This is a genomic window from Streptomyces sp. NPDC056580, assembly GCF_042793175.1.
Taxonomy (GTDB): Bacteria; Actinomycetota; Actinomycetes; order Streptomycetales; family Streptomycetaceae; genus Streptomyces.
The window spans coordinates 221,610-266,395 of the sequence record NZ_JBHTVE010000014.1; the positions used below are offsets into that span (position 1 = coordinate 221,610).

A 44,786-nucleotide genomic window follows, 5' to 3' on the forward strand; every position below is an offset into this window, starting at 1 on the left:
GGACGTCGTGGAGGGCGTACGGATCGCGGGCGCGCAGGTGTTCGTGCAGGAGGCGCTGGCCGACGGGACCCAGGCGCTCGTCTACTGAGACCGCGCTGCGGCCGGTCTCCGGGGCCGCGTCCCATGCGGTTCACTCCCCCTGCCGGGTCCACAGGCAGAAGGGGTGCCCGGCGGGATCCAGCAGGACCCGGACATCGGACTGCGGCTGGTGCTCGGCGAGCGTCGCGCCCTCTGCGAGCGCGCGTGCGGTCTCGCTCGCCAGGTCGTCGACCTCGATGTCGAGGTGCAGCATCATCTGCTGGCCGCCCGGCGCACGGCCGGGCCAGACCGGCGGGACGTACCCGGGTTCCGTCTGGAACGACAGCGCGGTGCCGCCGCCCGGCGGCCCGATGAGCACCCAGTCGGGCTCCTCGGCGCGTACGACGTAGCCGAGCAGGCGCAGGTAGAAGCCGGCCAGCGCATGCGCGTCCGGCGCGTCGAGGACCACCGTGGACAGCCGTGCGGATGCCATGCGGGCCCCCCTACCTGCGGCGTTTGCGGCCGTCCAGCTCGTCCCACCACTCGTCGGACTTCGGGTCGCCGGAGGGGTCGTCCCACCAGCGGTCGTCCGGGCCCCGCCGGTTCGCGATCACGGCGGCGACCGGCGGGATGACCATGGCCACCACGCACATGCCCACGGCCGCCGGGACCGACCACAGGCGCACCACTCCCCACGCCAGGACGAAGAGGCCGATGCAGGTCCCCATCATGGCGAAGTAGGTGTGCCGTCGCCGGGCGAGCATGCTTCAAGGGTAGGGCCCGGGGCCCGGTCCCGCCGCTGTCACAACTGGTCGACAAAGTTCCGCCCGCCCCGCCCCGCACGGTTACCGTGGCGTGTCCAGGCCACCGCGCCACCAGCCGACCCGGGGGGACACCGCCATGCGCGCCCTGCGAATACTGCTGATCCTCCTTTTGGTCCTCGGCGTGCTGTTCGTGGTCGTGGACCGGGTCGCGGTGCACTTCGCCCAGGGCGAGGTGGCCGACAGGCTGAGGACCGCCGAGAACCTGTCGAGCACCCCCGACGTCTCCATCAAGGGCTTCCCGTTCCTCACCCAGCTGGCGGGCGGCGAGCTGGACGACGTCGAGATCGGCGTCAGGGACTACGAGGCGGCCACCGGCCAGGGCTCGCGGACCATCCGGATCGACGACCTCAGCGCCGACATGAGGGGCGTGACCTTCTCCGGCGACTACAGCTCGGCCACCGCGGCCCACGCGACGGGCACGGCGACCATCGCCTACGACGAGCTGCTGAAGGCGGCGAAGTCCGAGCCCACCCCGCTCGGCCTCGGGCTCACGGCCCAGGTGGTCGGCCTGTCGGACGGCGGGAACGGCAAGGTCAAGCTGGCCGTGAAGGTCTCCGGGCTGGCCACGATCCACCTGCTCAGCTCGGTCACCGTCCGGGACGACAAGGTGCGGATCACGGCCGACGGCGTGCCCCGCTTCGGCGGCCTCGACCTGGCCGAGGGCCTGATCCGCTCGGTCACGGACTTCCAGCAGGCCATCGACAGGCTGCCCGGCGGGATCGAGCTGGACACGGTGCGGGCCACCCCGAACGGGGTGGAGATCAGCGTGAAGGGTTCGGACGTCAAGCTCGCGCGGTAGTACGACAGCCGGCCGCGACGACACCCGGGGTGTCCGCCAGGCGAGACACCCGCGTCCGTACGCCAGATGCGTCGACCACGGCGAGCGTCCCGGGGACCGTGCGGCGACGGCCCGGATGCTCCCAGGTCCCAGAATCCGGACGATCGCGTCTCATAATGCGACACGCCGGTGACACGTCCACCCGGACGTCCCTACGATCGGACCCATGAGGCGACAGGCGGATCTCACGAAGCGGCGGGCAGTGGACCTGTGCCGCGTTGCCGCCATGCTCTGTCGCCCTTTCTGAAGCGGTAGCGGCCGCCCCCGGCCCCCGCGTTCCCCACGGCCCTGTTTCGAAGGGCACCCGTGCGCCGCTCGCAGCCGAGCGCCCGCACCCACGCACTCGTACGCCCCGCCGTAACTGCCCCGGAGGAGAAAGAGCATGAGCCGCAGCGACGTCCTCGTAGACGCGGACTGGGTCCAGGAGCACCTGGACGACCCGAACGTCGCCATCGTCGAGGTGGACGAGGACACGTCCGCCTACGAGAAGAACCACATCAGGAACGCGATCCGCATCGACTGGACCAAGGACCTGCAGGACCCGGTCCGTCGTGACTTCATCGACCAGGAGGGCTTCGAGAAGCTCCTGTCGAAGAAGGGCATCGCCAACGACACGCTGGTGATCCTCTACGGCGGCAACAACAACTGGTTCGCGTCCTACGCCTACTGGTACTTCAAGCTGTACGGCCACGAGAACGTCAAGCTCCTCGACGGCGGCCGCAAGAAGTGGGAGCTGGACGCCCGCGAGCTGGTCGACGGCGACGAGGTGCCCGAGCGCGCCGCGACCGAGTACAAGGCCAAGCCGCAGGACACCACGATCCGCGCCTTCCGCGACGACGTCGTGGCCGCGATCGGCGTGCAGAACCTGGTCGACGTCCGCTCGCCCGACGAGTTCTCCGGCAAGCTGCTCGCCCCGGCCCACCTGCCGCAGGAGCAGTCGCAGCGGCCGGGCCACGTGCCGACCGCCGCGAACATCCCGTGGTCGAAGAACGCCAACGACGACGGCACCTTCAAGTCGGACGACGAGCTGCGCGAGCTCTACGCCCAGGAGGACGTGGACCTCGCCAGGGACACCATCGCCTACTGCCGCATCGGTGAGCGCTCGGCCCTGACCTGGTTCGTGCTGCACGAGCTGCTCGGTGTGCAGAACGTCAAGAACTACGACGGCTCCTGGACCGAGTACGGCTCCCTGGTCGGCGTGCCGATCGAGCTCGGCTCCGGCAAGTAACCGCAACCAACCCTTCCCGACCGACCTTCTGGTCAGACCCCTTACGGAGAGACGCATGTGTGGAGCGAAGGCCGGCGGCCCGGACGCCTCGACGATCAAGCCCGGTGAGACCACCATCCAGGGTCAGGTGACCCGCGACGGCGAGCCGGTGACGGGGTACGTCCGTCTGCTGGACTCGACCGGCGAGTTCACCGCGGAGGTGCCCACCTCCGCCACGGGCCAGTTCCGCTTCTACGCGGCCGAGGGCACCTGGACCGTCCGCGCGCTGGTGCCCGGTGGCACGGCCGACCGCACGGTCGTCGCCCAGCAGGGCGGGCTGGCCGAGGTGGCCATCGCGGTCTGAGCGGACCGAGGGGCCCGAACGGGCTCGGTGACGGCGAAGGGCCGCATCCCTGGGTTGGACGCCAGGGGGATGCGGCCCTTCGGCATGTCCGCGCGTCCGGGGCGACGCGGCGGGACGGGCCGGCTAGCCGAGCGCCCGCCCCAGGATCCACACCACCGGCGCCGCCGCCGAGAGGGGCAGCGCGACACCGGCCGTGAAGTGCACGAAGCGGGACGGGTAGTCGTACGCGGCGACCCGGTGGCCGATCAGCGCGCAGACGCCGGCCGCCGCGCCCAGGGCCGCGCCCTTCGCGCCCAGGCCGGTCATGCCGCCCACCGCGATGCCCGCACCGGCCGCCGCCAGCACGGCGACCACGACCGAGGCCGGCGTCGGCAGCGGCAGGGCGCGGGCCACGACGGCCACGGCGACCGCCGCCGCGCCCACCGACACCGCGTGCGGGCCCGCGCCGAGGTAGCCGGTGGCCAGCACCGAAAGCGCGGTCGAGGCGACCGTCGCCATCAGGCCGTACATCCGCTCGTCGGGCGAGGCGTGCGAACGGAGCTGGATGACGAGGGCGAGCAGGACCCAGACGCCGAGCGGGCCGAGGATCGCCGCGGGCGCGTGGTCGCGGCCCGCGGCAAGCACCGCCACGTCCGCGCTGAGCGCGCCCGCGAAGGCCAGCGCGATGCCCTGCCTGGCGGGCCACATGCCGTTCAGCCGGAACCAGCCCGCGGCCGTCACGGCCTGGAGCAGCACCATCGGTACGACGAGGGCGTACGGGCCGACGGGTGCCGCCGCGGCCAGCAGCAGGCCCAGCAGCGCGGTGAGCAGCGCAGGCTGGAGGCCTGGCTCGATGATCGGGGAACGCCCTTCCAGGCGGGCCCGCTGGGCGTCGGTGACGCGGCTGTTGCCCGCCAGGGTGGCGGGACCGTAACCGGGCTCCGCACCGGCCCCGGCGGCGGTCTCCGGCGCGGGGACGGCCTCAGGCGCCCGGGTGGCCTCGGGCGCCGCGGGCGCCGCGGGCTGCTGGGCGTGCGCGTGCTGCTGGGCGTACGGCTGCGGCTGGACGTGCGCATGCTGCTGCGGCTGGTGCATCGGCTGCGGCGCGTACGGCTCGGCGGCCTGGTGGTGGTGCTGGGCCGCGTGGTGCGGCTGCTGGTACGCCTGCTGCTCGGGCGGCAGCGGGTACGCGGCATCGGGCCGGACCGGCGCGTGGGTCTGCGTCTCCCACGTCTGCCCCTGCCACTGCTGGGTGAGCTCGGCGTCGTGACCCGGCTGTGCGTACCCCTCGTGGCCGGCCCAGGCCTGCTGGTGCTCCTGCGGCTGGTACGGCTGCTGGTGCTGGTGCTCCTGCGGCTGCTGGTGCTGGTGCTGGTGCTGCGGATGCTGCTGGTACGGCTGCTGCCCGTGCGGGTCGTACTGCTCGTACGGCCCGCCCTGGTACGGCTGGTCGCTCATCGCCTCATCCTCCTGCGAACGGCGGGAGCACCTCGACCGTGCCGCCCTCGGCCAGCCGTACCGTCTCATGCGCGCGGGTCCCGACGGGGTCACCGTCGACGAGGAAGGAGCAACGCAGCAGTACGCGCGTGAGTTCGCCGGGGTGTCGCTCGCGCACCGCGTCGAGCGCCTCGGCGAGCGTGGCCGCGTCGTACGGCTCGTCGCCGACCCCGGCCGCGGCCTTGGCTGCGGCCCAGTAGCGGACCGTGACCTTGGGCATCTGGTTCCTCTATCGACGGCGGACAACAGGGAAAGTAGTGGTGTCAGGCTAGCCCGCCCGGCGCAGGGCCCACTCCCCGATCCGGCCCAGCAGGGCGTCGCCGGCCGCGTTCTCGGCGTGGCCCATGCCGGGCTCCACCCAGAGTTCGCCGTGCTCACCGGCCGCTTCGGCCAGCATCCGGGGGTGGTCGAGCGGGAAGTAGCCGTCGCGGTCGCCGTGCACGATCAGCAGCGGGACCGGCGCGATCGCGGGCACCGCCTCGACCGGGGAGAGCGGCACCGGGTCCCAGTGCCGGTGGTGGATGCGGGTGTGCAGGCCGTAGCGGCCGACCAGGCGGCCCGCGGGGCGGGTGACCAGCCAGTGCAGCCGGCGCATGGGGGCGGTGCCCCGGTAGTACCAGCGGGCGGGGGCGCTGACCGCGACCACCGCGTCCACCGTGCCGGGCCGCAGGGCCGCGTGCCGCAGGACCACCGAGCCGCCCATGGAGAAGCCGACGGTCACCACGCGCGCGTGCCCGAGGCCGCGCGCCCACTCCACGGCCGCGGCCAGATCGAGCACCTCCTTGTCGCCGACCGTGGACCGGCCGCCCGAGGCGCCGTGGCCGCGGAAGGAGAAGGTGACGACGGCGCCGTGGCGGGCGAGCACGCCGGCCGCCCTGCGCACGTGCGGCCGGTCGACGTCCCCGGTGAAGCCGTGGGCGATCACGAAGACGGGGGCGGCGGAGGGCGCCGGGGCGGTGTCCGGGGACGCTTCGTATACGGCCGGGCCCGGATCGTATACGGAATCGACGGCGATTCCGTCCGACGTGCGTAGATACGTCCGGATAGGCGCCCGTCCGGCCGTCTCGTGATTCGGACGAACGGTGGAACGGGCCGCATGACCTGACGGACGGTTGCTCATGTGGGCTATTCTGCTTGGCAGAGGACTCGGGCAGCGCAGCCCCCGGGTCCTTTTGTGCTTTCGGAAGCGTTGTATACGAAGCGGGAGACGCGGGTGTACGGGGCCTTCGGGATCGCAGAGCAGTTCCGCACCGCACATGTCCTCGCAGGGACCGAGGAGGAACCAGACGTATGAGTTCTCTGCTGCTCCTGACCAACGCCCTCCAGCCGTCGACGGAGGTGCTCCCCGCGCTGGGCCTGCTGCTGCACAACGTGCGGGTCGCCCCGGCAGAGGGCCCGGCCCTCGTCGACACCCCCGGCGCCGACGTCATCCTCGTCGACGGGCGCCGCGACCTGCCGCAGGTGCGCAGCCTGTGCCAGCTCCTGCGCTCCACCGGCCCCGGCTGCCCCCTGGTCCTCGTCGTCACCGAGGGCGGCCTGGCCGCCGTCACCGCCGACTGGGGCATCGACGACGTGCTGCTGGACACCGCGGGCCCGGCCGAGGTCGAGGCGCGCCTCCGGCTGGCCACGGGCCGGCAGCAGATCGTCAACGACGACTCCCCCATGGAGATCCGCAACGGCGACCTCTCCGTGGACGAGGCGACCTACTCCGCCAAGCTCAAGGGCCGGGTCCTGGACCTGACCTTCAAGGAGTTCGAGCTGCTGAAGTACCTGGCGCAGCACCCCGGCCGGGTCTTCACCCGCGCCCAGCTCCTGCAGGAGGTGTGGGGCTACGACTACTTCGGCGGCACCCGCACCGTCGACGTGCACGTACGGCGGCTGCGCGCCAAGCTCGGCCCTGAGCACGAGTCGCTGATCGGAACCGTACGCAACGTCGGTTACCGCTTCGTCACCCCGGAGAAGGGCGACCGCTCGGAGGAGCACAAGGCCAAGGCCGACCGGGCGAAGGCGGACGAAGCAGACACTTCGGCGGTGCTCGACACCGCCGAGATCCACGCGGACGCCTAGCCGGGCGCGGAGGGGTCCCGGGCGGAGTGTCACCGACGCACGGCCGGGATCCGAAACGCCCTGCCCAGAGCGGGTCAATCCGCGTAGACTCCGCGCGTGGCGAAGGTGACTCGCGATGACGTGGCACGGCTGGCTGGGACCTCCACAGCCGTCGTCAGTTATGTCATCAACAACGGACCCCGGCCGGTCGCCCCGGCCACGCGCGAGCGTGTCCTCGCGGCGATCAAGGAACTGGGGTACCGGCCGGACCGGGTCGCCCAGGCCATGGCCTCGCGCCGGACGGACCTGATAGGCCTGATCATCCCGGACGCCCGCCAGCCCTTCTTCGGGGAGATGGCGCACGCGGTCGAGCAGGCCGCCTCCGAGCGCGGGAAGATGGTCCTCGTCGGCAACACCGACTACATCGCCGAGCGCGAGGTCCACTACCTGCGCGCGTTCCTCGGCATGCGGGTCTCCGGCCTCATCCTGGTCTCCCACGCCCTGAACGACCTCGCCGCCGCCGAGATCGACGCCTGGGACGCCCGGGTGGTGCTGCTGCACGAGCGCCCCGAGGCCATCGACGACGTCGCCGTCGTCACCGACGACCTGGGCGGCGCCCAGCTCGCCGTGCGGCACCTGCTGGAGCACGGCTACGAGTACGTGGCCTGCGTGGGCGGCACGGCCCAGACGCCGGCCGTGGGCGACCCGGTCTCCGACCACGTCGAGGGCTGGAAGCGGGCGATGGACGAGGCGGGCATCCCCACCGAGGGCCGCCTGTTCGAGGCGCCGTACAACCGCTACGACGCCTACCGCGTGGCCCTGGAGGTGCTCTCCGGGCCCGACCGGCCGCCCGCGGTCTTCTGCTCCACCGACGACCAGGCGATCGGCGTGCTGCGGGCCGCGCGCGAGCTGCGCATCGACGTGCCCGGCGAACTGGCGGTGGCCGGGTTCGACGACATCAAGGAGGCGGCCCTCGCCGACCCGCCGCTGACCACGGTCGCCTCGGACCGCTCGGCGATGGCCCGGTCCGCGGTGGACCTGGTACTGGACGACGGGCTGCGGGTCGCCGGGTCCCGGCGCGAGCGGCTGAAGACGTTCCCGTCCCGGCTGGTGGTGCGCACGTCCTGCGGCTGCTCCGGCTGAGGCCGCTCCCGCCCAGGGTTCCGGCGGTTGTCCGAGAGGCGGGTGAGAGCCCGCCCCGAGGGCCGCTCCCGCGACGGGCCCCGGCCGCCGGAAGCGTCCTCATATCGGGCAAACGAGGTTCTGCCGGGCTTCTCAGGGAGCACTCAGGCGGCTCTCATGGTCGCCGGACATGCTCAATGTCATGACCGAGAGCATCCGCCGCAGCGGCGAGCACGAGTACGAAGGCCGCCAGGACCCCTACTCCCAGCAGCACGTCCACTCCGCTCCCGTGAACCCCGAGTGGCCGCCCCCGCCGCCGTACGAGCCCGCGGCGGCCACCGTCACGGCGCCGGGCGCCGAGCCGGCCGCCGGACCGGCCAGGCAGCGCACCCGGGGTCCGATAGCACTGCTCGCGGCGGTGGCGATCGTGGCGGCCGCGGTCGGCGGCGGCACCGCCTACGCCTTCCAGGAACTGACCGGCAAGGACACGGTCGTCTCGGCCGGCACCACGACCACCGTGGTCCCCTCGAGCAAGCGGGGCGACGTCGCCGCGATCGCCGCGGCCGTGAGCCCGAGCGTCGTCGAGATCCAGGCGGCCCTCGGCAACGGCTCGTCCACCGGCTCCGGCGTGGTCGTCACCTCCGGCGGTGAGATCGTCACCAACAACCACGTGGTCTCCGGCGCCTCCTCGATCAAGGTGCGCACCAGCGACGGCAAGAGCTACACCGCCGACGTCGTCGGCACCGACAGCTCCAAGGACCTCGCGCTGATCAAGCTGCGGGGCGCCTCCGGGCTCTCGGTCGCGGCGCTGGGCGACTCCTCCGACGTCAAGGTCGGCGACTCGGTCGTCGCCATCGGCTCCCCCGAGGGCCTGACCGGCACCGTCACCAGCGGCATCGTCTCCGCGCTCGACCGGGACGTGACCGTCTCCACCGACGAGAGCCAGGGCCAGAACCAGGGCCAGGGCGACGGCGGCCAGTGGCCGTTCCAGTTCGGCGGCCGCCAGTTCAACGGCGACACCGGCTCCTCCACGACGACCTACAAGGCGATCCAGACCGACGCCTCGCTGAACCCCGGCAACTCCGGCGGCGCGCTGATCGACGCGAGCGGCCAGGTCGTCGGCATCAACTCCGCGATGTACTCGTCGAGTTCGCAGGCCTCCTCGTCCTCGGACGCGGGCAGCGTCGGACTCGGCTTCGCGATCCCCGTCAACACCGTCAAGTCAGACCTCGCCAAGCTGCGGTCCGGCTCGACCAGCTGAACGACCCACCCGGCACAGCAGGGAGCACGTCATGATCACTCAGGTCTCGCGCCACGACGTCACCGGCACCGGCCCGGCCGCCCTCGCCCTCCCCCTGGCGGTCGCGTCCGAGCTGCACGCCCCCCAAGCCGCCCCCCGCGTCCCCGAGGTCGCGGTGCCGGCCCCGGAGCTGATGGGCCTGCGCACCTCCGCCGACCGTCCGCACCGCCGCAAGGTGCCGCTGCGCCGACTGAGCACGGTGCACCAGCTGGGCACGGGCCGCAGCCTGAGCATGCAGGGCTCCTGAGCCCGGCGTGCGTGCCCCACGGCCCTCCGGCGTGCGAGGCTGAGAGGCACCCCGTCCACCCGATCCACCGCACCCCGAGGAACCGCGAGCGATGAGCCCCGCCGAAGGCGACCGTGACCCCCAGCGCATCCTGATCGTCGACGACGAGCCCGCCGTGCGTGAGGCACTGCAGCGCAGCCTCGCCTTCGAGGGGTACGGCACGGAGGTCGCGGTCGACGGCGCGGACGCCCTGGAGAAGGCGGTCGCCTACCGGCCGGACCTGGTCGTGCTGGACATCCAGATGCCCCGCATGGACGGCCTGACCGCGGCCCGCCGGATCCGGGGCGCCGGGGACACCACCCCGATCCTGATGCTCACGGCCCGCGACACGGTGGGCGACCGGGTGACGGGGCTGGACGCCGGCGCCGACGACTACCTGGTCAAGCCGTTCGAGCTGGACGAGCTGTTCGCCCGGATCCGCGCGCTGCTGCGGCGCAGCTCGTACGCGGCCGACGTGTCGGCCGAGGCCCGGGCGGACGAGGCGCTGACCTTCGGCGACCTGCGCATGGACCTCGCCACCCGGGAGGTCACCCGGGGCGGCCGGCAGGTGGAGCTGACCCGCACGGAGTTCACACTCCTGGAGATGTTCATGGCCCACCCGCGCCAGGTCCTCACCCGTGAGCAGATCCTCAAGGCCGTGTGGGGCTTCGACTTCGAGCCCTCCTCCAACTCCCTGGACGTCTACGTCATGTACCTGCGCCGCAAGACCGAGGCGGGCGGCGAGCCGCGGCTCGTGCACACCGTCCGGGGCGTCGGGTACGTGCTGCGGCAGGGCGGCGCCGAGTGAGGCGCGTGGTGCGCCGCTACCAGGCACTGCCGATCCGGGCCCGGCTGGCGATGCTGGTGGCGGCGGCGGTGGCGTTCGCGGTGGCGGCGGTGTCGGTGACCTGCTGGTTCATCGTGCAGCGCAAGCTGTACGACCAGGTCGACACCGATCTGCAGAAGGTCTCCGAGCCGCAGCGTCTGGTGAACATCGTCTCCACCCTCGAGTCGTGCCCGCAGACACCCGGCGACGCCGGACTCGGCGACTTCCGCGCCCACGGCAACTACTACTACATCCAGCTCGTGAAGAAGGACGGCACCGCCTGTGTGTCCTCCAACTCCGCGGGCCGGGTCAGGACCACCTCCACGGACACCGACGTCATCGCCCGGGCCGACAACCACGTCGGCCTGCTGCACGACGGCGTCCTGCGCGACGGCACCGACTCCGGGGGCAAGGCGGTGCGGGTGCTGACCCAGCCGCTGACGTTCAGCCCGGGGCCCGGGACACAGCCCCAGATGTACCCGAACACGGCCCTGATGGTCGCCATACCGCTGAAGAACACCCAGGACACGCTGAAGGACCTCGCCCTGATCCTGCTCCTCGTCTCCGGCATCGGGGTGGTCGGGGCCGGCGCGGCGGGACTCGCGGTGGCCCGGGCGGGACTGCGCCCGGTCGACAAGCTCACCGAGGCCGTGGAGCACGTGGCCCGCACCGAGGACCTGGGCATCCGCATCCCCGTCGACGACGACAGCGAGGACGAGGTGGCCCGGCTCTCACGGTCCTTCAACTCGATGACCACCGCGCTGGCCGGCTCCCGCGACCTCCAGCAGCAGCTCATCGCGGACGCCGGTCACGAACTGCGCACCCCGCTCACCTCGCTGCGCACCAACATCGAACTGCTCACCCGCAGCGAGGAGACGGGCCGCCCGCTGCCCCCGGAGGACCGCAAGGCGCTGCTCGCCTCGGTGAAGGCGCAGATGACGGAACTGGCCGCGCTGATCGGTGACCTCCAGGAGCTGTCGCGTTCGGAGGGCCAGCGCGGTGAGCGCGTCCAGGTGGTGTCCTTCCAGGACACCGTCGAGGCGGCCCTGCTCCGAGCCCGGCTGCGCGGCCCGGAGCTGACCATCACCGCCGACCTGGAGCCCTGGTACGTCCGCGCGGAGCCGTCCGCGCTGGAGCGGGCGGTGGTCAACGTCCTGGACAACGCGGTGAAGTTCAGCCCGGAGGGCGGCACGGTCGAGGTCGGTCTCACCGAGGGCGTCCTGACGGTCCGCGACCACGGTCCCGGCATCCCCGCCGACGAACTCCCTTACGTCTTCGACCGGTTCTGGCGCTCGCCCAGCGCCCGCGCCCTGCCGGGCTCCGGTCTCGGCCTGTCCATCGTGGCCCGCACGGTCCAGCAGGCGGGCGGCGCGGTCTCCCTGACCCGGGCGGAGGGCGGCGGCACGACCGCCACGATCCGCCTCCCGGGCGCGGCCACGGCGCCGCCGGACCTCTCCGCCGGCCAGGGTCGGGCGTAGCCGAACGGTCATGGGCGTGGCGGCCGGGGCGAGCGCCGCGCTCGCGCGCCGAGGCTGATCACGCCGCCCGCCTCCCTCATCCCGCTCGCTCCCCCGCAGCGCACGCGCCTTCTCGGCGGCCGTCGCGTTCGGGTGCTCCGCCGTGGCCGCCCCTGCACAGCCGGGCCGCGCTCCCGGGCGCCCCGGAACGGAGATCCAGTTCCGCTGAGGCCTCGATGAAATGACCCCGAGATCAATTCTCAGGGTCATTTCGGAACCAGCAGAGTACTCACATAGAAGTCACGGGACCGCCGGCTACCGCACGATCGTGATGCGGTCCGCCGTCGGCGGTGCGATCGGGTTGGCGGCCGAGGAGTTGGCCGTCAGGTAGTTCGCCAGCGCGGCCAGGTCGTCGCTGCCGACCAGGTCGTTCGTCCCCTGCCCCAGGGTCGGGAACCCGTCGCCGCCGCCGGCCAGGAAGCTGTTGGTGGCGACACGGTAGGTGGCCGCCGGGTCGATGGCGGAGCCGTTCAGCCGGATGGAGTCGGTGACCACGCGGTCCGCGCCCGACTTGGTCATGTCCAGCGTGTAGGTGAGGCCGGCCGAGGGCTGGAGGATCTTCGGGACGGCCGCGTTGGCGCCGCTCACCTGCTCCTTGAGCACCTGGACGAGCTGGGCGCCGGTGAAGTCCTGGAGGTTCACGGTGTTGGCGAAGGGCTGGACCGTGAAGCCCTCGGCGTAGGTGACCACTCCGTCGCCCTCGGCGCCCTTGGCCGCGTAGGTCAGACCCGCGCGCACACCGCCCGGGTTCATCAGGGCGAGGCTGGTCTTCGGGTCCAGCTCCTTGCCGTGGGCGAGTTGCGCGTCGGCGATGAGGTCGCCCATGGGGGACTCGGTGCCGGTGTTGTTGACGTCACCGGAGATGTAGCCGATGGACCGGTTGCCGATCGGCGCGGCCAGGGTGTTCCACTTCGAGATCAGCTCGGTCATGTCCGCCGCCTTGGGGACGTCCCGGGACACCACGTGGTTCGCGGACTTCACGGCCGTGCGCACGATGTCGCCGGTGCCGCGGTCGTAGGTGAGCGTGGTGTCCGTGTACAGGCGGCCGAAGGAGGCCGCGGAGGTGACCATGCGGGGCCGGCCCGACGGGTCCGGGACGGTGCAGACGTAGGCGTTGTGGGTGTGACCGGTGACCAGCGCGTCGACGGCCGGCGTGACGTTCTTCGCGATGTCCACGATCGGGCCGGAGATGCCGGAGCCCGCGCCCGCGGAGTCGCAGTCGTAGTTGTACGAGCCCGAGGCGGGGTAGCCGCCCTCGTGGATCAGGGCCACGATCGACTGGACGCCCTGGCTCTGCAGCTCCTTGGCGTACTTGTTGATCGTCTCCGCCTCGTCCTTGAACTTCAGGCCCTTGACGCCGTCGGCGGAGACGATGTTCGGGGTGCCCTCCAGCGTGACGCCGATGAAGCCGATCTTGACGCCGTTCTTCTTCCAGACCCAGTAGGGCTTCAGGATCGGCCGGTCCGTCTTGTCGTCGAGGACGTTGGCGGCGAGGTACGGGAAGTCGGCGCCCTCGAACTTCTTGTCGGTGTAGCAGCCGTCCGTGGGGTGGCAGCCGCCGTTCTGCAGGCGGGCCAGTTCCCTCGCGCCCTCGTCGAACTCGTGGTTGCCGACCGAGGTGACGTCCAGCTTCAGCTTGTTGAGCGCCTCGATGGTCGGCTCGTCGTGGAAGAGCCCGGACAGCAGCGGGGAGGCGCCGACCATGTCGCCGCCGGCCGCGGTGATGGAGTACGGGTGGCCCTGGCGGGCCTGGCGCAGGTGGGTGGCGAGGTACTCGGCGCCGCCCGCGTCGATCGTCTTCGTCGTCCCGTCGGCCTGGAGTTCGGTGACCCGGCCGGAGGAACCGGACGGGGGCTCCAGGTTGCCGTGCAGGTCGTTGAAGGACAGGAGCTGGACGTCCTGGTAGCGGCCGGAGTGGCCGGCCCCGTGGCCGTCCTTGCCGGTGTGCGCCTGCGCGGGCAGGGCGGCGGCCAGGCCGGCGGCCGTGGCGAGGGCGGCGGTGGTGGCGAGGAGGCCGTAGGTCCTGCGTCTGGTGCGCCGGGGTGCGGCTGACATGAAACCCCCCTGAGGGTCGGGCTGGGGCACATGGCCCCCGTTCGCCGCGCAGCCTAAGGTCAACGCGCGTAGCGCGACAGGGGGTTCGTGGTTACGTCCTGGTTTCCCTTTGCCGTCCTTTTTCCTCGCGACGCCGACCATCCCCCTTCGCGGCGCCGACCTTCCCCCTTCGCGACGCCGACCTTCCCCCCTTCGCGACATCGGGACTTCCCTCCCCGGACGCCGGGGACTCCCCCCCGGGTGGTGCCGCGGCCCCGCTCTCCCGCGGTACCGGGACTTCGCCGCGGCCGCCCCGTACCCTCGTACGCATGAGCAGCGACGACACCGCACGGCCGGTCCCCTCCCGTTCCATCGAGACCCTCTCCGCGCTCGACCCGGACCAGGCCGAGGCCGTGCTCGGACTGCTCGCCGAGGCCGCCCGCGTCGACGGGCAGCAGCCGGTGTCCGAGCAGGGCCGGCTCCAGCTCCGCGGCGGCCCGCGCGACGGCGTCTCGCACCTGCTGCTGACCGCCGGAGACGAACTGGTCGGCTACGGCCAGCTGGAGGACACCGACCCGGTGGAGGCGCCGGCCGCCGAACTGGTCGTCCACCCGGCGCACCGCGGGCACGGGCACGGGCGGGCGCTGGGCTCGGCGCTGCTCGCCGCCTCGGGCAAGCGGCTGCGGGTGTGGGCGCACGGCGGGCACTCCGCCGCCCGTCATCTCGCCCAGGTGCTCGGCCTCACCCTGTTCCGTGAACTGCGCCAGATGCGGCGGCCGTTGACCGACCCGGAGCTGTCCGAGCCGGTGCTGCCGGAGGGCGTGAGCGTGCGGCCGTTCGTGCCCGGCAAGGACGACGCGGCCTGGCTCGCGGTCAACGCGGCGGCGTTCGCGCACCATCCCGAGCAGGGCTCGCTGACCCAGCGCGACCTGGACGACCGCAAGGCCCTGCCGTGGTTCGACCCGGCCGGGTTCTTCCTGGCGGAGCGGCGCGGGGAGCTGGTGGGCTTCCACTGGACCAAGGTGCACGCCGAGGAGGCGCTCGGCGAGGTGTACGTGCTCGGGGTCCGGCCGGGCGAGCAGGGCGGCGGCCTCGGCAAGGCCCTGACCATGATCGGCCTGCGGCACCTGGCGGCGCAGGGGCTGCCGACGGCCATGCTGTACGTGGACGCCGACAACAAGGCGGCGGTCGCGGTGTACGAGCGGCTGGGCTTCACCACGTACGAGACCGACCTGATGTACCGCACCGAGACCTGACGAACGGGGCGTCAGGAGACGCCCGGCGCGGACCCGAGGGGTGGCCGGCTTGACGGCCACCCCTCTCTTGCAACACCCTTTCACTACTCAATTAGTGAAAGGGTGGTTCTACGCGTGGTCGAATACCGCATCGACCGGCACAGCGGGGTCGCCACCTACGTCCAGATCGTCCAGCAGACCAAACAGGCCCTCCGGCTCGGCCTGCTTCGCCCGGGCGACCGGCTGCCGACGGCCCGCGAAGTCGTCGAGGCCACCGCCATCAACCCCAACACCGTCCTCAAGGCCTACCGCGAGCTGGAGCGGGAGGGCCTGGTCGAGGCACGGCGCGGACTCGGCACCTTCGTCCGCCGCTCGCTGGGCGCCGCCCCGGCCGACTCCCCCCTGCGGGCGGAGCTGGAGGAGTGGACGGCGCGGGCCGCCGGGGCGGGCCTGGACCGGGACGACGTGGCGGCTCTGTTCACCGCCGTACTCGACAAGCACTTCCAGGGAGAACGTTCATGAGCGACACGGCTGTGGAGGCCACCGGCCTCGGCAAGCGCTTCGGGCGCAGGGGAGGCTGGGCGCTGCGCGAGTGCGGCTTCCGGCTGCCCGCCGGGCGGGTGTGCGCCGTCGTCGGGCCCAACGGCGCCGGCAAGTCGACGCTGCTCGCCCTCGCCGCGGGACTGCTCCCGCCCACCGAGGGCCGGCTGACGGTGCTCGGCGCCACGCCCGCCGCCGCCCGCGCCCGGGTGGGCTACGTCGCCCAGGACAAGCCGCTGTACCCCCAGCTCACGGTCGCCGAGACGCTCGCCATGGGCGCCGACCTCAACCCGGAGCACTGGGACGCGGAGACCGCCGGACGGATCGTGGCCGCCGGCCCGCTCGACCCCGGGGCCCGCATACGGTCGCTGTCCGGCGGCCAGCGCACCCGGGTCGCGCTCGCCCTGGCGCTCGGCAAGCGGCCCGGACTGCTGCTGCTGGACGAGCCGATGGCCGACCTGGACCCGCTCGCCCGGCACGAGCTGATGGGCACCCTGATGGCCGAGGCCGCCCAGTACGGCACCACGATCGTGATGTCCTCGCACGTGGTCGCCGAACTGGAGGACTCCTGCGACCACCTGCTGCTGGTCGGCGGCGGCCGCATCCGGCTGGCCGGCGAGATCGACGACCTGCTCGCCGCCCACCTCCGGGTCAGCGGACCCGCCGGGCAGGCGGACCTGGACGCGCACACCGTGGTCGAGTCCCGGGTCACCGGCCGCCAGCGGACGGCGCTGATCCGCCCGGCCGGACCGCTCGACGGCGGCTGGCACGCCTCGGCGCCCACCCTGGAGGAACTGGTCCTCGCCCACCTGCGCAACCCGCAGGCCCCCGCCCTCACCACCGCTCCGGCAGCGACCGAGGAGAGTGCCGCGTGACCGCCACCACCGCACCGGCCGCCGTCCGGACCCCCGCCGCGCGGCCCCGGCCGGCCCGCTGGCTGCTGCGTCTGCACCGCCCGGCGCTCGCCGTCTGGACCGGCCTGGTGATCCTCGGCGCCGCGCTGCTGCTGTGGCTCGCCGGACCGCTCACCGACGCGGCGGCCGAGGGCTGGCGGCAGTACGACGCCTGCGAATGGTCCGAGAAGTGCCCCTACGACCAGGACGCGATCCTGCGGTACAAGGACGTCTACAACTACCTCACGCTGTCCCTGGCCGCGCTGCCGTTCCTCGTGGCCGCCTGGGCCGGCGCCGCCCTCACCGGCCGCGAGCTGGAGGCCGGCACCGCCCGCCTGGCCTGGACCCAGGGCGTCACGCCCGTCCGCTGGCTTGCGACCGGTCTCGCGCTGCCCGCCGCGGCGGTCACCGCGGGGACGAGCCTGCTGGTGTTCCTGCACCGCCGGGCCTGGTCGGCCGCCGACGGCCGCGTCGACACCGCCAAGAACTGGTACGACTTGTGGACCTTCCACACCAACGGCCCCACCACCGTCGCCCTGGCGCTGGCCGCCCTGGCCGCCGGCGCCCTCACCGGGCTGGTCCTGGGCCGCGCCCTGCCCGCGCTCGCCGTCTCCGTCGTCGTGACCGGCGGCGTCTGGGGCCTGGCGCAGTGGCTCATGCCCCGCCTGTGGCCGGCCGTCACCCGCGTGACCGGCCTCGACCACGGCTACGCCGCCCCCTACTCCGGCGTGGAGGTCGCGAAGGGCCTGGTCACCCGCGATGGCGGGCACATCCCCGAACCCGAGTGCTACGCCGCCACCACGGAAGGGTGCGCGCGGCAGTTCCGCGAGCAGGGCGCCGTCGGCTGGTTCCACACCTACCACCCCGCCTCCCACTACTGGCCGCTCCAGCTCACCACCAGCGCCTTCCTGCTGTTCGTCGCCGCCCTGGCCACCCTGGCCGCGTTCCGCTCGCTCCGGCGCCTGTCCGGGTCGCCGCGGGCCGGACGGGAGGCCGCCGCGTGAGCGCCGCCCTGCAGGGCCTGCCCCGCACCGTGCTGCGGCTGCACCGCACCGCCCTGCTGGTGTGGGCGGCCGCCGTCGCCGCCCTGACCGGCTGGCTGGTGTGGCTGAACGAGGTCACCGCCGGCTCCGTCACCGAGTCCCTGGCCCGTTGCCGCCACACCGACCTGTGCCGCGACGCCTTCACCGGCCTCGGCTACAGCGAGCCGACCGGCTGGATCGGCACCCTCGTCTGCTACAGCTTCCTGGCCGTCGCGGCTTTCACGGGCGGCGCGCTCATCGGCCGGGAACTGGAGTCCGGCACCGCCCGCCTCGCCTGGACCCAGGGCGTCACGCCCACCCGCTGGCTGACCGCCAAGCTCGCCCTGCCGGCCCTCGCCGTCACGGCCGGCGGCACCGTCCTGGTGCTGATGTACCGCTGGGGCTGGGGAGCCCACCGCTCCCTCATGGGCGACCACTGGTCCACCGGCGACGTCTTCGTGGCCCGCGGCCCGCTCACGGTGGCGTACGGCCTGTGCGCGCTGGCCACCGGCACCCTCGCGGCGCTGCTGCTGCGCCGGACGCTGGCCGCGCTCGGCGCCTCCGTCGCCGCGATGTGGCTGGTCAACACGGTGCTCGCCCACTACCGCGCGGACCTGTGGCCGGCCCTCACCCGCACCTCCCCGGAACCGTTCGCGCTGCCCGCGAGCGCCTGGCAGGTGAACCGGGGACGGAACGCCGGCGGCGATTTCGCCGTCTACCACCCCGCGTCCCACTTCTGGCCCCTGCACCTGGTGGAGACGGGCGTCGTGCTGGCCCTGACCACGCTGGCCGCGACGGCCGCCTTCCTGGTGCTGCGCCGCCGGGCCGCCTGACCCGGCGCCCGGGTGTGCGTCCCTTCCACGGGGGGAGGGACGCGCATCCGGGAGCCGCCCCCCGCTATCCGGGACGTCATGTCGCCGTAACCATCGATTCAGACTGGCTTTTTACGCTCGGCCAATGAAGCCCGTCGTGCCAGAGCCTTCGCCGCCCCCCGAGGGGCCCGCGGGGAACGGGGCCGTGACACTCCCGCCCGCACGTTCCGACGCGCCTGTCTCGCGTATGGCGCGGAAGAATGGTGTCATGAGTCAGCAAGACACCCAGGCAGAGGCCCAGCACACGCAGCCCTCCGTGGGCTCCATCGCCGCGCACCGGTCGCATACCGTCGCGGCGACCGTTTCCGACCTGGAACCCGACCTCGACGCCGACCTCGACGGGTACGAGGAGGCGCCGGGCGAAGGGGCCCCGCTGCCCCAGGGCCGTTTCCTCGACCGGGAGCGGAGCTGGCTCGCCTTCAACGAGCGCGTCCTGGAACTGGCCGAGGACCCGAACACGCCCCTGCTGGAGCGCGCCAACTTCCTGGCGATCTTCGCCAGCAACCTGGACGAGTTCTTCATGGTCCGGGTGGCCGGCCTGAAGCGCCGCATCGCCACCGGCGTCGCCACCCGCTCCGCGTCCGGCCTGCAGCCGCGCGAGGTGCTGGAGATGATCTGGGCCCGCTCGCGCGAGCTGATGGCCCGGCACGCCGCCTGCTACCACGAGGACGTCGCCCCGGCGCTCGCCGACGAGGGCATCCACCTGGTCCGCTGGAACGAGCTGGCCGAGAAGGAGCAGGCCCGCCTCTTCACGCTCTTCCGGCACCAGATCTTCCCGGTGCTGACCCCGCTGGCCGTCGACCCCGCGCACCCGTTCCCGTACATCTCCGGCCTCTCGCTGAACCTGGCCGTCGTCGTGCGCAACCCGGTCAGCGGCCACAAGCACTTCGCGCGGGTGAAGGTGCCGCCGCTGCTGTCCCGGTTCCTGGAGGCCGCCCCGGGCCGCTACGTCCCGCTCGAGGACGTCATCGCCGCGCACCTGGAGGAGCTGTTCCCGGGCATGGAGGTGCTGGAGCACCACGCCTTCCGGCTCACCCGCAACGAGGACCTCGAGGTCGAGGAGGACGACGCCGAGAACCTGCTCCAGGCCCTGGAGAAGGAACTCATGCGGCGCCGCTTCGGGCCGCCGGTGCGTCTGGAGGTCGAGGAGTCCATCGACCGCGAGGTGCTGGACCTGCTGGTCCGCGAGCTGAAGATCTCCGAGGCCGAGGTGTACCCGCTGCCCGGTCCGCTGGACCTCACCGGCCTCTTCCGCATCCACAGCCTCGACCGGCCGGAGCTGAAGTACCCGAAGTTCGTCGCGGGCACCAACCGCGACCTGGCCGAGGTGGAGTCGGCGACCGCGCCGGACATCTTCGCCGCACTGCGCGTCCGCGACGTGCTGCTGCACCACCCGTACGACTCCTTCTCCACCTCCGTGCAGGCCTTCCTGGAGCAGGCGGCCGCCGATCCGGACGTCCTGGCCATCAAGCAGACCCTGTACCGCACCTCCGGCGACTCCCCGATAGTCGACGCGCTCATCGACGCCGCCGAGTCCGGCAAGCAGGTCCTCGTCCTGGTCGAGATCAAGGCCCGTTTCGACGAGCACGCCAACATCAAGTGGGCGCGCAAGCTGGAGGAGGCCGGCTGCCACGTGGTCTACGGCCTGGTCGGCCTGAAGACGCACTGCAAGCTGTCCCTCGTGGTCCGCCAGGAGGGCGAGACCCTCCGCCGCTACAGCCACGTCGGCACCGGCAACTACCACCCGAAGACGGCCCGGCTGTACGAGGACCTCGGCCTGCTGACGGCCGACCCGCAGGTCGGCGCGGACCTCTCCGACCTCTTCAACCGGCTGTCCGGCTACTCCCGCCGCGAGACCTACCGCCGACTCCTCGTCGCCCCCAAGTCCCTGCGGGACGGCCTGATAGCGCGGATAGACAAGGAGGTCCAGCACCACCGGGCGGGCCGTCCGGCCTTCGTGCGCATCAAGGTCAACTCCATGGTGGACGAGGCGGTCATCGACGCGCTGTACCGCGCCTCGCAGGCCGGCGTGCCGGTGGACGTGTGGGTGCGCGGCATCTGCGCCGTCCGCCCCGGCGTCGCGGGCCTGTCGGAGAACATCCGGGTCCGCTCCATCCTCGGCCGCTTCCTCGAGCACTCCCGGGTGTTCGCCTTCGGCAACGGCGGCGAGCCCGAGGTGTGGATCGGCAGCGCCGACATGATGCACCGCAACCTCGACCGCCGGATCGAGGCCCTGGTCCGGGTCACCGACCCCGGCCACCGGGCGACCCTGAACCGGCTGCTCGACACCGGCATGTCCGACACCACCGCCTCCTGGCACCTCGGCCCCGACGGCGAGTGGACCCGGCACGCGACCGACGCCGACGGACAGCCCCTGCGCAACATCCAGGAGATGCTCATAGACGCCCGGAGGCGCCGGCGTGGCACTGCAACACCCTGACCCCACGGCCCAGGCGGTGACGGCGGACGCCCTCGCGGGCTACCTCCGCGCCCGGGCCACGGAGTTCCTCCGCGCGCTGCGCACGCACCGGGAGACCGGCGGCACCGCGAGCGGCGTGGAGGAGTCCGTCGACGCGGCACTGCTGCTGCGCCGCTCGGCCCGCCGCATCAGCGCCAGCCTGCACACCTTCCGGCCGCTGCTCGACCCGGACTGGTCGGAGGAGATGCGCCCGGAGCTGGCCTGGCTGTCGGGCACCCTGAAACTGGAACACGCCTACGAGGCGCGGCTGGAGCGGCTGCTGCAGGCCCTCAACCGGCTCTCGGGCGCAGGGGCGCCGCCCGCCCAGCCCGTGGCCGTGATGGCCGCAGGCGCCCTGACCGACGCGGGCGGGGCGCGCAACGGCGGCCGGGCCGGCGGCCCGGCACCCGTCCCGCTGAACACGGGGGCGAGCGCCGCCCGGCCGGCGCCCGCCCCCGAACGCGGCAACCTGACGGTCGGCGCGGCCAAGGCGGGGGCCCTGCTGGACCGTCAGCTCACCCTCGCCCGGACCCGGGCGCACTCCGCGGCCCTGCAGGCCCTCGGCTCCTCCCGCTTCCACGCGGTCGCCGACAAGGTGGCCTTACTCGCCAGCGAAGTCCCGCTGGCCCCCGCCGCGCCCGGCGCCGAGCTGCGCCCCCTCGCCACGGCGGCCGAGGAACGGCTCACCCAGGCCGTCGCCGCCCTGCCCCTGCTCACCGCGGGCCACCCCTACAACGCGGAGGCGCTGGTCCACGGCCTGTCCCCGGACCCGTCCCCGCACCCCCAGGACGGCCCCTGGCACCAGGTCCGCCTGCTGCTGCGCCTGCACCGCTACGCCCGCGAGGTGCTGCACGGCGGGAACTCGCCCGCCGACGCAGGGCTCCTGACGGCCGGACAGGCGCTGAACCGCCACCGGGACGCCTCGGAGGCGGCGGCAGCGGCGGCCCAGGCGGCCCGCACCCCCCGCATCGCCCCGGCCACGGCGTACGCGCTGGGCGTGCTCCACGCCGACCAGCGGCACGAGGTGGAGGCGGCCAGGTTCGCCTTCCAGCAGGCCTGGCAGAAGCAGACGGTCGGCGCGTCCTGAAACCCCACGAGGAGACGGTGTGAACGACACCAGGGTCGAGGCGGCGGGCTGCGTCCTGTGGCGCCGCTCGTCCTCCGGCGGCATCGAACTGGCCCTGGTCTTCCGGCCCAAGTGGTCCGACTGGTCCTGGCCCAAGGGGAAGCTCAAGAAGGGGGAGACGGCGCGCGAGGCCGCCGTGCGCGAAGTGGCCGAGGAGACCGGCCACGCCTGCCGGCCCGGTCCGGCCCTGCCGACCGCCCGCTACGTCGACCACACCGGACGGGACAAGGAAGTGCGGTACTGGGCCGCCGAGTCGACCGCCGGCGCCTTCGTCCCCAACGACGAGGTGAGCGAGCTGTTGTGGCTCCCGCCGGACGAGGCACGCCGGCGTCTGACCCACGAACGGGACAGGGCACTGGTCTCCGCGGCGCTCGCGGTCATCGGTCTCGACCGGCGCACGGAGACCTGACGCGCCGGGTCCCGCGAGAAATCCCGCGGGCCGCTGCTGTCGATCCCGCCGGTTCCCGTTCGACGTCATGGTGTGGGGCGCCCCGCCGCACGACGACACCCCGAGGACCTTGGGAGGACAGACGTGGACCAACTGCTGAGGGTCATGAACTTCAACGTCTCGAGCGACGGGATCGCCGCCGGCGAGCACCAGAGTTTCGAGCGGCCGTTCGGCCTCGACCGCCCCGAGAGGCTGTTCGCCTGGGCCGGAGCCACGGCGAGCTGGCCCATGCGCACGGATCCCGGCGGGAGCCGCGGCCTCGACGACTACTTCACCCGGGACTTCGCCCGCGGCATCGGCGCCGAGATCATGGGCCGCAACAAGTTCGGGCCCCAGCGCGGGCCCTGGCAGGACCACGAGTGGCGCGGCTGGTGGGGCGAGGAGCCCCCGTTCCGCACGCCGGTGTTCGTCATGACCCACCACGAGCGTCCGTCGTTCACGCTCTCCGACACCACGTTCCACTTCGTCGGCGGTGAGCCGGCCGCGGTCCTGGAACGGGCGCGTGAAGCGGCCGGGGGCAAGGACGTCCGGCTCGGCGGCGGGGTCACCACCGTCCGGCGGTTCCTGGACGCCGGCCTCGTCGACACCATGCACGTGGCGGTCTCGCCGGTGGAGCTCGGCCGCGGGCTACGGCTGTGGGAGTCCCCCGACGAGCTGCTCGACCGGTTCCACCTGGAGGTCGTGCCCAGCCCGAGCGGCGTGACGCACCACCTGTTCTGGCGCAGGTGACACCGGGGCGGCCGGCTCCGGCCGCACGGTCGCCGCTGGTGCCGGAGGCCGCTTCACCCGGTCTCCGCGTGCGCCTGCGCGTCCGCTCTGGCGAGGCTGCGGGCCCGGCGCGCCGGGCCGCGCCAGCCGCAGCTGCAGCGTGCCACGCAGAAGCGGCCCTGCTCGGTCGTCGTAGTGAGGTGTTCCTGCCCCTGCCGGACTCGCCCCGGCCCGTCCTGCTGCACCACGGTGACAACGGTACGGCAGCGCGTGACGGTGCTCCCTACCGGTCGTTAACCGGGAAGACAGGGGGCCCGTGACGGACCTACCGGCTGGGGGTTTCACGCGATGGATCGGCGGCAGTACAGGCGCGCGGGAAGGACCGCCCTCGCGGTGGGAGTGATGCTCGGACTCGGGGCGGCCGCCACCGGGTGCACCGGTGACCGGGCCGCCGCCGAAGGGGCGCACGGCTCCGTCGGCGACCCGGTGGCCGTGCTGCGGCGGGCCGCCGGCACCTTGCGCGAGGCGGGCAGTTCCAGGGCCACCACGTCCATGGAGATGGCGACCGGCGGCACCCGGGTCACCATCCGCGGCCAGGGCGGCTACGACTTCAGGCACCGGCTCGGGCGGCTCACCGTGGTGCTCCCGGAGGACCCTGCGGGCACCCCTGAGCACCGGCCCATCACCGAGCTCCTCGCACCCGGCGCCCTGTTCATGAAGAACCGGGGCGCGGGCGTGCCCGCCGACAAATGGGTACGGGTGGAGACCGCGGGACTGTCCGACGGCAACCTGGTCACCGGCGGCGCCACCGACCCGTACGCGGCGGCGGAGGTGCTGCGCGGCACGCGCACGGCGGCGTACGTGGGGCGGACCGAGGTGGGGGGCACCCCGGTGCGGCACTACCGGGGGACGGCGGACCTGTCCCGCGCGTCGGCCGGCGCCTCGGCGGACAACCGGGCGACCCTGGCCGCGGCCGCCAAGGGGTTCGCCACGGCGGACGTGCCGTTCGACGCCTACCTCGACGACCACGGCCGCGTCCGCAAGCTGCGCCAGCGCTTCAGCTTCGTCAACGGCCGCGAGAAGACCCCGGTGGCGGTCACCTCGACCACGCTGCTGTACGGGTTCGGCACCCCCGTCGACGTGCGGCTGCCGAGCCCGGGGGACATCTACGCGGGCCGCGTCGCCGAGAGCGGGACCGGCGCGGAGCCCGCCCCGGGGACGAGATCCGGTCAGGGCACTAGTCAGTGACGCACCGGCCGAACTAGCCCGTCCGTGCCATGCGCGGTGTGTGGGGCGCTGCCTACTCTAGGAAGTCGGTGACGGCAGAGACGAGGTGACGCACGTGGCTCCGCTCGGCGGTACGGCAGTTCAGGACCACGTGGCCCTCGCCGAGATCGAACTGTGCGGAGAGCTGATCATCGCCGCCTCGGCCGCCGAGGACCGGCTGAGCCTGGAGAGCATCGACGCGGTGCTGCGGGTGGCCGAGGAGCGGAAACCCGCCGACCGCCCCCGCGGCCGGGACCGGCGCTGAGCGCGGCGGCGCCCACCCGGCTCAGGTGCGCAGCAGCCGGCCGATCGCCTTCGTCGCCTCGTCCACCTTGGCGTCGATCTCGTCGCCGCCCTTGAGGGCCGCGTCCGCCACGCAGTGCCGCAGGTGCTCCTCCAGCAGCTGCAGGGCGAAGGACTGCAGGGCCTTGGTGGAGGCGGACACCTGGGTGAGTATGTCGATGCAGTACGTGTCCTCCTCGACCATGCGCTGCAGGCCGCGGATCTGGCCCTCGATGCGGCGCAGCCGCTTGAGGTGCTCGTCCTTCTGCTTGTGGTAGCCGTGCGTGGCGCCGGCCTCGGTCGTCGTCATCACGGGCCTCCATGTCGGGACGAGCTGCGGATACATACCCCTAGTGGGTATATGGTAACGAATTTCGCGGGGTAGAGGGGCCTTGGTACGCCCCCGTGCTGATCGATCCGAGCGATGGGCGACACTGGATGACGGCCCGATAGCCGTGGCCGGATGTTGCGCCTAGCATCAGCCTGACCGAAACCGAAGCACCTAGAGGACCCCAAGTGCGCTTTCGTCTGACCCCCAGGGAGACGAGCTTCTACGACATGTTCGCCGCGTCCGCGGACAACATCGTCACCGGCTCGAAGCTCCTGATGGAACTGCTCGGGGCGGACTCTTCCGCCCGGGCCGAGATCGCAGAGCGTATGCGGGCCGCGGAACACGCAGGTGACGACGCCACGCACGCGATCTTCCACCAGCTGAACTCCTCGTTCATCACGCCCTTCGACCGTGAGGACATCTACACCCTCGCCGGGTCCCTGGACGACATCATGGACTTCATGGAGGAAGCCGTCGACCTGGTCGTCCTCTACAACGTCGAGGAGCTGCCGAAGGGCGTCGAGCAGCAGATCGAGGTGCTGGCCAGGGCGGCCGAGCTGACCGCGGAGGCGATGCCGAACCTCCGCACGATGGACAACCTCACCGAGTACTGGATCGAGGTCAACCGGCTGGAGAACCAGGCCGACCAGATCCACCGCAAACTGCTGGCGCACCTCTTCAACGGCAAGTACGACGCGATCGAGGTGCTGAAGCTGAAGCAGATCGTGGACGTGCTCGAGGAGGCGGCGGACGCGTTCGAGCACGTGGCGAACACGGTGGAGACCATCGCCGTCAAGGAGTCCTGAGGCGTCGATGGACACTGCCGCCCTGATCGTGACCGTCGCGGTCGCGCTCTTCTTCACGTACACGAACGGCTTCCACGACTCCGCGAACGCGATCGCGACCTCGGTCTCGACGCGGGCGCTGACCCCGCGGGCGGCGCTCGCCATGGCCGCGGTGATGAACCTCGCCGGAGCCTTCCTGGGCTCAGGGGTCGCCAAGACCGTCAGTGAGGGTCTGATCGAGACGCCGCAGGGCTCCAAGGGGATGGCCATCCTCTTCGCGGCCCTGGTCGGCGCCATCGTCTGGAACCTGCTGACCTGGTACTTCGGCCTGCCCTCCTCGTCCTCCCACGCTCTGTTCGGCGGCATGGTGGGCGCGGCGCTGGCGGGTGGCACCGAGGTGCTGTGGAACGGCGTCCTGAACAAGATCGTCATTCCGATGTTCCTGTCCCCGGTCGTCGGTCTGATCGTCGGCTACCTGGTGATGACGGCCATCCTGTGGCTGTTCCGCCGCTCCAACCCGCACAAGGCCAAGCGGGGCTTCCGCATAGCGCAGACGGTGTCGGCGGCCGCGATGGCCCTCGGACACGGCCTGCAGGACGCCCAGAAGACCATGGGTGTCGTGGTGCTGGCCCTGGTCATCTCCGGCCACGAGACCTTCGGCGACCCGATCCCGGTCTGGGTCAAGATCGTCTGCGCCGTGATGCTGTCCCTGGGCACCTACGCCGGCGGCTGGCGGATCATGCGCACCCTCGGCCGCAAGATCATCGAGCTGGACCCGCCGCAGGGTTTCGCGGCCGAGGCGACGGGCGCGTCGATCATGTTCACCACGGCCTTCCTGTTCAAGGCGCCGATCTCCACCACCCATGTCATCACCTCGGCGATCATGGGCGTGGGCGCGACGAAGCGGGTGAACGCGGTGCGCTGGGGCGTGGCCAAGAACATCGTCCTGGGCTGGTTCATCACCATGCCGGCCGCGGCCCTGGTCGCGGCGGCCGCCTTCGGGATCGTTAACCTGACCGTGCTCTAGCCGGCCGGCCCCGAGAACGCGAGCGGGCCCGCCCCCGGAGATTCCGGAGGCGGGCCCTTCTGCATCCTCGCGGTGGCACCGCCATGCAGCACCGCGAGGGGATCTGGGGCTATCCGAAGCGCCCGGAGATGTAGTCCTCCGTGGCCTGCACCGACGGGTTGGAGAAGATCCGCTCGGTGTCGTCGATCTCGATCAGCCGGCCGGGCTGGCCGACCGCCGCCAGGTTGAAGAACGCCGTGCGGTCCGACACGCGGGCCGCCTGCTGCATGTTGTGCGTCACGATGACGATCGTGAAGCGCTCCTTCAGCTCCCCGATCAGGTCCTCGATGGCGAGCGTGGAGATCGGGTCCAGGGCCGAGCAGGGCTCGTCCATCAGCAGCACCTTCGGCTCCACGGCGATCGCCCGGGCGATGCACAGCCGCTGCTGCTGACCGCCGGACAGGCCGGACCCGGGCTTGTTCAGCCGGTCCTTGACCTCGTTCCAGAGGTTCGCGCCCTTCAGCGACTTCTCCACGATGTCGCTGAGCTCGGCCTTCTTGTAGTTGCCGTTCAGCCGCAGCCCCGCCGCCACGTTGTCGAAGATCGACATCGTCGGGAAGGGGTTCGGCCGCTGGAACACCATGCCGACCTCGCGCCGCACCGACACCGGGTCGATCCCGGCGCCGTACAGGTCCTCGTCGTCCAGCAGCACCTTGCCCTCGACACGGCCGCCGGAGGTCACCTCGTGCATCCGGTTCAGCGTGCGCAGGAACGTCGACTTGCCGCAGCCGGACGGCCCGATGAACGCCGTCACCGAGCGCGGCTCGACCGTCATCGAGATGTCCTCGATCGCCTTGTGGGAGCCGTAGTAAGCGGTGAGTCCGCTCACGTCGATTCGCTTGGCCATAACTACTTCACTTCCAGTCAGTCGCTGAGGGGGTCGCCATGCGGCGGTAGCCGCCAATCGATGCCTTAGCGACCGGTCTTCGGGGCCTTCCAGCGGGCGATGCCCCGGGCCACCATGTTGAGGATCATCACGAAGGCGATCAGCGTGAGCGAGGCCGCCCACGCGCGGTCGTACGCCGCGTTGGCGCCCGCGCTCTGCGAGTACTGCTGGTAGATGTACAGCGGCAGCGACGCCTGCGCGCCCTCGAAGGGGTTGTTGTTGATGAAGGGGTTGCCGAACACCAGCAGCAGCACCGGCGCGGTCTCGCCCGCGATACGGGCGACAGCGAGCATGACGCCGGTGGTGATGCCGCCGATCGAGGTCGGCAGGACCACCTTGAGGATGGTGCGCCACTTCGGCACGCCCAGCGCCAGCGACGCCTCGCGCAGCTCGTTCGGCACGAGCTTGAGCATCTCCTCGGTGGAGCGGACCACGACGGGCATCATCAGGATGGCCAGCGCGAGCGAGCCGGCGAAACCGAAGGGCTGCATCTCGAAGATCAGCATCAGGCTGAGGATGAACAGGCCCGCGACGATCGAGGGGATGCCGGTCATCACGTCGACGAAGAAGGTGACGGACTTGGCGAGCCTGCCGCGCCCGTACTCCACCAGGTAGATCGCGGTGAGGATGCCGACCGGCGCGCCGATCAGGGTGGCGAGGCCGACCTGCTCCAGGCTGCCGATGATGGCCGCGTAGATGCCGCCGCCCGGCTCGGAGTCGGCGACGACCCCCATGGAGTGGGTCAGGAAGTAGAGGTCGAGGACCTTCACACCGCGCGCCACGGTCACCCAGATCAGGGAGACCAGCGGGATGACGGCGAGCAGGAAGGCGACCCAGACGAGCGAGGTGGCGACGCGGTCCCTGGCCTGGCGGCGGCCCTCGACGCGGGCGGAGATGCCGAACGTGCCGAGGATGAACAGGATCGCGGCGATCAGGCCCCACTGGACCTTGCTGTCCAGGCCGGCGGCGAGGCCGATGCCGACAGCGACCACGAGGGAACCGGCGGTGATGGCCCAGGGGGACCACTTCGGCAGGCTCGCGCCGCGCAGCGAGCCGGTCCGCTTGTCGGCGAGGCTGGCGGTGCTCATGCGTTGGCCCCCGAGTACTCCTTGCGGCGGGCGATGATCGCCCGGGCCGCGCCGTTGACCAGCAGGGTGATGACGAACAGGACCAGACCGGAGGCGATCAGCGCGTCACGGCCGTCCTGCGTCGCCTCGCTGAACTTGCTGGCGATGTTCTGGGCGAAGGTGCCGCCGCCCGGGTCGAGCAGGCTGGCCTGGATGTCGAAGGTCGGGGAGAGCACGGTGGCGACGGCCATGGTCTCGCCGAGGGCGCGGCCGAGGCCGAGCATCGAGGCGGAGATAACGCCGGACCGGCCGAAGGGGATCACCGCCATGCGGATGACCTCCCAGCGCGTGGCGCCGAGGGCCAGCGCGGCTTCCTCGTGCATCTGCGGGACCTGCCGGAAGACCTCACGGCTCACGTTGGTGATGATCGGCAGGATCATGATCGCGAGCAGGATGCCGACGGTGAGCATCGAGCGCGGCGCGCCGCCCTGCCAGTCGAAGACGCCGGTCCAGCCGAGGTACCTGTCCAGCCAGCCGTAGAGGCCGGTCATGTGCGGCACCAGGACCAGCGCGCCCCACAGGCCGTACACGATGGACGGCACGGCGGCGAGCAGGTCGATCACGTACGCGACCGGGCCGGCCAGCCTGCGCGGCGCGTAGTGCGTGATGAACAGCGCGATGGCGACCGAGATCGGGACCGCGATGGCCATCGCGACGACCGAGGAGACGATCGTGCCGAAGGCCAGCACCGCGATGCCGAAGACCGGCGGGTTGAGGTTGGTGTTCCACTCGAAGGTGGTCAGGAAGTTGCCGTGGTCCTTGCTGATCGCGAGGGAGGCGCGGTAGGTGAGGAAGACCGCGATCGCGGCCATGATCACCAGCAGCAGGATGCCCGAGCCCCGGGACAGACCGAGGAAGACGCGGTCACCGGGGCGGGTCGCGCCGCGGGCGTTGCGTGCCTGCTCGGTCAGGGTCGGCTGGGGGCTGGGTGGAAGCGAGTCTGTTTTCCGTGTCGATATGTCCATCGGGTTCTCCGGTCTGCGGAGCCGCTTCGGTGGGCGGCTCGGTGGAGCCGGACGCCCGACGGGGGCGGTGCGGCTCCGGGCGGCGGTGCACCGGACGGTGCGGTCCGGCCCCGCGGGGGCCGGACCGCACTCGGATCAGCTCAGGCCCTCGATGGTGGTGCGGACCTTGGCGATGATCTTGTCGGGGACGGGCGCGTAGTCGATGCCCGAGAGGACCTTCTGGCCGTCCTCGCTGGCGATGTAGCGCAGGAAGGCCTTGGTGGCGGGCAGGCTGTCCGCCTTGTTGCCCTTGTCGCAGACGATCTCGTACGTGACCAGGGTGATCGGGTAGGCGCCCTCGGCCTTGGTCTTGTAGTCGAGCTGCAGCGACAGGTCCTTGCCGGTGCCGACGACCTTGGCGGCCGCGATGTCGGCGGTGGCGCTCTCGGTGCTGGGCGCGACCGGCTTGCTGGCGCCCGTGTCGATGGAGACGGCCTTGACGCCGTCCGAGACGTAGGACAGCTCGAAGTAGCCGATGGCGCCGGAGGTCTGCTTCACCTGCTGGGCCACGCCGGCGGACTGCGGAGCGGACTGACCGCCCTTGGCCTGCCAGGCCTTGCCGCCGGAGTACTTCCAGTTGTCCGGGGTGGTGGCGATCAGGTACTTGGTGAAGTTGTCCGTGGTGCCGGACTCGTCCGAGCGGTGGAACGGCTGGACCTTGAGGTCGGGGAGCTTCGCCGACGGGTTCAGCTTCTTGATCGCCGGGTCGTTCCACTTGGTGATCTTGCTGTCGAAGATCTTGGCGAGGGTCGGCGCGTCCAGGACCAGGTTGTCCACACCCGGGACGTTGTAGCCGACGGCGATCGGGCCGCCGACCATCGGCAGGTCGATGCCCTGGCCGCCGGAGCAGACCTTCTTGGAGGCGGCGACCTCTTCCGGCTTCAGCGCGGAGTCGGAACCGGCGAAGGCGACCTGGCCCTGGGTGAACGCGGTGACACCGGCGCCGGAGCCGCCGCCCTTGTAGTTGATCTGCACGCCGCAGGCCTGCGAGAAGCTCTTCACCCAGGCGTCGATCGCGTTCTTCTGCGCGGAGGAGCCGTCGGCGAGGAGCTGGCCCTTGGCGCCGTCGCACTTGATGGAGCTGGCGCTGGTCGACGACGAAGAACCGTCGGTCGTCTTCTTGCCCGTGTCGTCGGAGCCGCACGCCGTCAGGGCCAGGGCGCCGGAGACGGCGACAGCACCGAGCGAGAGGGCGCGCAGCCGGTTCTTGCGCTGAAGCTTCACTTTCGGGAGTTCCTTCCAGGAGCCGCCGCAGTCGGCGGCGTGCGAAGTCGTCGAAGGTGCATGAGCGCGTTCATGGCCGCCCGGAGCACCGCGTAAGGCCGAAATTAGGCAGAACAGGTGAAGCCGCCGATGGCCGGAAGTGAACTAGGGGTGAACCCCTGCCGTCGGCCCGGTGAGGTCACGGAATGCTCACGGGGAGAGCACGTGGAGGTTCCGACATCCGTGTCGCGCGGACACGTCCTGGGTGCAGTTCCGCGTGCGACGGGAACCCGTGTGCGCATGGCGTCGTCTCGTTCCAGGGAAGCCGAGGAAAGGCGACGGACATGGAACGGCGTACGTTCATCACGGGCGGCACGGCCACGCTGGCCACCACCGCGCTGGCAGGCTGCAGTTCCGGCACGGACGCCTCCGTGCGATCCTCGGCACGCTCCTCCCCATCCTCCGGTACGGCGCTGAAGACCACCAGCCAGGCCGCCGCCGCCAACTGGGCGGCCCTCGCCCGCGACCTGGACGGCGCCTTGGTGCGCCCCGGCGACGCGGCCTGGAAGACGGCCCACCAGCTCTACAACACCCGCTTCGACGGCCTGAAACCGGCCGCTGTGGCCTACGTCGCCCACACCGCCGACATCCGCACGACGCTGGCGTACGCGGCGGCCCACGGCATACGCGTGTCGATACGCAACGGCGGCCACTCCTACGCGGGCTACTCCTCCGGCGACAACCGCCTCGTCCTCGACGTCTCCCGGCTGAACCGGATCCGGGCGAGCGGCGGACAGGCCGTGGTCGGCGCCGGCTCCAAACTGATCGACGTCTACCGCGCGCTGGCCGCGAAGGGCGTGACCATACCCGCCGGCTCCTGCCCCACCGTCGGCGTCTCCGGCCTCGTCCTCGGCGGCGGTCACGGTGTCGCCTCCCGCGCCTACGGCCTGACCTGCGACAGCCTCACCCAGGCGACGCTCGTCACCGCCGACGGCACCCAGGTGACGGCCGACGCGCACAACCACTCCGACCTGTTCTGGGCGCTGCGCGGCGCGGGCAACGGCAACTTCGGCGTCGTCACCGAGCTGCACTTCAAGACCCATCCGGCGCCGCAGGCGGTGACGGCGTACCTGACGTGGCCCTGGTCCAGGGCGGCCGCGGTCGTCAAGGCCTGGCAGGAGTGGGGCCCCTCCCAGCCGGACGAGATCTGGTCCGCCCTGCACCTGGCCTGCTCACCGGGCAGGACGCCCACCATCTCGGTGTCCTGCTTCTCCCTGGGCACCTACGGCGAACTGCAGAACGCCGTGGACCGCCTGGCCCACAAGGCGGGCGCGGACGCCTCCTCCGTCTCCCTGCGCCGCCGGGGCTACGAGGAGGCCATGGAGATCTACGCCGGCTGCTCCGCCTTCTCCGCCGACGCCCAGTGCCACCTGCCCGGCTCCACCCCGGGCCGCTCCACCCAGGGCAGGCTGGGCCGGGAGACGTACGCGGCCCGCTCCGACTTCTTCGACCGCTCGCTGTCCCCGGCGGGCGTCCAGACCCTGCTCAAGCAGATCGGCTCGGTCCGCGGCGGTGCGGGCAGCATCGCGTTCACCGCGCTCGGCGGTGCGGTCAACCGGGTCTCCCCCACGGCGACCGCCTTCGTCCACCGGCGCTCCCGCATGCTGGCGCAGTACATCGCCTCCTGGGGCGCGGGCGCCTCCGGCGCCACGGCGCAGTCCTGGCTGACGTCGGCCCACCAGGCCATGGCCCCGCACGCCTCCGGCGCGGCCTACCAGAACTACACGGACCCCACCCTGAAGAACTGGCGCGGGGCCTACTACGGGGACGCGGCGGCACGCCTCGGCACGGTGAAGAAGCAGTACGACCCGGACCGCTTCTTCACCTACGCGCAGGGGCTGTGACCAACGGGCCCGGGCCGGCGCCGGCGTGCACCGGCGCCGGTCACGCCGCCAGGTCCCGTTCCTGGGTCTCGACCGGCTTACGGGCACCGGAGAACAGGGCGCCGCGCTGCTCCCCCGCGGAGCGGCTCCGCACGAGCCACCCCGCCCGCCCCGACCGCTCGACCGCCTTCATCAGCGGGGTCAGCAGCGCCATGGCGGGCGGCGACAGCAGCAGCGCGACCGCCGTGCCCAGGGCGAATCCACCGACGACGTCCGTCGGGTAGTGCACGCCCATGTAGACCCGGCAGAACCCCTCCAGCAGCGCGAGGCCGATGCCGGCCAGGCCGAAGCGGCGGTTGGCCACGAACAGCCCGACCCCCAGGGCCATCGTGATCGTCGCGTGGTCGCTGACGAAGGAGAAGTCCGTCTTCCCGGAGACGAGGACGTCCAGCCCCTGGTGGTCCACGAAGGGCCGCGGCCGCTCGACGAATCCGCGTATCGGCACGTTCACCAGGACCGCGAGCCCGGCCGCCAGCGGGGCCCACACGAGAGCCGCAACCGAGGAGGCCGCCTCCTCGCCGCCCCGGCGCCGCACGGACCACCAGCACCACAGCACGAGCAGCACCATGCCCAGCAGCAGCCCGTACTCACCGACGAACTCCATGACCCGGTCGAACCAGTGCGGCGCGTCCTTCGCGAGACCGTTGATGTCGTACAGCAGGCCGACGTCGGGGTTCGATCCGGATTCGGCGAGTACAGCCATGGTGCTGCGGCCCCTTCGTCGTAGTCCCGGACGCACCTCGTGTGCGTCGCTCCGGCTCCCCGTGGTTCGTAGATCCGCATCCGCTGCACTGACGTCCGCTCGGCTACGTCAACAGGAACGCACGACCTCCGTCCATACGTTCCACTCTCCACCGAATGATCACGCAGACGTTATCGAAGAGAGACTCATCTCCGCAGCTCAGGGGGCAGGTTCACGCTCGGTTCACACGTCCGTGGGGAGTGCTTTTGCGCCATCTTCGGTCACCCGGGTGGCGCCGAAGTAGTCGGGGGTGTCGACGGGGTCGAACCGGATGACGGCGCCCGTCCTCGGCGCGTCGATCATGTACCCGCCGCCGACGTAGATGCCCACGTGCCGGATGGCCCGCGAGTCGGTGAGGTCGTCGGAGAAGAACACCAGATCGCCCGGCAGCAGTTCGGCCCGGGAGGGGTGCGGGCCGGCGTTGTACTGGTCGTTGGCGACTCGGGGCAGGGGGATGCCGACCTTCTCGTACGCGGCCTTGGTCAGACCCGAGCAGTCGAAGCGTCCTCCCTGGTCGGCGGTGCCGTTGCCGCCCCAGAGATAGGGCGTGCCGAGCTTGCTCTGGGCGAAGGCGATGGCCCCCGCGGCCTGCCGGCTCGGGTCGAGCCGGGTGACCGGGGCGGCGAAGCTCTTCTCCAGGCTGCGGATCCGCTTGACGTAGTTCTGCGTCTCGCTGATGGCGGGCACCCCGCCGGACCTTATGACGCGGTACGCACCCGCGTTGTAGGCGGCGAGCATGTTGTCGGAGACGTTCCCGGGAACGTCCTTGACGTACTTGGCGAGTTCGCAGTCGTACGACGCGGCCGATGGAATCGCGTCATTCGGGTCCCAGATGTCACGCCTGCCGTCGCCGTTGCCGTCGATGCCGTGGGTCGCCCAGGTGCTCGGGATGAACTGGGCGATGCCGCGCGCGTCGGCCGGGCTGACGACCGTCGGGTTCCATCCGCTCTCCTGGTAGAGCTGGGCGGCGAGCAGCGCCGGGCTCAGCGCGGGGCACAGGTTGCCCCACCGCTGCACGAGCTGCTTGTAGGCGGCCGGCACGGCGCCCTTGGCGAGCCCGCGACTGCCCGTGGCGACGCCGTTGACGAGGTTTCCGGCGACCACGTACACACCGACGACGAGCAGCATGACGAAGCCCATGCCGAGCCCGACCGCCGCACCCCCGAGCACCCATACCTTCCGCACGGTCCAACTCTCCCCCATGCCGCACCATTTCCAGTCCTGTTCGGACCGAAGTGGCGCCAATTCACAGGGGAACGGCGGCGCGTGCGGCGGGTGACGCACGCTCAGAACGCGGCCGTGGCCTCCCGGTACAGCTCCGCCGCCGCGTCGCGCAGCACCACGCTGTACGAGACGTCGGCCGTGTCCCCGCCCTCCTCGTGCCCGCCGAGCACCCCGACGACCTGCCCGTCGGCGTCGGTCCACGGACTGCCGCTGGTGCCGCTCGGGAAGTCGGGGCAGTCGATGCGCTGCTGGGCGGGGCCGCGCCGGTCCGGCCTGTTGGTGCAGCTGACCGGCGTCTCCAGGGAATCGGGGTAGCCGGTCACCGTCACGGCGGTGGCGCCGGTGGCCGCCCCGGCCCGGAACCGGTTCGCCCCGACCACGTCCTCGATCCTCCGGCCGTCCAGCGCGTCCAGGTGCGCCAGGGCGACGTCGCTGTCCTCGTCCTGCCCGTTCACCCACCCGTACGGCACGTACGGCCTCCCCACCCGCCACACGCCGTACGGCGCCCTGCCGTCCCGGTACCCCGGCACGAACACCAGATCGCCGCCGTCGGCGCCGGCCACGCAGTGGGCAGCGGTGACGATCAGATCGCGCTGCGGGCTGTGCACGACCGAGGCGGTGCAGAAGTGCCCGCCGGCCAGTGCGCCGGCCCGGCCGGCCCCGAACAGCGCCCCCACCCGCGCGGTCCGCGCCGTCTCGGCGGCCACGGCCGTGAACCCGAGGGGCCGGGGACCCGCGTCGGCGGACGCGGCGGAGGCGGAGGTCAGCGCGAGCAGCACCGCGGCGCCGAGGAGCGCGGGCCGTGAGGTGAACGAGGCACGTGCGGTGCGAGAGATGCGCTTCATCAGGCCCCCACTCTGCGCCGCGGGCTGAGCAAGCCGTCCCGACCACACCGAACTCTTACCGCGAGACCTCCCCGGGGGAAGCAGCGCGGCAGCATCCACCGTACTGTCCCGCCGCCACTCCCGCCTCTCCAGCCGTCCCAGCCGGTCATCCTCCCTGGGCGCGGCACGCAGGACCGCCGGGAGCCGCCACGGGTCACCGCGGGTCACCGAAAAAGCTGCAGTCGCACGCTTGTTCGTACGCCAATCATGAGAACATCGTCTCGACGCCTCACCCGACCAGCCGTCAGAAACCGTGCGCGGTCGTAGAAGGGGTCAACGACGGAACCACACGACAGGTTCCGCACCGGCGTCGTTGCCCGGCGTGACCTGCCGTGATACACAGAGTAACCGTACGGGTCATTCGTACAAAACCCGCGAACCAATGACGTCAAGTCGACATACGACCGGGGCGTTGTCGGCGAGAATGGACGTGACCTCTGCACACCGCAGGGGGCTTGCGGAACTACCCACCAGGGGCGGTGACTTACATGCTCTTTGCGGCCGACAAGGGAGACATCAACACCATCATCGGCGGGATCGCTCCGGACTGGGGCCCCTTCGGCAGCCTGGGCAACGAGGCCAAGGTGATGATCGAGGTGGTCATGGCCGTGGCCATTCTGCTCTGCCTGGGCATCGCGGTCTGGGGCGCGGCCAAACAGCGGATCGGCGCGACGGCCCTGCGGGACACCTTCAGCGCGGAACAGGGCAAGGGCCTCATCATCGCGGGCCTCACCGGGGTCTTCATCATCGGCTCGCTCGGCACCCTGTTCACCATCGTGTACGGCATGGCGGTCTGACGCCCCCTCCACCGCCGGGCAGCCCGGCCGCCCCCTCCACCCCACCCGTCCGTCGTGCCCACCGGCTGAGGTTGCGTTTCCCTGATGTCGAGTCACCACACCGCGCCCGCGCGGGAACCAGCACGGCTACCGTCGTACGCACACGACGTGGAGGGGGCCTACCCGGCATGAGTCCCGGAGACGAGCAGGGTTACACCGAGCCGGGCCAGACCCGTACCCGCCTGCCCGGCGGCGACCCCTACGGCGGCGCGCCCCGCAGAACGGGCCGCTCCTCCTCCCGGGGCCTGGTCACGGTCGTCGGCGTGGTGGTCCTCCTCATCGCGGCCATCGCCTTCGCGAACCGGGGGGACGGCTCCGCCACGGACGGCTCCGCCGGCAAGGGCGACCGCCCGAAGGCCGCCGCCCCCACCGCGGCGAGCGGCACCAAGCCGGTCGACACGAAGTCCGCCAACATCCCCTCGGGCTTCGCCCACACGGAACAGGGGGCGCAGAGCGCTGCCGCGAACTATGCGGTGGCTTTGGGGTCGGCGGAGATGTTCAACAAGAGCCGGCGTGACGCCATCCTGCAGGCCATCATGACCCCGTCCACGGTGACGAGTTCGAAGACCGCGATGGACAAGGCGTACACCCCCGACTTCGGTCAGAGCCTCGGCCTGTACGCGGACGGCACGGCGCCGAAGGGCTACACGTTCGTCTCGCGTACGAGCCCGGTCGGCACGAAGGTCACCGAGGCGACCGGCGACACCGCCACGGTCGAGGTCTGGTGCAGCGGGCTCCTCGGCCTCGCGGGCGACAAGTCCACCAACCCGGTCACCAACAGCTGGTTCACCATCACGATGAAACTCGAGTGGACCGCGAACGACTGGAAGATCATCACGCACTCGCAGCAGGAGGGCCCGGCGCCAGTCCCCGGCGACGACAAGGCCTCCAGTTCGGAAGAGATCTCGAAGGCCGTCGACGAGTACGGAGGGTTCACCTATGCCCGCTAACCGGCGCGTACTCACCCTGGCAGCCGCCGTCACGGCCGTGCAGACGGCAGCAGTCCTCATGGCGACCCACGCCTTCGCCGCCCCCTCACCCTCGCCCTCTCCGACGAGGAGCGACGACGCCTGCGACCTGATCCACGGCGCCGCCAAGCAGTTCTGCGAGAAGGACAGCGGCGGCTCCAGAAAAGGCCTCACCACCCCCGACAACCCCCTCACCTCCACTCTCGACCCCCTCTCCTCCCTCGGCAAGGGCTGCGCGGACGCCGCGTCCTGGACCATCGGCAAGCTCAGCGACGCCGTGAAGGAGACCGCGAACGTCGACTTCACGAACACCAAGTTCCTGCAGCAGTACGCCGTCGTCTTCGCCGCCTCCACGATCCTCACGCTCCTGCTGTGGCTGCTGGCCGTCGCCAAGCGGGCCGTGCGCGGCGTGCCGCTGACCACCGCCATCTCCGAGGCCGTCGGCTTCCTGTGGCTGACGGTGCTCGCCTCCGCCTTCACCCCGCTGATCCTCTACACCGTCGTCTCCGCGACCGACGGCGTCACCGACGTCCTCGCCAAGGCCACCGGCGACCAGACCGACACCTTCTTCGGCACCTTCTCCGGCGCCCTGGCCAAGGGCGACGACATCGGCGGCGGACCGATCATGCTGATCGTCGTCTCCCTGGTCAGCATCCTCGCCGCCGGCATCCTCTGGCTGGAGCTGGTGATCCGCGCCGCGCTGCTCTACGTCGGCGCCCTGCTCGGCACCGTCGTCTACGCCGGCCTGGTGGACAAGAACCTGTGGGGCCACGTACGGCGCTGGGCCGGCATCATGATCGCCGTCATCCTGGTCAAACCCGTCATCGTCATCGTGCTCGGCCTGGCCGGCGCGCTGGCCGGCGACAACGGCCCCGACGCCTTCTCCGCCGTCGTCTCCGGCCTCGCCATCATCCTGCTCGCCATCTTCGCCAGCGCGATGATCTACCGCTTCGTCCCCGGCTTCGGCGACGAGATCGCCGGCTCCCGCAGCAACCGCATCATGCAGGGCGCCGAGGGCAAGGCCGCGGCGGTGATCAGCTCCCCGGCCACCCTGGTCGCCCAGGGCATCAAGACGCACAGCACCCGCGCCGACAACAACGGCTCGGGCGGCGTCGCCAGTGGCGCCCGCCCTGCCAACCCCGCCTCCGGCGGCGTCGCCGCCCACAGCGGCCGCACCGGGCAGGGCGGCGGCGGAGCAGTCCCCTCCGCCGCGCCGGCGCCACGCGCGCCCAGCCCGGTCAGCACCCCGCACGCCGGCAACACACGCAACAGCAGCAGCAACCGCTCAGGAGGTGAGGGGCGTTGACGACCGAGTCCCACATGTCCCATCCGGTCACGCCCCGCCGTACGTATCTGATCGGCCGCGCCCGGCCGAACGCGATCATCGGCCGGAACCGCGAGTCCGGCGAGATCGCGCTGATCGTGGCCGGCGCGTTCCTCGGCATGATGTGCGGCCTCCTCGTACCCGTCCTGTCCCTGCGGATCGTGCTGCTGACGGGCTTCCCGCTGCTGGCCCTCGCCGCGGTCTACGTGCCGTACAAGCGCCGCACGTTCTACAAGTGGTTCGAGATCAACCGCTCCTACAAGCGCTCCGTCAAGCGCGGCGCCACCTACCGTTCCGGCGTGGTCGAGGCCGGCACCCGGCTCGACGGGCGGGAGGTCGAGGTCGGGCCGCCGCCCGGCATCGGCCGGATCACCTGGCTCGCCGCGCCGTTCGGACCCGACGAGATCGCCGTGCTGCTGCACGCCGACCGCAAGACCGTCACCGCCGCCATCGAGATCGAGGGCCCCGGCGTCGGCCTGCGCGACTCCGAGGACCAGGAGGCCCTCGTCGACCGCTTCGGCACGCTGCTCAAGCACGTGGCCAACGGCGACGGCTTCGTCACCCGGCTGCAGATGCTCGCCCGCACCCTGCCCGCCGACCCCGACGCCCACGCCAAGGACGTCGCCCTGCGCGGCGACGACAAGGCGCCCGACTGGCTGTCCCGGTCCTACGACCAGCTCCAGTCCATGGTGTCCACCAGCAGCGAGCAGCACCGCGCCTACCTCGTCGCCTGCATGCACTACGGCCGCGAACTGGCCGCCGAGGCGAACGCCATGGCCCGGGCCGTCCGCGCGCACGGCGGCAAGGTCGACCGGGACGCCGGGCTCGCCGTCGTCATGGCGCGCGAGCTGACCGACATCTGCTCACGGCTGCAGGAGGCGGACATCCGCGTCCGCCAGCCCCTCGGGCAGGGCCGGCTCGCCTCCCTCATCCACTCCATGTACGACCCGGACCACCCCATCGACCACATCCAGGCGATGACCCAGCGCAACGCCTGGCCGGCCGAACTGGACGCCATGGAGCCCACCTACCTCCAGGCCAAGACCCGCGAGTCCGCCACCCGCGCCCCCTGGTGCCACGCCACCGCCTGGGTGAAGGAGTGGCCGATGACCCCCGTCGGCGTCAACTTCCTCGCGCCGCTGCTCGTCCACACCCCGGACGTCATCCGAACGGTCGCGGTGACGATGGATCTCGAGCCCACCGAGGTGGCCATCGAACGCATGCTGACCGAGAAGACCAACGACGAGGCCGAGGCCTCCCGCGCCGCCAAGATGAACCGCACCGTCGACCCGCGCGACATCGCCGCCCACAACCGGCTGGACCAGCGGGGAGAAGACCTCGCCAGCGGCGCGGCCGGCGTCAACCTGGTCGGCTACATCACCGTCTCCGCACGGTCCCCGGAAGCCCTCAACCGCGACAAGCGGACCATAAGGGCGTCCGCCGGAAAGTCGTACCTGAAGCTGGAGTGGTGCGACCGCGAGCACCACCGGGCGTTCGTGAACACACTTCCCTTCGCCACCGGCATTCGAAGGTAGGGGCTGATGCGCTGATGCGGGACCCGCTGTCCGTCCTCACGGAAGCCTTCACGTCCTTCCTGTTCGGAAAGGTCGAGACGACCCGGCTGCCGGTGCGCACCTCCACGGGCCAGGCCCAGGCGGTCTACCTGCCCACCGCCGCGCCCGGCCTCGGCGACTCGGGCGTCATCATCGGCCGCGAGGTGTACTCCGGGAAGGGCTACATCTACGACCCCTTCCAGCTCTACGGCCAGCAACTGCCGGCCCCCCACTGGCTGGTGCTCGGCGAGTCCGGCAACGGCAAGTCGGCCCTGGAGAAGACGTACGTCCTCAGGCAGCTCCGCTTCAAGGACCGCCAGGTCGTCGTCCTGGACGCCCAGGGCGAGGACGGCGTCGGCGAGTGGAACCTGATCGCGGAGGAGCTGGGGATCACCCCCATCCGCCTGGACCCGACCGCGGCCCTCAACCACGGCATCCGCCTCAACCCGCTGGACCCCTCGATCACCACGACGGGTCAGCTCGCGCTGCTGCGGACCATCATCGAGGTCGCCATGGGGCACGGCCTGGACGAGCGCTCCGGCTTCGCCCTGAAGGTCGCGCACTCCTACGTCAACGAGTCCATCGTCGACCGCCAGCCCGTCCTCACCGACATCGTGGAGCAGCTGCGGCACCCGGAGCCGGAGTCCGCGGAGGCGATGAACGTCGCCATAGACGACGTGCGGGCCTGGGGCCTGGACGTCGCCCTGGTCCTGGACCGGCTGGTCGACGGCGACCTGCGGGGCATGTTCGACGGCCCGACCACGGTCGGCATCGACCTGGACGCCCCGCTCATCGTGTTCGACCTGTCCCACATCGACCGCAACTCCATCGCCATGCCGATCCTGATGGCCATCGTCGGCGTGTGGCTGGAGCACACCTGGATCCGCCCCGACCGCAAGAAGCGCATCTTCCTGGTGGAAGAGGCCTGGCACATCATCAACAGCCCGTTCGTGGCACAGCTCTTCCAGCGGCTGCTGAAGTTCGGGCGCCGGCTCGGCCTGTCGTTCGTGGCGGTCGTCCACCACCTGTCCGACGTGGTGGACGGCGCGGCGGCGAAGGAGGCCGCGGCGATCCTGAAAATGGCGTCGACCAGGACCATCTACGCCCAGAAAGCCGACGAGGCGAGAGCGACGGGCCGGGTCCTCGGCCTGCCGCGCTGGGCGGTCGAGATCATCCCCTCCCTCACCCCGGGCATCGCCGTCTGGGACGTCAACGGCAACGTCCAGGTGGTCAAGCACCTGGTCACGGAGACCGAGCGCCCGCTGGTCTTCACCGACCGCGCGATGACCGAGTCCGCCAGCGACCGGGCGGCCGACGACGCCCTGCGCGCGGCCGAGCTGGAGGCCGAGCAGCGGGCCGCCGCCTTCGTCGAGCAGCACCTGGGCGACTCGGAATCGACGGTGGCGTAGGGGAGGCAGGAGTGAGACCGGACGATCGCCGTGACACCCGCCGGGAGGGTCAGGGCGGGATCCCCGACGGGCTGCTGATCGGCGTACTCGCGTTCCTCCTCGGAATCACCGTGCTGGTGTGGACGGCCACCGGCCTGGCGGCCGTGTTCGCACACGGCGCCTGGCCCGACGGCGTGACGTTCACCCGCACGGCCCTGGCCATGCGTCACCTCATCGGTCAGCCCCACGACCTGCCCGGCGCCTGGCCGGACACCCCCGCCGGCCGGCTCTCCGGCTGGGGCCTGTTCTGGGGACTGTTCATCGGCCAGCTGATGATCCTGCTCGTCCTCACCCTGTTCGTGATGGGCGCGGTGGCGAGATGGCGAGCGGGCAGGAGGCGGCGCGTCTCCGAGCAGGGCGCGGCATGGGAGCGGACGGAGGCTCCCGCTCCTGCTCCCGCGCCCGTGGCTCCTACGCGTGCCCCTGTCCCGGCTGCCGTGCCCGCCGCCGCTCCTGTGCCGGAGACGGCGTACGAGCAGCGGCAGGAGGTCCCGGTGCCGCGCGCGGAACCGCATCCACAGGCTGTGGAAAACTTCGCGGGCGGCGGGGCACAGGGGACCGGCTGGGAGGCGCCCAGCACCGAGGGCACGGTCCTCTACGGCTCGCCGACGACCCGGCACACCGCGGCGGTCCAGGCCGTCCAGGAAGCCCAGGGCCCCGCCCTGGTGGTCACCTCGAACCCGGCTCTCTGGGCGGAGACCAAGGACGCCAGGGCCAAGCTCGGCCCGGCCCACCTCTACGACCCCGCACACCGCTGCGACACACCGGCCCGTCTGCACTGGTCCCCGACCAGCGGCTGCGAGGACAAGGAGACGGCGCTGAACCGGGCCAAGGGCCTCCTCGGCCCCGTCCGGCCCACCGCCAAGCTCGACCAGGCCGTGGCCGACACCGCCACCACCCTGCTGCGCAGCTACCTGCACGCCGCGGCACTCGAGTCCCGCACCATCCGACACGTCCACCGCTGGGCCCAGGGCACCCAGGTCCAGGACGCCGTGCGCACTCTCCGCACCCACGCCAAGGCGGCCCCCGGCGCCGCGGGCGAGCTCGAGGCCGCCCTCACCGCGCACCCCGAACGCCGGGACATGGCCCAGGAGCTGATCAGCAGGGCGCTGTCCGCCCTGTCCACCGTCAACATCCGGGAAGCCTGCACCCCAAACCGAACTGATGCGCTCGCCCTGGATTCCTTCGTCCACGAAGGGGGCACGCTTTATGTGGTCGGTGAATCCATCGAGGACCCCAGGACCCACCCGGGTGCGATGCCCCTCCTGACGGCCCTCGTCTCCAGCGTGGTCGAGCACGGCCGGCGCATGGCCGAACGGTCATCCTCCGGTCGGCTCGACCCACCACTGACCCTGGTCCTGGACGACGTCGCGGCCGTGGCCCCCCTCCCCCAGCTCCCCGACCTGCTCGCCACCGGAGCCGGCCAGGGAATGCCCGTCCTCGCCCTGCTCCGCTCCCGCGAACAGGCCCGGGCCCGCTGGCCGCACCAGGAGCTGCCGGCCTGACCGTGCGCTCCGCGCCGCGGCGCCCGCCCCGGCCCACCGCACCAGCGTGGGTCACCGCTCCAGCACGAACTCCAGCTCGTTCTCGGCCTCGTCCTTGGAGAACGTGACGGCCAGTCCGCTCGGCCCGAACCCCGCCTTGCGGTAGGCGCCCTGAGCCCGTGCGTTGTCGGCGTGCACGAACAGGCGCACCCGCTCGGCACCCTGCCGCCAGGCCCATGAGACGGCGGCGTCGAACAGCATCTTGACCATCCCGTTGCCCCGGTGCTCCGGCCGGACGAACACCCCGACCACATGGCCCTGCCGCCGCTCCACCGGATACCCCGCCCAGTCCGTCGTCCCCGGCTGCTCCAGCAGCACGGTGACGGTGCCGGCCCAGCCCCCGTCGGGCAGCTCGGCGATGAACTGCTGCGCGGTGCCGGACCCTTCACCGGACCCGATCGCCCGTTCCTGGTAGAAGGAGTCCGGCCGGGCCACGGCGACGTCGTAGGTCTCGAGAAAGGCGATGTGCGCGACCGGGTCCCGCAGCGCGTCCAGGCGCAACTGCTTCACGGCCGCCCACTCGTCGGGGCGTATGGCACGGACGACGTAGTCATCGCTGGTCGGGGAGTTCATGCAGCCACGGTAGCGGCGGCCCTCGCCCGCCCTCACCCGATATACGGGCGCCCGCCGTCAGTGCCGGGGCCTCCACCCTGCACGGCGCGATGGTCCGCGGCTGCGACGCGACGCTCGTCGCCGACGCGCACACCGCACGGTGGAAACCGCCGAGGTCACCTTCCAGTGAGCTTTTTCGGAGTGGCCACTGATCGAGTGATGGCTCGACCGAAGCACGCTGGTTGTCACATAGGCGGGCGGACTGTCGCTGTGGCCGGGACTGCTTGCGTTGGACTTGACCGGCTGAACAGCGTTGTCACCGCGGCTGGTTGAGGCGGCCAGGGTTGTCAGTGGCTGGTGACAGGATCACCGGCATGGTTTTGGTACGTACTACTCCGCCGCGGCCCGTGGACGTGACCGCGGTCTTTCCCGAGCTGGAGCCGTGGGCGCGTCCTGCGATCCGGCTGCACCCTCGTCCCGGGTCGCCTTCCGTCGGGGAGAGCTCGGTCGGGGGGCCGTTGCTGTGGCCGGCTGAGGAGCCGTGGCCACACTGTGAAGCCTCGCACCTGCACGTGGACAGCGGATTCCGCCAGTCGCCGGCCGACGTGCGGCTCAAGAGACGCATGCAGGCCCGGCGGCACCGTGATCACAAGGGCAGTGGGACGACGCCCGAGGAGGC

General features: G+C 71.8%; 47 protein-coding genes (1 of these 47 only partly in view). 31 read left to right on the forward strand and 16 right to left on the reverse strand.

Features of this window, described 5'->3' with window-relative positions; all coding sequences use genetic code 11:
• On the forward strand, positions 1–88 hold the end of the coding sequence (locus tag ACFQ9Z_RS29485; RefSeq protein ID WP_383025529.1) for a DsrE family protein. The gene continues 275 nt to the left of window position 1, outside the view; 88 of the gene's 363 nt are visible here — the last part of the coding sequence; its start codon lies off the left edge, out of view; its stop codon occupies positions 86–88.
• Between the two features lie 42 nt (positions 89–130).
• Here ACFQ9Z_RS29485 and ACFQ9Z_RS29490 read toward each other — a convergent pair whose 3' ends face one another.
• Complete coding sequence (locus ACFQ9Z_RS29490; protein ID WP_383025532.1) at positions 131–511, reverse strand: VOC family protein; 381 nt, start codon at positions 509–511, stop codon at positions 131–133.
• Between the two features lie 10 nt (positions 512–521).
• A complete protein-coding gene (locus ACFQ9Z_RS29495; protein ID WP_143630898.1) occupies positions 522–782 on the reverse strand; it encodes a DUF3099 domain-containing protein in 261 nt (86 codons plus the stop codon).
• Between the two features lie 136 nt (positions 783–918).
• Between ACFQ9Z_RS29495 and ACFQ9Z_RS29500 the strand changes: the two genes are divergently transcribed.
• From ACFQ9Z_RS29500 to ACFQ9Z_RS29515, 4 genes are all read left to right on the forward strand, one after another.
• Positions 919–1,641: a DUF2993 domain-containing protein gene (locus ACFQ9Z_RS29500; protein ID WP_383025537.1), complete on the forward strand. Its 723-nt coding sequence runs from the start codon at positions 919–921 to the stop codon at positions 1,639–1,641.
• A gap of 205 nt (positions 1,642–1,846) precedes the next feature.
• A complete protein-coding gene (locus tag ACFQ9Z_RS29505) occupies positions 1,847–1,927 on the forward strand; it encodes an Ms5788A family Cys-rich leader peptide (protein ID WP_351055874.1) in 81 nt (26 codons plus the stop codon).
• 135 nt (positions 1,928–2,062) lie between these two features.
• Positions 2,063–2,908, forward strand: coding sequence for a sulfurtransferase (locus ACFQ9Z_RS29510; protein ID WP_383025541.1), 846 nt, complete (start codon positions 2,063–2,065; stop codon positions 2,906–2,908).
• A gap of 55 nt (positions 2,909–2,963) precedes the next feature.
• The gene (locus ACFQ9Z_RS29515; RefSeq protein ID WP_004986406.1) at positions 2,964–3,251 is read left to right on the forward strand and encodes a DUF1416 domain-containing protein; all 288 of its coding nucleotides are present in this window, start codon (positions 2,964–2,966) and stop codon (positions 3,249–3,251) included.
• Positions 3,252–3,374: 123 nt separating this feature from the next.
• Here the strand turns inward: ACFQ9Z_RS29515 and ACFQ9Z_RS29520 are convergent, their stop codons facing one another.
• Genes ACFQ9Z_RS29520 through ACFQ9Z_RS29530 form a run of 3 tightly spaced genes read right to left on the reverse strand, consistent with a single transcriptional unit; the run spans position 3,375 to position 5,847 of the window.
• Entirely contained in the window at positions 3,375–4,688 is a 1,314-nt protein-coding gene (locus ACFQ9Z_RS29520; protein ID WP_383025545.1) for a hypothetical protein, read from the reverse strand.
• 4 nt (positions 4,689–4,692) lie between these two features.
• On the reverse strand, positions 4,693–4,947 hold the full coding sequence (locus ACFQ9Z_RS29525) for a MoaD/ThiS family protein (RefSeq protein WP_143630894.1): 255 nt from the start codon (positions 4,945–4,947) through the stop codon (positions 4,693–4,695).
• 48 nt (positions 4,948–4,995) lie between these two features.
• Positions 4,996–5,847 (reverse strand): alpha/beta hydrolase, encoded by an 852-nt coding sequence (locus ACFQ9Z_RS29530; protein WP_383025550.1) that lies wholly within the window; start codon positions 5,845–5,847, stop codon positions 4,996–4,998.
• Between the two features lie 170 nt (positions 5,848–6,017).
• Here ACFQ9Z_RS29530 and ACFQ9Z_RS29535 point away from each other — a divergent pair, with 170 nt between their 5' ends.
• The 6 genes from ACFQ9Z_RS29535 (at position 6,018) to ACFQ9Z_RS29560 (ending at position 11,764) form a co-directional block, all read left to right on the forward strand.
• The gene (locus ACFQ9Z_RS29535) at positions 6,018–6,794 is read left to right on the forward strand and encodes a winged-helix domain-containing protein (protein WP_383025553.1); all 777 of its coding nucleotides are present in this window, start codon (positions 6,018–6,020) and stop codon (positions 6,792–6,794) included.
• A gap of 96 nt (positions 6,795–6,890) precedes the next feature.
• Positions 6,891–7,916, forward strand: coding sequence for a LacI family DNA-binding transcriptional regulator (locus tag ACFQ9Z_RS29540; protein WP_383025558.1), 1,026 nt, complete (start codon positions 6,891–6,893; stop codon positions 7,914–7,916).
• 181 nt (positions 7,917–8,097) lie between these two features.
• On the forward strand, positions 8,098–9,156 hold the full coding sequence (locus ACFQ9Z_RS29545) for a S1C family serine protease (protein ID WP_383025562.1): 1,059 nt from the start codon (positions 8,098–8,100) through the stop codon (positions 9,154–9,156).
• A gap of 31 nt (positions 9,157–9,187) precedes the next feature.
• Complete coding sequence (locus ACFQ9Z_RS29550) at positions 9,188–9,442, forward strand: hypothetical protein (RefSeq protein ID WP_383025565.1); 255 nt, start codon at positions 9,188–9,190, stop codon at positions 9,440–9,442.
• Positions 9,443–9,533: 91 nt separating this feature from the next.
• Positions 9,534–10,268, forward strand: coding sequence for a response regulator transcription factor (locus ACFQ9Z_RS29555; protein ID WP_383025570.1), 735 nt, complete (start codon positions 9,534–9,536; stop codon positions 10,266–10,268).
• Positions 10,265–11,764, forward strand: a complete 1,500-nt coding sequence (locus ACFQ9Z_RS29560; RefSeq protein ID WP_383025573.1) for a sensor histidine kinase — start codon at positions 10,265–10,267, stop codon at positions 11,762–11,764. The genes ACFQ9Z_RS29555 and ACFQ9Z_RS29560 overlap by 4 nt, the downstream gene beginning before the upstream one ends.
• A 294-nt stretch (positions 11,765–12,058) precedes the next feature.
• On the opposite strand, the gene ACFQ9Z_RS29565 is transcribed toward ACFQ9Z_RS29560, so the two are convergent.
• Positions 12,059–13,858: a bifunctional metallophosphatase/5'-nucleotidase gene (locus ACFQ9Z_RS29565; protein ID WP_383025577.1), complete on the reverse strand. Its 1,800-nt coding sequence runs from the start codon at positions 13,856–13,858 to the stop codon at positions 12,059–12,061.
• 308 nt (positions 13,859–14,166) lie between these two features.
• Here ACFQ9Z_RS29565 and mshD point away from each other — a divergent pair, with 308 nt between their 5' ends.
• The 9 genes from mshD to ACFQ9Z_RS29610 all read left to right on the forward strand — a co-directional run bounded on the left by mshD (position 14,167) and on the right by ACFQ9Z_RS29610 (position 23,160).
• On the forward strand, positions 14,167–15,093 hold the full coding sequence (gene mshD / locus ACFQ9Z_RS29570; protein ID WP_383025580.1) for a mycothiol synthase: 927 nt from the start codon (positions 14,167–14,169) through the stop codon (positions 15,091–15,093).
• Between the two features lie 114 nt (positions 15,094–15,207).
• On the forward strand, positions 15,208–15,594 hold the full coding sequence (locus ACFQ9Z_RS29575) for a GntR family transcriptional regulator (protein WP_383025583.1): 387 nt from the start codon (positions 15,208–15,210) through the stop codon (positions 15,592–15,594).
• Positions 15,591–16,487, forward strand: a complete 897-nt coding sequence (locus ACFQ9Z_RS29580; RefSeq protein ID WP_383025586.1) for an ABC transporter ATP-binding protein — start codon at positions 15,591–15,593, stop codon at positions 16,485–16,487. The genes ACFQ9Z_RS29575 and ACFQ9Z_RS29580 overlap by 4 nt, the downstream gene beginning before the upstream one ends.
• Complete coding sequence (locus ACFQ9Z_RS29585; protein WP_383025589.1) at positions 16,484–17,509, forward strand: ABC transporter permease; 1,026 nt, start codon at positions 16,484–16,486, stop codon at positions 17,507–17,509. The genes ACFQ9Z_RS29580 and ACFQ9Z_RS29585 overlap by 4 nt, the downstream gene beginning before the upstream one ends.
• Complete coding sequence (locus ACFQ9Z_RS29590) at positions 17,506–18,360, forward strand: hypothetical protein (protein ID WP_383025592.1); 855 nt, start codon at positions 17,506–17,508, stop codon at positions 18,358–18,360. Before ACFQ9Z_RS29585 ends, ACFQ9Z_RS29590 begins: the two co-directional genes overlap by 4 nt.
• 124 nt (positions 18,361–18,484) lie before the next feature.
• Complete coding sequence (locus tag ACFQ9Z_RS29595) at positions 18,485–20,839, forward strand: RNA degradosome polyphosphate kinase (protein WP_383025595.1); 2,355 nt, start codon at positions 18,485–18,487, stop codon at positions 20,837–20,839.
• Positions 20,820–21,944: a CHAD domain-containing protein gene (locus ACFQ9Z_RS29600; protein ID WP_383025598.1), complete on the forward strand. Its 1,125-nt coding sequence runs from the start codon at positions 20,820–20,822 to the stop codon at positions 21,942–21,944. Before ACFQ9Z_RS29595 ends, ACFQ9Z_RS29600 begins: the two co-directional genes overlap by 20 nt.
• Positions 21,945–21,963: 19 nt before the next feature.
• Positions 21,964–22,392: an NUDIX hydrolase gene (locus ACFQ9Z_RS29605; protein WP_383025602.1), complete on the forward strand. Its 429-nt coding sequence runs from the start codon at positions 21,964–21,966 to the stop codon at positions 22,390–22,392.
• A gap of 123 nt (positions 22,393–22,515) precedes the next feature.
• Complete coding sequence (locus ACFQ9Z_RS29610) at positions 22,516–23,160, forward strand: dihydrofolate reductase family protein (RefSeq protein WP_383025604.1); 645 nt, start codon at positions 22,516–22,518, stop codon at positions 23,158–23,160.
• A 53-nt stretch (positions 23,161–23,213) separates the two neighbouring features.
• Here the strand turns inward: ACFQ9Z_RS29610 and ACFQ9Z_RS29615 are convergent, their stop codons facing one another.
• Entirely contained in the window at positions 23,214–23,387 is a 174-nt protein-coding gene (locus ACFQ9Z_RS29615) for a hypothetical protein (protein WP_383025609.1), read from the reverse strand.
• A 100-nt stretch (positions 23,388–23,487) separates the two neighbouring features.
• Between ACFQ9Z_RS29615 and ACFQ9Z_RS29620 the strand changes: the two genes are divergently transcribed.
• Both ACFQ9Z_RS29620 and ACFQ9Z_RS29625 read left to right on the forward strand, forming a co-directional pair.
• Entirely contained in the window at positions 23,488–24,387 is a 900-nt protein-coding gene (locus ACFQ9Z_RS29620) for a hypothetical protein (protein ID WP_383025612.1), read from the forward strand.
• An 85-nt stretch (positions 24,388–24,472) separates the two neighbouring features.
• Positions 24,473–24,670, forward strand: a complete 198-nt coding sequence (locus ACFQ9Z_RS29625; protein WP_383025615.1) for a hypothetical protein — start codon at positions 24,473–24,475, stop codon at positions 24,668–24,670.
• A 21-nt stretch (positions 24,671–24,691) separates the two neighbouring features.
• Here the strand turns inward: ACFQ9Z_RS29625 and ACFQ9Z_RS29630 are convergent, their stop codons facing one another.
• Positions 24,692–24,997: a metal-sensitive transcriptional regulator gene (locus tag ACFQ9Z_RS29630; RefSeq protein ID WP_073901267.1), complete on the reverse strand. Its 306-nt coding sequence runs from the start codon at positions 24,995–24,997 to the stop codon at positions 24,692–24,694.
• A gap of 206 nt (positions 24,998–25,203) precedes the next feature.
• Here ACFQ9Z_RS29630 and ACFQ9Z_RS29635 point away from each other — a divergent pair, with 206 nt between their 5' ends.
• Together ACFQ9Z_RS29635 and ACFQ9Z_RS29640 are read left to right on the forward strand one after the other, a co-directional pair.
• Entirely contained in the window at positions 25,204–25,824 is a 621-nt protein-coding gene (locus ACFQ9Z_RS29635) for a DUF47 domain-containing protein (RefSeq protein WP_073901268.1), read from the forward strand.
• A gap of 7 nt (positions 25,825–25,831) precedes the next feature.
• The gene (locus tag ACFQ9Z_RS29640) at positions 25,832–26,830 is read left to right on the forward strand and encodes an anion permease (RefSeq protein WP_383025618.1); all 999 of its coding nucleotides are present in this window, start codon (positions 25,832–25,834) and stop codon (positions 26,828–26,830) included.
• Positions 26,831–26,939: 109 nt separating this feature from the next.
• On the opposite strand, the gene pstB is transcribed toward ACFQ9Z_RS29640, so the two are convergent.
• From pstB to pstS, 4 genes are all read right to left on the reverse strand, one after another.
• Positions 26,940–27,716, reverse strand: coding sequence for a phosphate ABC transporter ATP-binding protein PstB (gene pstB, locus ACFQ9Z_RS29645; RefSeq protein ID WP_383025622.1), 777 nt, complete (start codon positions 27,714–27,716; stop codon positions 26,940–26,942).
• Positions 27,717–27,781: 65 nt separating this feature from the next.
• Positions 27,782–28,843, reverse strand: coding sequence for a phosphate ABC transporter permease PstA (pstA, locus tag ACFQ9Z_RS29650; protein WP_383025626.1), 1,062 nt, complete (start codon positions 28,841–28,843; stop codon positions 27,782–27,784).
• Positions 28,840–29,847: a phosphate ABC transporter permease subunit PstC gene (pstC, locus tag ACFQ9Z_RS29655; protein ID WP_383025629.1), complete on the reverse strand. Its 1,008-nt coding sequence runs from the start codon at positions 29,845–29,847 to the stop codon at positions 28,840–28,842. Before pstC ends, pstA begins: the two co-directional genes overlap by 4 nt.
• Positions 29,848–29,982: 135 nt before the next feature.
• Positions 29,983–31,110 (reverse strand): phosphate ABC transporter substrate-binding protein PstS, encoded by a 1,128-nt coding sequence (gene pstS, locus ACFQ9Z_RS29660; protein WP_383025633.1) that lies wholly within the window; start codon positions 31,108–31,110, stop codon positions 29,983–29,985.
• A gap of 323 nt (positions 31,111–31,433) precedes the next feature.
• Here pstS and ACFQ9Z_RS29665 point away from each other — a divergent pair, with 323 nt between their 5' ends.
• Positions 31,434–32,993 (forward strand): FAD-binding oxidoreductase, encoded by a 1,560-nt coding sequence (locus ACFQ9Z_RS29665; protein ID WP_383025636.1) that lies wholly within the window; start codon positions 31,434–31,436, stop codon positions 32,991–32,993.
• A gap of 40 nt (positions 32,994–33,033) precedes the next feature.
• On the opposite strand, the gene ACFQ9Z_RS29670 is transcribed toward ACFQ9Z_RS29665, so the two are convergent.
• The 3 genes from ACFQ9Z_RS29670 to ACFQ9Z_RS29680 all read right to left on the reverse strand — a co-directional run bounded on the left by ACFQ9Z_RS29670 (position 33,034) and on the right by ACFQ9Z_RS29680 (position 35,843).
• On the reverse strand, positions 33,034–33,735 hold the full coding sequence (locus tag ACFQ9Z_RS29670) for a phosphatase PAP2 family protein (RefSeq protein WP_383025641.1): 702 nt from the start codon (positions 33,733–33,735) through the stop codon (positions 33,034–33,036).
• Between the two features lie 222 nt (positions 33,736–33,957).
• Positions 33,958–34,959, reverse strand: coding sequence for an NlpC/P60 family protein (locus ACFQ9Z_RS29675; protein ID WP_383025644.1), 1,002 nt, complete (start codon positions 34,957–34,959; stop codon positions 33,958–33,960).
• Positions 34,960–35,060: 101 nt separating this feature from the next.
• Positions 35,061–35,843: a trypsin-like serine peptidase gene (locus tag ACFQ9Z_RS29680; protein WP_383025647.1), complete on the reverse strand. Its 783-nt coding sequence runs from the start codon at positions 35,841–35,843 to the stop codon at positions 35,061–35,063.
• A 527-nt stretch (positions 35,844–36,370) separates the two neighbouring features.
• On the opposite strand from ACFQ9Z_RS29680, the gene ACFQ9Z_RS29685 reads away from it, so the two are divergent.
• The 6 genes from ACFQ9Z_RS29685 (at position 36,371) to ACFQ9Z_RS29710 (ending at position 43,516) form a co-directional block, all read left to right on the forward strand.
• Positions 36,371–36,679, forward strand: coding sequence for a hypothetical protein (locus ACFQ9Z_RS29685; RefSeq protein WP_014673544.1), 309 nt, complete (start codon positions 36,371–36,373; stop codon positions 36,677–36,679).
• 167 nt (positions 36,680–36,846) lie between these two features.
• The gene (locus ACFQ9Z_RS29690) at positions 36,847–37,668 is read left to right on the forward strand and encodes a hypothetical protein (protein WP_383025650.1); all 822 of its coding nucleotides are present in this window, start codon (positions 36,847–36,849) and stop codon (positions 37,666–37,668) included.
• Entirely contained in the window at positions 37,658–38,992 is a 1,335-nt protein-coding gene (locus ACFQ9Z_RS29695) for a hypothetical protein (protein ID WP_383025653.1), read from the forward strand. Before ACFQ9Z_RS29690 ends, ACFQ9Z_RS29695 begins: the two co-directional genes overlap by 11 nt.
• Positions 38,993–39,006: 14 nt before the next feature.
• A complete protein-coding gene (locus tag ACFQ9Z_RS29700; RefSeq protein WP_383025695.1) occupies positions 39,007–40,545 on the forward strand; it encodes an SCO6880 family protein in 1,539 nt (512 codons plus the stop codon).
• A 14-nt stretch (positions 40,546–40,559) separates the two neighbouring features.
• Complete coding sequence (locus ACFQ9Z_RS29705; protein WP_383025657.1) at positions 40,560–41,972, forward strand: ATP-binding protein; 1,413 nt, start codon at positions 40,560–40,562, stop codon at positions 41,970–41,972.
• Between the two features lie 11 nt (positions 41,973–41,983).
• Positions 41,984–43,516, forward strand: a complete 1,533-nt coding sequence (locus ACFQ9Z_RS29710; protein WP_383025660.1) for a TraM recognition domain-containing protein — start codon at positions 41,984–41,986, stop codon at positions 43,514–43,516.
• 51 nt (positions 43,517–43,567) lie between these two features.
• On the opposite strand, the gene ACFQ9Z_RS29715 is transcribed toward ACFQ9Z_RS29710, so the two are convergent.
• The gene (locus ACFQ9Z_RS29715; protein WP_383025664.1) at positions 43,568–44,128 is read right to left on the reverse strand and encodes a GNAT family N-acetyltransferase; all 561 of its coding nucleotides are present in this window, start codon (positions 44,126–44,128) and stop codon (positions 43,568–43,570) included.
• Positions 44,129–44,786: the final 658 nt, after the last annotated feature.

Coding starts and splice junctions, on each gene's coding strand:
- pstB (WP_383025622.1), bottom strand. CDS start 27,716: ATGGCCAAGCGAATCGACGTGAGCGGACTCACCGCTTACTACGGCTCC.
- ACFQ9Z_RS29495 (WP_143630898.1), bottom strand. CDS start 782: ATGCTCGCCCGGCGACGGCACACCTACTTCGCCATGATGGGGACCTGC.
- ACFQ9Z_RS29525 (WP_143630894.1), bottom strand. CDS start 4,947: ATGCCCAAGGTCACGGTCCGCTACTGGGCCGCAGCCAAGGCCGCGGCC.
- ACFQ9Z_RS29595 (WP_383025595.1), top strand. CDS start 18,485: ATGAAGCCCGTCGTGCCAGAGCCTTCGCCGCCCCCCGAGGGGCCCGCG.
- ACFQ9Z_RS29630 (WP_073901267.1), bottom strand. CDS start 24,997: ATGACGACGACCGAGGCCGGCGCCACGCACGGCTACCACAAGCAGAAG.
- pstA (WP_383025626.1), bottom strand. CDS start 28,843: ATGAGCACCGCCAGCCTCGCCGACAAGCGGACCGGCTCGCTGCGCGGC.
- mshD (WP_383025580.1), top strand. CDS start 14,167: ATGAGCAGCGACGACACCGCACGGCCGGTCCCCTCCCGTTCCATCGAG.
- ACFQ9Z_RS29670 (WP_383025641.1), bottom strand. CDS start 33,735: ATGGCTGTACTCGCCGAATCCGGATCGAACCCCGACGTCGGCCTGCTG.
- ACFQ9Z_RS29705 (WP_383025657.1), top strand. CDS start 40,560: ATGCGGGACCCGCTGTCCGTCCTCACGGAAGCCTTCACGTCCTTCCTG.
- ACFQ9Z_RS29640 (WP_383025618.1), top strand. CDS start 25,832: ATGGACACTGCCGCCCTGATCGTGACCGTCGCGGTCGCGCTCTTCTTC.
- ACFQ9Z_RS29535 (WP_383025553.1), top strand. CDS start 6,018: ATGAGTTCTCTGCTGCTCCTGACCAACGCCCTCCAGCCGTCGACGGAG.
- ACFQ9Z_RS29680 (WP_383025647.1), bottom strand. CDS start 35,843: ATGAAGCGCATCTCTCGCACCGCACGTGCCTCGTTCACCTCACGGCCC.
- ACFQ9Z_RS29545 (WP_383025562.1), top strand. CDS start 8,098: ATGACCGAGAGCATCCGCCGCAGCGGCGAGCACGAGTACGAAGGCCGC.
- ACFQ9Z_RS29665 (WP_383025636.1), top strand. CDS start 31,434: ATGGAACGGCGTACGTTCATCACGGGCGGCACGGCCACGCTGGCCACC.
- ACFQ9Z_RS29620 (WP_383025612.1), top strand. CDS start 23,488: ATGGATCGGCGGCAGTACAGGCGCGCGGGAAGGACCGCCCTCGCGGTG.
- ACFQ9Z_RS29685 (WP_014673544.1), top strand. CDS start 36,371: ATGCTCTTTGCGGCCGACAAGGGAGACATCAACACCATCATCGGCGGG.
- pstC (WP_383025629.1), bottom strand. CDS start 29,847: ATGGACATATCGACACGGAAAACAGACTCGCTTCCACCCAGCCCCCAG.
- ACFQ9Z_RS29690 (WP_383025650.1), top strand. CDS start 36,847: ATGAGTCCCGGAGACGAGCAGGGTTACACCGAGCCGGGCCAGACCCGT.
- ACFQ9Z_RS29555 (WP_383025570.1), top strand. CDS start 9,534: ATGAGCCCCGCCGAAGGCGACCGTGACCCCCAGCGCATCCTGATCGTC.
- ACFQ9Z_RS29715 (WP_383025664.1), bottom strand. CDS start 44,128: ATGAACTCCCCGACCAGCGATGACTACGTCGTCCGTGCCATACGCCCC.
- ACFQ9Z_RS29550 (WP_383025565.1), top strand. CDS start 9,188: ATGATCACTCAGGTCTCGCGCCACGACGTCACCGGCACCGGCCCGGCC.
- ACFQ9Z_RS29515 (WP_004986406.1), top strand. CDS start 2,964: ATGTGTGGAGCGAAGGCCGGCGGCCCGGACGCCTCGACGATCAAGCCC.
- ACFQ9Z_RS29530 (WP_383025550.1), bottom strand. CDS start 5,847: ATGAGCAACCGTCCGTCAGGTCATGCGGCCCGTTCCACCGTTCGTCCG.
- ACFQ9Z_RS29580 (WP_383025586.1), top strand. CDS start 15,591: ATGAGCGACACGGCTGTGGAGGCCACCGGCCTCGGCAAGCGCTTCGGG.
- ACFQ9Z_RS29510 (WP_383025541.1), top strand. CDS start 2,063: ATGAGCCGCAGCGACGTCCTCGTAGACGCGGACTGGGTCCAGGAGCAC.
- ACFQ9Z_RS29505 (WP_351055874.1), top strand. CDS start 1,847: ATGAGGCGACAGGCGGATCTCACGAAGCGGCGGGCAGTGGACCTGTGC.
- ACFQ9Z_RS29500 (WP_383025537.1), top strand. CDS start 919: ATGCGCGCCCTGCGAATACTGCTGATCCTCCTTTTGGTCCTCGGCGTG.
- ACFQ9Z_RS29520 (WP_383025545.1), bottom strand. CDS start 4,688: ATGAGCGACCAGCCGTACCAGGGCGGGCCGTACGAGCAGTACGACCCG.
- ACFQ9Z_RS29700 (WP_383025695.1), top strand. CDS start 39,007: ATGTCCCATCCGGTCACGCCCCGCCGTACGTATCTGATCGGCCGCGCC.
- ACFQ9Z_RS29565 (WP_383025577.1), bottom strand. CDS start 13,858: ATGTCAGCCGCACCCCGGCGCACCAGACGCAGGACCTACGGCCTCCTC.
- ACFQ9Z_RS29695 (WP_383025653.1), top strand. CDS start 37,658: ATGCCCGCTAACCGGCGCGTACTCACCCTGGCAGCCGCCGTCACGGCC.
- ACFQ9Z_RS29490 (WP_383025532.1), bottom strand. CDS start 511: ATGGCATCCGCACGGCTGTCCACGGTGGTCCTCGACGCGCCGGACGCG.